Source organism: Streptomyces sp. NPDC090445, assembly GCF_044769385.1.
Taxonomy (GTDB): domain Bacteria; phylum Actinomycetota; class Actinomycetes; order Streptomycetales; family Streptomycetaceae; genus Streptomyces.
Map to the genome: position 1 here is coordinate 412,202 of NZ_JBIVXV010000004.1, position 57,063 is coordinate 469,264.

Genomic DNA, 57,063 nt, shown 5'->3' on the forward strand with positions numbered 1-57,063 from the left:
CGACGACATCTGCTACGCCACCTCCAACCGGCAGGCCGCGGTCAAGGCGATGGGCGGCGACTCCGACCTGGTCATCGTCGTCGGCTCCAAGAACTCCTCCAACTCGATCCGCCTGGTCGAGGTCGCGCTGGACGCGGGCGCGCGGGCCGCGCACCTCGTCGACTTCGCGAGCGAGATCGACGAGGCCTGGCTGGACGGCGTCAGCACGGTCGGCCTGACCTCGGGCGCCTCGGTGCCGGAGGTGCTCGTCGAGCAGGTCCTGGAGTGGCTCGCCGAGCGCGGCTTCGCGGACGTGGAGATCGTCAAGACGGCCGAGGAGTCCATCACCTTCTCCCTGCCGAAGGAGCTGCGCCGCGACCTCCGGTCGGAGGCCGCCGCACTGGTCGCAGACGAGTAGCCGTTTCCGTACCGTGAGTCCATGCAGATCTTCGGTGTGGACATCGGCGGTACCGGGATCAAGGGCGCGCCCGTGGACCTGGACCGCGGCGGCCTGGCACAGGAGCGCCACAAGGTACTGACACCGCAGCCGGCCACCCCCGACGGGGTGGCCGGCTGCGTCGTCGAGGTGGTCCGCCACTTCGACTGGGACGGCCCCGTCGGGGTGACCTTCCCGGGCGTCGTCACCGGCGGCGTCACCCGAACGGCGGCCAACATGGACGCGTCGTGGATCGGCGTCGACACCGCCGCCCTGCTCGCGCGGCAGCTGGACGGCCGCCCGGTCACCGTCCTCAACGACGCCGACGCCGCCGGGATCGCCGAGATGACGTACGGCGCCGGCCGCGGCCGCGCCGGCACCGTCATCCTCCTGACCCTGGGCACGGGCATCGGCAGCGCCGTGTTCACGGACGGGCGGCTCGTCCCGAACTCGGAGCTCGGCCACCTGGAGCTCAAGGGCCACGACGCGGAGAAGCGGGCGTCGGTCCGCGCCAAGGAGGAGGGGGACCTCACCTGGGAGCGCTGGGCGCGCCGGCTCCAGAGGTACCTGGCGCACGTGGAGATGCTGTTCTCGCCGGACCTGTTCATCCTGGGCGGCGGCGTCAGCCGCAAACCGGAGAAGTTCCTGCCGCTGATCGACGGCATCCGGGCGGAGATCGTCCCGGCGGAACTCCAGAACAACGCGGGCATCGTCGGCGCGGCGATGGCGGCGGCCCCGGGGCCGGCGGACCGCAAGGACCGGTGAAGGCGGCGACGAGGACGACGAGGACGACCAGGACTGCGAGGACTGCGAGGACTACCAGGACTACGAGGACTGGGAAGCCCGGCGGGGGAGGCGGCGGCGCCCGATCAGCACGGCCTTCCGTACGGCGGCGATCAGCGCCGCGACCAGGGTCCCCCCGTACAGCCAGCCGGCGTGCAGCGACAGGGCCGACACCAGGCCCATGACCTGCGCGCCGAACCCGCCCGAGTCGCCGGAGATCGGCCACACCCCGACGGCGAAGGCGATCGGCACGGCGATCGGCGCGGTGATCAGGTCGGCGGGCCGCACCCACAGCGCCGTCGCGGCCGCGACGGGCACGAACAGCAGCCCGTACACGAACAGCGAGCCGTCGAACAGCAGCCAGGCCAGCCCGGCGACGAGCGTCATGGACACGCACGCGAACAGCCCGCCGCCGAGCCCGGTCAGCCGCGGCCGCGGCAGCCTGCGCACGGCAGCCGGCCGGGGCCGCCCGCCGCCGCCCTGGGCGGGCACACCGCCGGGGCGCCGGGGCTGCTGCCGCTGCGAGTGGTGAGGGGCCGAACGCGTCCTGTAGTGCTCCACCCCCCAAAACTAGGCGGGCCGGGTGCGCTATCGCCGTGGGGACACGCGTACAACGCGACCCGCTCATCGGAAAGTAAACTGTCCGGTGGCCCGCTCCCGGGCCGCCGCCCCCTCCAGCTACGGGAAGTCGCCAACGTGTCGCTCACGATCGGAATCGTCGGCCTGCCGAATGTCGGCAAGTCGACCCTGTTCAACGCCCTGACCAAGAACGACGTACTGGCGGCCAACTACCCGTTCGCCACCATCGAGCCCAACGTGGGCGTCGTCGGCGTCCCCGACGAGCGCCTGGCCAAGCTGGCCGAGGTCTTCAACTCGCAGCGGATCCTCCCGGCGACCGTCGACTTCGTCGACATCGCCGGCATCGTCCGCGGCGCGAGCGAGGGCGAGGGCCTGGGCAACAAGTTCCTCGCGAACATCCGCGAGTCGGACGCGATCTGCCAGGTCATCCGCGCCTTCAAGGACGAGAACGTCGTCCACGTCGACGGCAAGGTCTCGCCCAAGGACGACATCGAGACGATCAACACCGAGCTGATCCTCGCCGACCTGCAGACCATCGAGAAGGTCCTGCCGCGCCTGGCCAAGGAAGCCCGCATCAAGAAGGACACGGCCCCGAAGGTCGCAGCCGTCGAGGCGGCCAAGGAGATCCTGGAGAAGGGCGACACCCTCTTCTCCCAGGGCATCGTCCAGGGCTCCGACAAGGCCGAGCTCCTCCACGACCTGCACCTCCTCACGACGAAGCCGTTCCTCTACGTCTTCAACGTCGACGAGGACGAGCTGACGGACGACTCCTTCAAGGCCGAGCAGCGCACCCTGGTCGCCCCCGCCGAGGCGATCTTCCTGAACGCCAAGCTGGAGGCGGACCTCGCCGAGCTCGACGAGGCCGACGCCATGGAGCTCCTCCAGTCCGTCGGCGCCGAGGAGCCCGGCCTGGCCACCCTGGCCCGCGTCGGCTTCGACACCCTGGGCCTCCAGACCTACCTGACGGCCGGCCCGAAGGAAGCCCGCGCCTGGACCATCAAGAAGGGCGCCACGGCCCCCGAGGCGGCCGGTGTCATCCACACCGACTTCCAGAAGGGCTTCATCAAGGCCGAGGTCATCCACTTCGCCGACCTGGTCGAGTGCGGATCGGTCGCCGAGGCCCGCGCCGCGGGCAAGGCCCGCATGGAGGGCAAGGACTACGTCATGCAGGACGGCGACGTCGTCGAATTCCGCTTCAACGTGTAGTCGGTTCGTTGCCGCATGTGAGATAGCTTGGTCAAATATGCAGGTCAGAAGGGGTCGGACGTGAGCGAGTCCGACCCCTTCTGCCTTCCCGTGCCGACTTGGCGCTGACTTTTCAGCTGCTGCGCGGCGGTGTGAGCTTGTCGAGGTCCAGGCTGATCTCGAAGGGCACCGGGCGTTGGAGGGTGCCCCGGAAGATTCCGGCCGGCGCGTAGGCGCCGGTCGGTTCGTCGAGCTCGTAGACGTGAACCACGGGCGCCCCGTCCTCGTCCTCGATGCACCAGTAGTGCGGGATGCCGGCCTCCGCGTACTTGCGGAGTTTTACCGTGCGATCGCGATGTGCGGACTCGGGTGAGACGACCTCGATGACGAGCCGGACATCCTCCGGTGCGAACCAGGTACGGTCACCGTCGAAGTCGGCCGTCGTCACCAGCAGGTCCGGTTCGGGACGGTTGCGCGGATCCAGCTTGATGGTCATCTCGCGGCCGACTCTGGTGTCGGTGGGCACCTGTTCCATGAGTGCGACCGTGAGCATGGTGACGAGGTGGCCGTGCCACCACCTCTGGGGCGACATCATGAAGACGAGGGCTCCGTCGATGAGCTCGGTGTGGCGTGGCGCCTCGGGGAGGCGGTCCAGGTCCTCCGCGAACCAGCCTTCCGCGCGAGGCGGGCGCATCCAGTCGGGCAGTGCGGTCATGGCTTCACGGTAGCGGCCCGCGGCTCAGGCCGGAGAGCGTTCGAGCATCGGGGACGGTGCGGGCCGCGGCGGCCGGCCGGGAGCGGGCGCAGCGCGGCGGGGCCCGAAGCGGGGTCGAACGTGTACCCGACGCCGTGGCCGGGGCCGCTGTTCCCACTACGTGCGGGACCAGCCGTCGGCGAAGTCGCAGTGGAGGTCCGTCCAGCGGCGAAGCCCGGCGGGGGTGTGGCCGGGGTAGCCGAGGCGTCCCACGCCCTTGACCCACTCGTCCCAGAGGCCGTCGGGCTCCGTGAAGGGGTCGGCGTGGTGGGTACCGAGGAGGGCGTCGAGGCGGAGGAGGGCGCCCAGGGCGGCGGGCTGGTCGTAGTCCAGGTCGGTGCGGGGGAGGTAGCGGTCGAGGCAGGCCGTGAGGATCTCACCCGCGCAGTCTCGTTGCAGGTTCCGCCGGTATGCCACGGATTTCTCCGCCTCGGCGTACCCAGCCGGTCCGCGGCCAGTCCGCAGACACTTCCGCTTCGCTGTGAGATCGGCGTGTTGCCGCATGTGAGGTGATTTCACAGGCGTGCAGGTGGGGAGGGGCGGCTTCTCGTGGGGCGACCCTTTTGCCGTCACCGTGCCGGGTGTTGGCGGGGTCGTCTTCCCGCAGTGCGGGTTTACCGCCCCTGGGGATCTTGAAACGGGGTAGATGGTGGATGAACATGATTGAGCGTTGTCTCCTCGGCGCGGCAGTCCGCCCGGCTCGGCACATCCCCAAGAGAGAGAAGCCATGCACCGCTCCGCCACCGCCCTCCTCGTCTGAACCGCGCCGCCCGACCTGGAGACCGCTTTCCCATGATGATCCTCCTCGGCGCCTTCCTGGTGCTGGCCATCGCCTCCGTCGTACGCACCACGGCGGGATTCGGCTTCTCCCTGGTGGCCGTCCCGCCCCTGGCGCTGCTCATCGACCCGGCGAGCGCGGTGGTCGTGGCCGGCATCATGGCCGCCCCGCTCAGCCTGGTGATCGCCGTCCGTGACTGGCGGTACGTCGACCGCCGCCTGATGACGGCCACCCTGCTGTCCGGGCTGGCCGGCGTGCCGTTCGGAGTGTGGCTGCTGGCCACGCTCTCGTCGCGGGTGCTGCTGTTCATCATCACGGCGGTGGTCCTGCTGGGCACGTTCATCGTGTGGCGGAAGATCACGCTGGGCGGCGGCCTGGGCGCGGTGATGGCCGTGGGGATGTTCTCCGGAGCCTCCTTCGCCGCCACCGGCATCGACGGCCCTCCGATGGTCGCCGCGTTCCAGAGCATGAAGCTGGAGCCCAGGGTCCAGCGCGCCACGCTGGGCGTGGTCTTCTCCGGCACCAGCCTGGCCGCGCTGGTCGGGTTCGGGATCAGCGGCCAGCTCACCGCGACCGTCGGACAGATGCTCCTCGTCGGGGTGCCGGCCCTGCTCATCGGGATATTCGTCGGCGAGAAGGCCTTCAGCCGCCTGAACGCCGAGCGTCTCCGCCAGGTGATCCTCGGCCTGCTGGTCGTCAGCTCGCTGTCGGTGGTCCTGCGCGCGGCCACCGCCTGACACCCTGCCTGACACCCCGCCGCACCACGGCTGTCGGCTGCTCCCCGCCGGCCGGCCGAGGAGGTCGGCTCGATCATCCGGTCGAGTCGGCGGGCTCCTCGGGGGCCGCTGCGACCGCGTTCGGGGGCTATACCGGATCGGGAGCGTCGTCCGGTGCCGGGCGGGGAAGGGTCGGGGCATGTTCGTTACTGCGCGTGCGGCCCGCAAGGGGCTCCTTCCGCTGATCAAGAAGGTCAACGAGAGCCACGAGGCCATCGAGATCGTGTCCGAGCACGGCGATGCCGTCCTGCTGTCCGCCGAGGACTATGCGGCGCTCCGTGAAGGCTCGCACGCGGTGCAGCACCACCCGCTGCAGCACCACCCGGCGCACGACCGCCGTGTGCTCGTGGCGCACAGGGGTCCCGGCGTGGTGTGACGCGCGTCGTCACAGGCCGCGGACTGCGGCGATCGTGAAGGCGGTCGGGGTGCCCGTGCCGCCCATGGGGCCGCCCTTGTCGAACTGGGACCGGACCACCAGCGTCCGGCCCGGGGTGCGGGCCAGCGTCGTCGGGATCTGCAGGGACGGGTCCGTGAGGGTGTGGACCAGGCGGGCGCGGGTGCCGTCCGGGGTCAGGTGCCACCGGGTCAGGGTGTTGGTGGTGTTGTGGGCCACCCGCAGGCTGCCGTCGGCGGCGAGGTCCAGGCCGTCGGCGTGGACGAGGCCGCCGCCCTGGAGGGTGACGCGTGACAGTGCGCCGGTGCGCAGGTCGATGCGGTGGAGGTCGCCCGCGACCATGTCCACGGTGAGCAGGTAGCGGCCCGCCCGGTCCGAGGTGATGCCGTTGAGGCTGAAGGCGCGTCCGGGGACCGGGGTGAGCCGGCCGCTCAGGTCGTACGCGGGGGTGAGGGTCCCGGAGCCCGCCGCCAGATCGTGCGGGGTGACCCGGTAGACGACCGTGCGGACGCTGTCCGTCAGGTACGCCGTGCCGTCCGGGGTGACGGTGAGGTCGTTGACGAAGCGCGGGCCGGCCCCGGGGACGTCGAAGCGGGCCAGGCGGGCGCCGGTGGCGGTGTCGTACACGGTGACGCCGGCGGTGGAGTCGGTCACCCACAGGCGGCCGCGGGCGTCGACGCGCAGGCCGTTGGCCGTGCGGCGGCCGTCGGTTCCGGCGGGCAGGAACACCTCGGCGCGCGCCCGGCCGGGCAGGGCCCGGTAGACGGTGCCGTCCGCGTACGAGCCGACGTAGACCGCCCGGGTGCGGGGGTCGGTGGCGATGCCCTCCGGGTAGACCCTCTCGCCGGGGAGGGTGAAGGCCGTGGTGATCCGGCCGCCGCCGCCGTGCGGTTCCGCCGCCACCGCCGTCGGTGCGGTGGTCAGGGTGAGTGCTGCCGTCAGGGTGAGGACTGCGGTGGGCAGGAGCTTCTTCGGCATCCGGGCTTTCTCCTTCTTCCGCCGATCATTAGGAGTCTCTGTTCGAGGTGAGTGTGAACATAGATTAGAGCTCTAACATCCGCAAGGGGGCTACTATTGGGTGATGACCTCCATGCCCCCCGAGGAGCGGATCGGCTCGCACGTCAAGCGCACCGAACAGGCGCTCCTCGCGGCGAAGAACGCGGCGCTCAAGCCCTCCGCGGTGACGGTTCCGCAGTACGCGGCCCTGCTCTGGCTCGCCGAGAAGCCGGGGATCTCCGCGGCCGCGCTGGCCCGCCTGTGCGGGGTGACGCCCCCGACCATGACCACCGTCCTGAAGAACCTCCAGGAGCGCGGGCTCATCGAGCGCTCTCCGCACGAGTGGCACCGCAACGTCCTGGAGACCCGCCTCACGCAGGAGGGGCGGGCCGTCATGGAGCAGGCCGACGCCGCCGCCGTGGCGGTGGAGCGGGCGCTCGTCGGCGAGTTCTCCGAGGAGGAGCGCGAGCTGCTGGTCCGGCTGCTGGGGCGGTGCGTGCAGGTGCTCGACACCCAGAGGTGATCCGGGTCAGAGGTGATCTGAGTCAGAGGTGATCTGGGCCAGGGGTGATCTGGGCCAGGGGTGATTTGAGCCAGAGGTGATCTGGCGCCGACCGGTTCCCGCGAGCCGATATTCGGCTCGTCTTTTTGCCGGTTCTTGGAACGGAATGCTGCATTCGCACATCAGAAGCAAGGGGGACGCCCACAGCTTCTGTCCCGCTCGGGGGCAGCCATGACCGTTCGGAGCGAAGTCCGTGCACCAGTACCCGCAGCGCCAGCGGCCCGAGGACCAGCCGCGACCGCCGTACCCGCAGTACGAGGACCAGCCGCCGCGGCAGGCGCCACCGCGGCAGGCACCGCAGGGGTACCCGCCGTACGCGGAGCAGCGCGGCCGCCGCCCGTACCCCGATCCGCACGCGCAGCAGCCGCCACCGCCACCGGGCTCCGAGGCGTACGAGCACCCATACGACCAGCACCCGTACGAGCAGCACCCGGCCGGTCCGCCCTGCCCGGATCCGAGCGCCCACATACGCCCGCGGCCCGGCGGCGACGGGCACGGGCCGGACGACTCCGAGCCGCCCCGCAAGCGCTCCCGCCGCGCGATATGGATCAGCGCCACGCTGGCCCTGGTCCTGCTGCTGGGCGGCGGCGGCTTCGCGGCCTGGAAGATGGAGTGGTTCTCCGGCAACGGCGAGGCCGTGAGCTTCGGCAAGGACCAGGCGTCCGGCAAGGGCTCCGGCGACGGCGCCAAGGGCGGGGCGCAGGCGGCCGCGCCCTCCGGTGACCCGGACGTGCTGATGCCGACCGGCCCGAAGGCCGACTTCAAGCAGGTCGCCAAGCTGGACGACGGCACGATCATCGCCAAGACGACGCTGGCCGGCGCCAAGTCGGGCTTCACCGGCGACGTGTGGGTGTGGGCCCCCAAGCAGTACGACGACCCGAAGTACGCCAAGAGCGGCTTCCCGGTGCTCATCGCGCTCCCCGGCGGCGAGGGCTACCCGACCAACTACTGGGCCGACCGCAGCCTCGGCCTGCACAAGGCGATCAGCGACGGCGTCAAGGCCGGCACGAGCCTGCCGTACGTCGTGATCATGCCGGTGCTCAACCCGGACGCCAAGTTCTACTACGACGGCTCCGACATCCCGGGCCAGCCCAAGATGGGCACCTGGATGGCCGAGGACGTCCCGAACTTCGCCAAGGCCAACTTCCGCACCTACAAGTCCCGTGACGGGTGGGCCTTCATGGGCTCCTCCTCCGGTGCCTTCGTCGGCATGAAGACCGTCCTCCAGCACCCGGACAAGTTCAAGGCCGTGATCGCCAGCGGTGGCGAGATCGTCCCCGACTCCCCGCTGTGGAAGGGCCACCAGGCGGAGATGGACGCGAACAACCCGGAGAAGCTCGCCAAGAAGCTGATCGACGGCAACGGTCCGGAGGTCTACATCAACTTCCAGATCGGCACGAAGGAGACCGGCAAGGACCGGATGGTCAAGTTCCAGCAGCAGTACGGGAAGGGTCCCGTCAAGACCACCATCCGCGACATCCAGAACGGCGAGCACAACGGCTGGCACTACGTCCGGGGCATGAAGGAAGGCTCCCTGGAGTGGATCAGCAAGGTGCTCAAGGCCCCCAAGCCCGAAGCGGGCTGACCCCCCCGGCCGACCAGGCATGCAGCACGCTGCCCGGGGGCGGGCGTGGCCCACACCACGTCATGCCCGTCCCAGGCAACCCATCCGGTCGTTGAAGCCTCTGTAACGGGTGTAAGGGGGACCGATCGGTCCGACCCGCGCCCGTCCGGGCGCCGGAGAAGGAACGGGACAATTCGTGCAGCATGACCAGCTTCAGGGCGACGGCCGCCTCGCGGTCGAGGAAGGCCCCGTGACCGCGGGCCGGCCGCGCCCCAAGCGCCGCCTGCGCAGGCTTCTGATCGTCGGCGGGCTCGCGCTCGCGCTGACCGCCGGGGGCGGAGCAGCGTACAAGTTCGGCCTTTTCTCGGACATAGGGGATCCCATGTCCTTCGACAAGGTCAACAAGGCCAAGGAAACGGCCGCAACCCAGAGCGTCCGGCCGGGGGTCAGCATGCCCGCCGGCCCGAAGGCGTCCTTCGTCCGCACCAGCCGGCTGCCCGACGGCACGCAGATCGCCAAGACGACGCTGACCGGCGCGAAGTCGGGCTTCACCGGCGACGTGTGGGTGTGGGTGCCCAAGGAGTACGACGACCCGAAGTACGCCAAGAGCGCCTTCCCGGTCCTGATCTCCCTTCCCGGCGGCCGCGGCTACCCCAAGAACTACTGGGGCACGGGCCCGGGCCTCGGCCTGCAGCAGGCCGTGACCGACGGGGTGAAGGCGGGGACCAGCCTCCCCTTCATCCTCGTCATGCCGGTGATCAACGCCGACACCAAGAACCACTTCGACGGCTCGGACATCCCCGGGCAGCCCAAGATGGGCACCTGGATGGCCGATGACATCCCGGCTTTCACGAAGGCCAATTTCCGCACCTTCACCTCCCGCGACGGCTGGGCCATCATGGGCTCCTCATCGGGCGGCTTCGGCGCGTTCAAGCACGTCCTGAAGCACCCCGACCGCTTCAAGGCGGCCATCGCCAGCGGCGTCGACATCGTCCCCGACTCCCCGCTGTGGAACGGGAACAAGCAGGCCATGGACGCGAACAACCCGGAGAAGCTCGCCTCGAAGCTGATCGCCGCGGGCGGCCCGGAGGTCTACGTCAACTTCCAGATCGGCACCGCGGAGAGCGGCCGCGACAAGGCCGAGAAGTTCATGAAGGAGTATGGCAGGGGCCCCGTGCACACCCGCCTGCAGGTGATCCAGGATGGTGAGCACAACGGAAAGTCGTATGTTCGCGGCATGAGGGAGGGCTCCCTGGAGTGGATCAGCAAGGTGATGTTGGCACCGACCCCCGATCCCGGCGTGCGCTGAACGCCGTCGTGAGGGGGGCCTCCGCAGCGGCCGTCGCCGGTGTGGCGGCCGCGCTCGCCGTCGGATTCATCAAGGCGACCGACGGGGACGCGGGCGCCGTGCACCCCTTCCCGGGCGTCGGCGTGCTCATGGCGAACGGGGAGCACTGGTGCACGGCGAGCGTCGTCGACAGCCCCAAGGGCACCGTCGTCGCGACCGCCGCGCACTGCGTGGCCCCGGCCGGGGAGAACGGCGAGCCCGGCGAGGTCGCCCACGACGGCCGGGAGATCGGCGACCTGTCCTTCGCCCCCGCCTTCTCGGGCGAGGGCGCGGGCAGGCAGCCGCTCGGTGCGTGGAAGGTCCGGGCGGTCCACGTGGACGAGCGGTGGACGAGGTGGGGCGAGGACACCGCCGACTACGCGTTCCTCAGCATCGAGCCGGACGAGGACGACATGACCGTCCAGCAGGCCGTCGGGCCCGGGGAGGCCCCGGCGCCCGAGTGGACCTCCGGCTACGAGCGGGAGGTGACGGTGGTCGGCTACCCCGAATCCGGCCGCAACCCGCAGAACAAACCCGTCTCCTGCACGACGCAGACCACCCACGACGAGGACGACCCGGCCATGCTGTACATCAGCTGCGCCGGCTTCTGGACGGGCACCAGCGGCAGCCCCTTCATCGCCGACCGGGGCGGGCCGGGCAGCCCCGGCCGGCTGATCGGCGTGCTGAGCGGCGGGGACACGGACGTGGACTCCACGGCCGCCCTGTTCGACGAGCGGGCCAGGGCCCTGTACGAGCAGGCGGCCGCGGACTGACGGGCTCCCGGCCGGATCAGCCCTTCAGGAGGCCGTTCAGCTCCCCGTACGCGAGGGCGTCGGCGACCGCGGTGTACGTGCCGTCCGCGAGGAGCTCCTCGGCGGCGCGGCGCACCACCCCGTACGCGGCCTCGGCGACCCAGGAGCCGAGGCTGACGCGGGCCACGCCCAGCGTGCCGAACCCGGCCACGGACGGGGCGCCGGGCCCGGCCAGGACGTTCAGCGGGGCGTCGATGCCGCGGGCGAGCTCGGCGACCACGGCCGGATCGGTGACCCCGGGCACGAAGATGCCGGAGGCGCCCGCCCGCAGGTAGGCGGCGGCCCGGTCCAGGGTCTCGTCGAGGCGGCCCGCCGGGTCGCCGAGCCCGAAGAGGAACGTGTCGATCCGCGCGTTGACGTACAGCGGGACCCCGGCGGCGTCGGCCGCGGCCCGGGCCGCGGCCAGGCGTTCCGCGTGCTCGGCGGGCTCGCGGGTGCCGTCCTCGATGTTGATGCCGACCGCGCCGGCTTCGACGACCCCGGCGACGGTCTCCCCGACCCCGGCCGGGTCGGCGCCGAAGCCGCCCTCGATGTCGGCGGTGACGGGGACGGAGACGGCGCCGGCCACGCGGGCGACGAGGTCGAGCGCGCGGTCCCGGGCCAGGGAGTCCCCGTCGGGGGCGCCGAGGGACCAGGCGACCCCGGCGCTGGTGGTGGCGACGGCCGGGGCGCCGGCCGCCTCGACGAGCCGGGCGCTCACCACGTCCCAGGCGTTGGCCAGGGCGAGCGGGGCGCCGGGTGTGTGCAGGGAGGCGAAGCGGCGGGCAAGGTCAACACGGTCAACACGGTTGGTCATGGGGTCAGTTCAGCAGACGGCCCCGGCCCCTGACCGGCGATTTTCCGACATGTACGTCCGCCGCCCCGCCCGGCCGCCCGCCCCGCCCGGCCGCCCGGCCGCCCGGCCGCCGGGCCGGCTCAGGGGGCCAGGCCCGCCTTCAGGCCCGTCCCGCACAGGGGGACCACCGCCGTGCGGCCGCCCAGGGGGTTCGACGGGGCCGCCGGGCCCACCGCCGCCCAGCAGGCCGCCGCGGTCGGCTCCACGAAGAGCCCCCGCCCCGCCAGGTCCCGCTGCGCGGCGCGCAGGGCCTCCTCGGACACGGTCAGGAAGGTGCCGCCGGACTTGCGGACCGCCGCCAGGATCTGCCGGGCCCGCGGCGGGGCCGGGATCGCGATCCCCTCGGCCAGCGTGGGCAGCTGCTCCACCGCGTCCGCCTCCTCCGCGCCGGCCTCGAACGCCGCGGCCAGCGGGGACACCGCCGCCGCCTGCACCGCGATCAGCGCCGGCGGGCGCACCCCGCGCCGGGCCAGCTCCTCCACCGCCAGCGCCGCGCCCAGCAGCAGGGTGCCGTTGCCGACGGGGACGACGAGGGCCTCGGGGAGCCGGCCGCCGAGCCCCTCCCAGACCTCGTACGCGTACGTCTTGGTGCCGTGCAGGAAGTACGGGTTGTAGACGTGGCTCGCGTAGAAGACGCCGGGGAGGTCGGCCTCGGCCCGCGCCGCCTCGGCGGTGGCCTCCCGGCCGCCCGGGACGACGCGGACGGCGGCGCCGTGGGCCCGCATCTGCTCGGTCTTCTTCGCCGACGTGCCCTCGGGCACGAAAATTTCACAACTCAGCCCGGCGCGGGCGCAGTACGCCGCGACGGCCGTTCCCGCGTTGCCGCTGCTGTCCGCGATCACCCGCTCCGGGCCCAGTCGCCGGGCCAGTTCCACGAGCATCACGGCGCCCCGGTCCTTGAACGAACCCGTCGGCATCAGGAAGTCGAGCTTGGCGTGAATCCGCTCCGCCAGCGGGACCAGCGGAGTGTTCCCCTCCGAGAGGGTGACGGAGAAAGCGCCGGGCAGCGGCAGTGCGGAGCCGTACCGCCAGAGCGAGTTGGGGCCGGCGGAGGGGGTGAGCTCGGTGGCCGGATCCGGTGTGAAGTCGAGGTCCCACGGGCCGCTGCAGACGGGGCAGCACCAGGGCGCCGTCCGGGCGTCCGCGCGCGTGCCGTCGTCGGGGCAGACGTATCCGGGGATTGCGTGCGTCATGTGCGCAGCACCTTTGCTCATTCATGGCCGGTGTATGACACGGATGTTACGCGCTCGCCTTCCCCTTGTGGGATGCCGAGCCGCTGGGCCAACCTTTCGGAGGCGGCAGCGCGGCAGTCCCTCCGCGGATTGTCATGACCATGTCTAAGCGCGCCTCGTCATGGTCATGTCCCCACCCCGCACGACGCCCCCGCGACGCCGTCCCGGATCCCCGAAGCGCACCACCGACGAGGAGGACCCCCCACATGTCCATGCGTCACACCCGCCGGAAGGCCGCCGGGCTGAGCGCGGCCGCCGCCCTGGCCCTCACGCTCGGCGCCACCGCCGCGCTCCCCGCCTCCGCGGCCGACTCCGGCGCACAGGGCGTCATCGAGAACGCCGGCGCCCCCGGCTCCGTGGCCGGCAGCTACATCGTGACCCTGAAGGACACCACCCGCTCGACCGAGGCCGGCGGCAAGGCCGTCGCCAAGAAGTACGGCGCCCGCATCGACCGCACCTACAGCGCCGCCCTCAACGGCTACTCCGTCGAGGTCTCCGAGGCGCAGGCCGGGAAGCTCGCCGCGGACCCGGCGGTCAAGTCCGTCGTGCAGAACCGCGTCTTCACCGTCGACGGCGCCCAGGGCACCCAGCCCAGCCCGCCCTCCTGGGGCCTCGACCGCATCGACCAGCGCGCCCTCCCGCTGAACAGCAGCTACACGTACCCCGACAAGGCCGGCGAGGGCGTCACCGCGTACGTCATCGACACCGGCGTGCGCATCACCCACACCGACTTCGGCGGCCGCGCCTCCTACGGCTTCGACGCCATCGACAACGACAACACCGCCCAGGACGGCCACGGCCACGGCACGCACGTCGCCGGCACCGTCGCGGGCGGCAGCCACGGCGTCGCCAAGAAGGCGAAGATCGTCGCCGTCCGCGTCCTCGACAACAACGGCTCCGGTACGACGGCCCAGGTCGTCGCCGGCATCGACTGGGTCACCCGGAACGCGGTCAAGCCGGCCGTGGCCAACATGTCCCTCGGCGGCGGGGCCGACTCCGCCCTCGACACCGCCGTCCGCAACTCCATAGCCTCCGGCATCACGTACGCGGTCGCTGCGGGCAACGAGTCCACCAACGCCAGCACCAAGTCCCCGGCCCGCGTCGCCGAGGCCATCACGGTCGGCTCCACCACCAGCAGCGACGCCAAGTCCAGCTTCTCCAACTACGGCACCGTCCTCGACCTCTTCGCCCCCGGCTCCTCCATCACCTCCGCCTGGGGCACCGGCGACACCGCCACCAACACCATCTCCGGCACCTCGATGGCCTCGCCGCACGTCGCCGGCGCGGCCGCCGTGCACCTCTCCCAGAACCCGTCGAACACCCCGGCCCAGGTCGCCTCGGCCCTCGTCGCCGCGGCCACCCCGAACGTGGTGACCAGCCCCGGCACCGGCTCCCCGAACCGCCTGCTGTTCGTCGGCGGCGGCACCACCCCGCCCGGCGGGCCGCGCTTCGAGAACACCGCCGACTTCGCCGTCAACGACAACGCGACCGTCGAGTCCCCGCTGACCGTCAGCGGCGTCTCCGGCAGCGCCCCGGCCGCGCTGGGCGTCTCGGTCGACATCAAGCACACGTACATCGGTGACCTGAAGGTCGACCTCGTCGCCCCCGACGGCTCCGTCTACACCCTGCACAACCGCGGTGGCGGCAGCGCGGACAACATCCTGCAGACCTACTCCGTCAACGCCTCCTCGGAGGCCGCGAACGGCGTCTGGAAGCTGCGGGTGAACGACAACGCCAACATCGACACCGGCAAGATCGACTCGTGGGCGCTGCAGTTCTGAGCCGGCCCCGCACCACGGGTCCGAACCACGCCTGAACCCGGGCCTGAACCGCGAACCTGAACCAGGAGCCCGAACCGCGCTTCTGGGCAACGCACCTGATCCAGGGTCACCGCAGAGCGCCACCGGCGCGGTGAACCGGAACCGGCGGGGGCGACCGACACCACGGTCGCCCCCGCTGTGTACTGTTTCGCGCATTCGTTCGCGTCACCCTGCGATGGAGCCCGTACCCCGTGAGCACCCAGCCGCCGCCCCACTGGCCGGCTCCGTCCCCCCGGCAGGACCAAGGGGAACCGGCACTCAACGGTTTCGCGCTGGCGTCGCTGCTGGTCGGACTGGTGTGCCTGCCGCCGCTCGGCATCGTCTTCGGGATCGTGGCCCTCGTCCAGATCGCCGGGAAGGGCGAACGGGGCCGGCCGCTGGCGATCACCGGCCTGGCGGTGTCGCTCGTGACGACCCTGCTGCTGCTCCTGGCCGTGGACCGGGCCGCGGAGCCGCTCTTCTCCCGCCTCGACGGGCTCGCGCCGTACGAGGACGTCGCGGGGGAGGTCGCCGCCATCGACGAGCTGCGGACGGGGGACTGCTTCAACGTCCCCGGCGGGGACCTGATGGACGAGGACCCGCTCTTCTACCGGGTCGCCTGCACGGAGCCGCACCACGGGGAGGTCACCTCCTCGGCCCGCTTCGACCCGGCGCACTTCCGCGGCAGCCGGCAGATGAAGAGGGCGGCCACGGAGGCCTGCTGGCGCGCCCAGGACGCCTACGCCATGGACTCCTGGGCGCTGCCGGCGTACGCGGAGCTGTTCTGGTTCGCGCCCCCGCGGGAGGGGGCGGCCGGCGGCGAGCGGCGGCTGCTGTGCGTGATCGGCACGGCGGACGAGGAGCACCGCGGCAGCCTGCGCCGTGACGCCGGGCTGCTGCAGCCGGACCAGGTGGCCTTCCTGCACGTGATGAACGAGGCCGACCTGGCGCTGGGGCACGGGCCCGACGGGGACCTCGACGAGGCGCTGCCGGCGTACCGCGCGTGGGCCCGCGAGGTGGACCGGGCGCTGGCGGCGGAGTCCCGGGTGCTGGAGGAGGCCGCGGCGCGCCGGCCGGAGCTGGCCGGGCCGGCGCGGGCGCAGCTGAAGGAGGTCGCGGCGGCGCGCGCGGCGTGGCAGAAGGCGGCCGCGGCGGTCCGGCCCGCAGACTTCCAGGACGCCTGGGACCGGGCGGCGGCCGCGCTGACGGTGGCCACGGAGAAGGCGCTGCGCGGGGCGTACGGCCTGTCGGTGGTGGTGCCGGAGTGGCTGGCGGAGGACGAGCGGCGCGGCGGGGCGGACGAGGGCCCGGACGCCGGATCCGGCGGCGGGTCCGGTGGCGGGTCCGGTGGCGGGTCCGGTGGCGGATCCGGCGGGCGGCCGGGCGGCAGGGCCTCGGCGGCGCCCGCCTGAAACCGCGGTGGGTAACGCGCGGCACGGGGTTTCGGTGACCAGCCTTCATCACTTCGGGTGAAACCCTGGCCCTCGCTTGCGGCGCACAACCGACCGTTGCCAGGGTGTGGCTGTCTGTCAACCTGATGGGAGGGCCTCAGTGGCTTTCGGTGAGCAGCCGGCCTATCTGCGCGTCGCCGGGGATCTGCGACAGAAGATCGTCGATGGGTCCCTGCCCCCGCACGCCCGGCTCCCCTCGCAGGCCCGGATCCGCGAGGAGTACGGGGTCTCCGACACCGTGGCGCTGGAGGCGCGCAAGGTCCTCATGGCCGAGGGCCTGGTCGAGGGACGCTCCGGGTCGGGCACGTACGTACGGGAGCAGCCGGTGCCGAGGCGGGTCGCCCGCTCCGGCTACCGCACGGGCGGGCCGTCGACGCCGTTCCGCCAGGAGCAGGCGGAGTCGGGGGCCCGCGGGACGTGGGAGTCCGGCAGCGAGCAGGCCGCCGCCCCCGCCGCGATCGCGCAGCGGCTCGGCATCGAGCCGGGCGAGCGGGTCATGCGGACGCGGTACGTCTTCCGCGACGCGGGCGAGGTGATGATGCTGTCCACCTCGTGGGAGCCGCTCGCCCTGACCGGCCGGACCCCGGTGATGCTGCCCGAGGAGGGGCCGCTGGGCGGCTCCGGGGTCGTCGACCGGATGGCCGCGATCGACCTCGTCGTCGACAACGTGGTGGAGGACGTCGGGGCGCGGCCGGGCCTCGCGGAGGAGATCGCCCTGCTGGGCGGCGTTCCCGGGCATGTCGTGCTGGTGATCGGCCGGACCTACTACGCCTCCGGGCGGGCCGTCGAAACCGCCGACGTGGTGGTCCCGGCGGACCGCTACCGCCTCTCCTACCACCTCCCGGTGCGGTAAACCTACCGGCGGGTTTCGGCGCGATCCCGACCGGCGCCGATGGCTCCGGTTCGCTGCGGGCCTGCGCGGTTGTGCCGGGCCCCGCCGCGAGCCCCTCGCCCGCGCCTGCGCCGCCGCGCTCCGCATGCCCCCGCCGCGCCCCCTTCGCCGGGGGTGCCCGCCGAGGGGGCGGCCGCCGGGCACGGGCCGTCCGGCCAGGGCCGGAGCACCGGAGCGGCCCCGGCGGAGGGGCGCGTACGGGAGCTCGCCCGCCCCGGTGGTGCGCCGGGTCCGGACCGGCGTGCGCGGCTCACTCGTACGCATGGCCGGATGCATACGCCGCCGAGGTTCCTCTTCGTGAAAACCCGTATCCGCTCAGTAAAGGTCGGGCGTAAGCTCGGGCATATGCGCAATGGGGTTTCCCGGGCAGGTGGATCGGCGGAGGGTGAGACGCGATGAACGACAGCGGTGCCCTGCTCCCGTGGCTGGTCATACGTCAGGACGACAACGGCAACCGCTACCGGGTGGGCCGATACCCCACCCGCGCCGAGGCGCAGAAGGTGGTCGACAGCCTCGACGGCCTCGGACACAAGCAGCTCTACTGGGTCGAGCGAATCGGCCAGACGGCCACGACGAACTGAGCCTCGCCGCCTTGGCATAGGCTCCGCCCATGACGGAACGTGTGGTCGTGGGCGGAGCCCTATGCCATCAGGGCCGCCTGCTGGCCGCCCGGCGCAGCGCGCCGCCCGAGCTGGCCGGCCGCTGGGAGCTGCCCGGAGGCAAGGCCGAACCCGGCGAAACCGACCCCGAGGCGCTGGTCCGCGAACTGCGCGAGGAGCTCGGCGTGGAGGCCGAGCCGCTGGAGCGCATCCCGGGGGAGTGGCCGCTGAAGCCCGGACTCGTCCTGCACGTGTGGACCGCCCGGCTGGTCTCCGGCGAACCCGCCCCCCTGGAGGACCACGACGAGCTGCGCTGGCTCGAAGCCGGGGAACTGGACTCGGTGGACTGGCTCGACCAGGACCGCCCCGCGGTCGCCGAGGTCGGGCGCCGGCTGCGCGCGGCGCACACCGGGTCGCACGGGGGCGCATGAAGCCCGCCTTCCCGTCCGTCCGTGCCACAGTGCGCCGGTACCCGAGGGATGCGTGGTACGACGCCGCGAATATCGGGTATGGCCCTATTAGTCCCTAATCGTGTACCGCCCCAAGAGGCCCTCTCCCGGCTGAACCGGACGGGGGCCGCTGCCGGCCCGGGAAGTGATCGGCGTGATCGACACAGACGGCGAATGTGCCGAATGGGCCTTCCCTGCCGAGCCCGGCGCCGTCCGCACCGCACGCCACGCCGTGCGCGGCCAGCTGCGCTCCTGGGGCCTCGATTCCGTCGGCGATGTGACCGTTCTGCTGGTCAGCGAGCTGGTCACCAACTCCCTGCGCTACGCCTCGGGCCCGATCGGGGTCCGGCTGGAGCGGCGCGAGCAGGCCGGCGGGGGCCCGCCGGAGGGCCCCGCCGAGGGGGGCGCCCTGCTCGTGGAAGTGTCCGATCCGCTTCCGGATCCGCCCCGCGAACGCGTCGCGAAGGCCGACGACGAGGGCGGCCGCGGGCTGCACCTCCTGGCCGCCTCGGCACAGCGCTGGGGGACACGTCACGGCAAGTCGGGCAAGACGGTGTGGTTCGAGTTGGCTCTTCCTGGTGAGTAACAAGGTGAAGGGTGGCCGACGATCACCCGGGATGGCTCGAAACAGTCGGGACCTTTTCGTGATCGGGAACGCCGTGCCGTCCGGGGCCGTGGTGCTGAATACTTCGGTCATGGCCGGTCCGGTTGCGGTGAGCTGGAGGGGACGGTCGCGTGAGCGAGATACCTGCGCAGGCACATCAGGCCCGTGTGCCCGGGGAGACATGGCACGACTCCCTGTGGCACAGCAGCCCGCCTGGCTCGATATATGACTACATCAAGGTCGCATCGTTCTCGATCGGACCGGACGGCCTCATCGACCAGTGGAGCCTGCGCGCCGAGGAACTGTTCGGCCTGACCGCCGCCGAGGTCGTGGGACGCGACCCCGTCGACGCCTTCATGCCGCCGGAACTGCGCGAAGGCGGCCACCGGCGGGTCGCCGAGATCCTCGACGGCAAGGAATGGACCGGCCTCGTCCCCTTCCGCATCCCCGGGGGGAACGGCGCCCACGGCATCGCCGAGATCTACGTGATGCCCACCGAGACCGAAGCCGCCGAACGGGCCGCACTCTGCGTCGTCGTCGACGTCCGCGCCCTGCGCCGCATCGAGTCCGACCTCGCCGCCTCACAGGCCATATTCGGCCAATCCCCTTTCGGCTTCCTCCTCTTCGGCACCGACCTCACCGTCCAGCGCGCCAACCGCCGCTTCACCACCGTCTTCGGCGGCGCCGCCGAAGAGCACCGCGGCCGCACCGTCCACGACTACCTCCCGCCGCAGGAAGCCGACCGGATGGCCGAAGCCCTCCGCAGGGTCCTGGACACCGGCGAAGCCATCACCGACCTGCGGATCACCGGCGCCGCCCCCGGCCGGCGGGAGAACCGCCACTGGTCCATCAACCTCTACCGCGTCCACGGCGCCAGCGGCCGCCCCGTCGGCGTCGCCGGCATCGGCACCGACGTCACCCGCCGCCACCTCGCCGCCCGCGAAGCCGCCGGAGTACGGCGCAATCTCGCCCTCCTCAACGAAGCCGGACACCGCATCGGCACCTCCCTCGACCTCGAAACCACCGCCCGCGAACTCCTCGACGTCACCGTCCCCGGCTTCTGCGACCTCGCCGCCGTCGACCTCTACCAGGGCCTGCTCCTCGGCGACGACGACCGGCCCGCCCGCCCCCAGGGCCCCGGCGTACCCTCCCTGCCCCCCGGACAGCGCAACGGACGCGCCCCCTCCGCACCGCTGCGGCGGGTCGCCTTCGCCTCCGCCGTCTCCGACGCCCCCCTGTCCGGCGCCGGAGCCGCCGTCGCCGTCGGCGAGACCCACCGCTACCCGGCCGCCTCCCCCGGCGCACTGGCCCTGCGCACCGCACGGCCGCGCATCATCGAGGGCGGCGGACCCGACGACCTCGTCCAGTCCACCCTCGTCGTGCCGATGGTCGCGCACGACACCGTCGTCGGACTCGCCCGGTTCTCCCGCACCAAGGGCAGCGAGCCCTTCGGCGAACGCGACCGGGCCGTCGCCGTCGAACTCGCCGCCCGCGCCGCCGTCTGCATCGACAACGCCCGCCTCTACCGGCGCGAACACGAACGCGCCCTCATACTGCAGCGCAGCCTCCTCCCACCCGGCGACCCCGAAGCGGCCGGCCTCGACATCGCCTGCCGCTACCTGCCCGGCAACGCCGCCACCGAGGTCGGCGGCGACTGGTTCGACGTCATCGAACTCCCCGGCCACCGCACCGCCCTCGTCGTCGGCGACGTCATGGGCCGCGGCCTGCGCGCCGCCGTCGCCATGGGCGAACTGCGCACCGCCGTACGCACCCTGGCACTCCTCGACCTGGAACCCGCCGAGGTACTCGCCGCCCTCGACGAGATCGCCCGCGGACTCGGCGCCCCCGGAGGCTCCCAGCAGGCCTCCCGCGCCGCCCTGCAGGCCCGCGACGCCGACCGCTCCGAGGTGTACCTCGCCACCTGCGTGTACGCCGTCTACGACCCCGTCACCCGGCGCTGCACCATCGCCAACGCCGGCCACATGCCGCCCGTCCTCGTCGAACCCCCCGAGCCGGGCGCCCCGCCCCGGCCCGCCCTGCTCCTCGAAGTCCCGCCCGGCATGCCCCTCGGCGTGGGCGGCGAACCCTTCGAGGAAGTCGAGATCGACCTCCCCGAAGGAGCCCTGCTCGCCCTCTACACCGACGGGCTCGTGGAATCCCGCGACCACCCGCTGGAGGAAGGCCTGCGCGGCCTCCGCGAAGCCCTCGCCGACCCCGTACGGCCCCTGGAGGACGTCTGCGACCACGTCCTCAACACCCTCGACACCCGCCACGGCGAGGACGACATCGCCCTGCTCATGGCCCGGGTCCAAGGACTGCCCGTGGAAGCCGTCGGAGACTGGCACCTGCCCCGCGAAGCCCGCTCGGTGGGCCGCGCCCGCGAACTGGCCCGGACCAAACTGCCCGCCTGGGGCCTGGAAGGGCTCCTCGACACCACCGAACTGCTCGTCAGCGAACTCGTCACCAACGCCCTGCGCTACGGCGAGGGCGAGATCCGGCTGCGGCTGCTGCTGGACCGGACCCTGGTGTGCGAGGTGTGGGACGGCAACCTCGTCCAGCCCCGGCGGCGCCGGGCCCGCGACACCGACGAGGGAGGACGCGGCCTCCAACTGGTCGGCATGCTGTCCGCCGGCTGGGGCACCCGCCGCACCCACCGCGGCAAGACCGTCTGGTTCGAACTGCCGCTCCCGGGAGCGGAGGGCGACCCACCGCCGGAACTGTCGGCGGAACAGCTGCTGAACATGTACGGGTGAGCATGTGCAGGTAGGGGCCGCGGTGGGGCGGTAGGCGGTGCCGGGCGGTGCCGGGCGGTGCGGGGCGGCGGGAACGCCCCGCCCGGCGGGAACTACGGTGCACCCATGGATGCCGCCGAACTCGACCAGCGGGCCCGGACCCACGACGGGTGGATACCTCCGCAGCTGGTCACCCACCTCCTCGACCACGGCCACCGCGACACGGTCACCACCCTCGCCCGCACCGGCGACTGGTTCTGCGCGGACGGCCTCGCCCGGCAGCTCGCCGCCGACGGCCGCCACGACGACGCCCTGGCGCTGCTCGCCCCGTACGCAGCCACCGGCTGGTGGAAGGCGGCGGCCCGAACCGCCGAGCTGCACGAGGCCGCAGGCCGGCCCGACGAGGCGGCCGCGGCCCTGCGCCCCGCCGCCGAGACCGGGGAGCGCCCGGCGCTGGACGCCTTCGCCCGGCTGCTCGCCCGCACCGGCCGTGCCGCCGAGGCGTACGCGCTGCTCCGGCCGCACACCGAGGACGCGCTCCTCGCCGAAGCCCTGGTCGAGGTGACCGCCGGACTGGGCCGGGACGAGGAGGTCGCCGCCCTCCTCGCCGCCCGGATCGAGGCGGCGCAGCAGGGAGGGTGCCGGCGGTGCGGCGATCCGGACTGCTACCGCGCACGGGACCTCGAACCGTTCAACGCGATCGGCCTGCTGGCCTCCGTACGCGAACGGCAGGGCCGGACCGACGAGGCCATCGCCCTCCTGCACACCCGCGACATCACCTCGGTCAACGGCCGGGACCAGCTGGCCGACCTGCTCGCCCGGCACGACCGGATCGACGAGCTGCGGGACTACGCGGCGGCCGAACCCCTCGGCGACGCGGCCCGCCGCCTCGCCGAACTCCTGGAGGAACGGGGCGACGTGGACGGCGCCGCCGCCGTCCACCGGACGGGCGTGGCCGAGGGCTCGGGGAACGCGGCGGTGTACCTCGCCGAACTCCTGGCCCGGCACGGCAGGGGGGACGAGGCCGTCGAGGTGCTGCGCTCGCTGTGGAGCACGGACGACTGGCTCGTCGACCGCCTGTGCACGCTCTACGCCGACCAGGGACGGGCCGAGGAGGGCCTGGCCCACCTCGACGAACTCCGGGCCAGGACCGGCCCCGACGCCGACGCGTGGGAGGTCCACTGGCAGCGGCCCCGGCTGCTCCTCGCCTGCGGCCGGGTGGAGGAGGCGGTCGAGGTGACGCGGGCCCACCCCGAAGGGCAGGCCTGGTACGCGGTGGAGCACCTCGCGCATCTCCTCACCGAGGCCGGACACCCGGACCGGGCCGTCGAGCTCCTCGACCCGGCCACGGGCCGCGGCGGCAAGGACCTCGCCGTTCCGCTGCTGCGGTTGGGCCGCGTCCAGGAGGCCGTGGCCGTGCTGCAGCGCCGCAACCCCCCGCCGGTCGGCTTCCCGCCCACGGCCTGGAGCGACGACCCGCCGTTCTAGTGCGGGCGGGTGGATCTCTGGTGCGGGCGGGTCGATCAGGCCGCCCCGCCGGACTTCAGGGCCGCCAGGCGTGCCTCGATCTCGGCGGAGCGGTCCAGGTCGTCCAGGGCCTCGAACTGCGCGTCCAGGGAGGAGGCCGCCAGCTCCTGTCGGCCCAGCGCCCGAGCCTCCTCCCGCCGCACCTTGTCCTCGAAGCGGCTCAGCTCGCTCGTCGGGTCCATCACGTCGACGCTCTGCACCGCGTCCAGCATCCGGTTCCGGGCCTCCGCCGACCGTACGCGCGCCACGAGCTCGTCGCGCTTCGCCGTCAGCTCGGTCAGCTTCCCCTTCATCGCCTCCAGGCCCGCCTTCAGCCGGTCGACGACCTCCGTCTGGGCTGTGATCATCGGCTCCGCCGTCGCCGCCTCCCGCTCCGACTGCAGCTGCCGGCCCAGGGCCACCTTGGCCAGGTGGTCGAACCGGTCGGCCTCGGCCGCCGACCCGGCCGCCCGCAGCTCCGCCGTCGATCCGGCCGCCCGCAGCTCGTCCGCCTTCCGGCTCGCCGCGAGCGCCTTGCGGCCCCACTCCGCCGCCGCGTCCACGTCCTCCCGGTGGTCCGCCTCCAGCATCCGCAGGTTGCCGATGGTGGTGGCGACCGCCTGCTCCGCCTCCGAGATGTTGTTGGTGTAGTCCCGGATCAGCTGGTCCAGCATCTTCTGCGGGTCCTCCGCCTGGTCCAGCAGGGCGTTGATGTTGGCCTTGGCGAGCTGGGCGACACGGCCGAGGACGGTCTGCTTGCTCACGGGTCGCTCCTTGGGTGGGGGGTTGTGGTGGGGGGTGGGGAGCTGCGGTGGGAGGGGAGTCAGAAGCGGCCGCCGCCGCCCATGCGGCCGCGGGTCCCCCCGCCGCCGAACGAGCCCGGCCCGAAGCCCCCGCCGCCCGCCGAGCCCCCGCCGAAGCCTCCGCCGTGGCCGCTGCCGAAGCCGCCGCCGCGCAGGATCCCGCCGAGGATGATCCCGCCGAGCATCGCGCCGCCCATACCGCCGCCCCCCTGGTGCCCGGCTTCGCCGAACGGGTCCCGGAAGCCCCGTACGTCCTCCTCCGCCAGCTGCTGCGCCTCCCGCGCCAGCACGTCCGCCCGCTGCGCCTCCGCCAGCGCGCCCGCCGCGTCCGACTCCGCCAGCGACTGCGACCGCTCCAGATGCCGCTGCGCCTCCGCCAGCCGGGTACGGGCGCGGCTGCCGACCGCACCCCGGCTGGTCGTGACGTAGTCCGCCGCCGCGGCCGCCGCACTCCGCGCCGACAGCAGCGCCTGGTCCAGCAGCGCCGCCGCCCGCCGCCGGCCCGACTCCTGCTCCCGCGCCGCCGCAAGGGCCTCGTCCAGCGCCGCATCGGCCTCCTCGGTCCGGCGCAGGGCGTCGATCGGGTCGTACCGGCCGGCCGCCACCTCCTGCCGTACGGCCGACACCACCGCCTCCGCCCGGCCGATCCGCCCCCGCAGATCCGCGGTCGGCGCCCCCTCCGCGGTTCCCGACAGCAGCCCGCGGGCGTCGGCCAGGTCCGCCTCCGTCTCGGTGAGGGCGCCCGGCAGCTTGCCCGCCGCCTCCGCCAGCTCCTGCGCCCGCCGCTCCACCGCGTCCACCAGGGTCGCCGCCTGGCCCACCGCGCCCTCAGCCGCCCGTACGTGCACGGCTGCCGCCCCGCTGTCGCCGCCGTCGACCGCCTCCCGGGCCCGGGCGGCGTTGTCCGTCGCGAACCGGAGCCGGTCCTCGGCCTGTTCGGCGTGGCCGGCCACCGGGGCCGACGCCGAGTCCGCGTACCTGCCGCGCAGCGCGGTCAGGGTCGCCGCCGCCGTCACCGCACGGCCCGTCAGATCGCGTACCCGGGCCTCCACCTCCGCCAGGGCCTGCGGGACGTTCCGCTCCAGGTCCCGCAGCCGGTCGAAGTCCGCGGCCTCGGCGTCGAGCCGCCGGTCCGCCTCACTGCACCGGGCCACGATCTCGTCCAGCATCCGCCGCCGCGTCGCATCGTCCTCCGGGTAGGCGTCGTCCAGCTGCTGGCGCAGCCGGAACGCCGCCGTCAGCTCCCCGTTCGCGAAGGCCACGGCCCGGGTGAAGGAGGCCACCGCCGCGTCGCCGAACTGCGCGGAGGCGAAGCCGAGCTCCTCGGAGCTGGTGCGGACCGCGTCGTCGGTGTCCACCAGCAGCGCCCTGGCCTTGGCGTCCAGGTCGGGCAGCGGCAGGGCCGTCGTGGTCGCGGGCCGCTCCCCCCAGCCGGTCGTGGTGCGCGGGCCGCCGCCCGGCGCGGAGCCCTTGCGCTTGCGCCGGGTGTACGCGTATGCGGCCAGCGCCGCCGCCGCGCCGACGGCGACCACCGGCAGCACGAAGTCCCCGGCGCCCGTCTCCCCGTTGTTGTTTCCGCTGCTGCCCGGGTCGGGCTCGCCGGGGGTGATCACCGGCGTCGGGATGGGCTTGCCGGCGAGTACGGCGCCGTAACCGTTCGCCGCCCCGATCGCGGCCCCCGCCCAGTCGTTCTGCCGCAGGGCGGGCTCGATCGCTCTGCGGGCGACCGCCGCGAGCTGCTCGTCGGTGAAACCGGACCCGACGTCGGCCGAATAGGCGTACGTGCGGGACCCGGTCGCCACGGCGAGGAGCAGGTCGTCCCGGCCGAGCCCGTTCTTCTGCGCGGTGGCGTCGGCCCAGCTCTGCGCCGACCTCCCGGAGAAATCGTCCACGTAGACGACGAAGAGCTGCACCGCGTGATCCCGGTACAGCCGGTCCAGCGCGCGGGTGACCTCGGCCGTCCGATCGCCGAGGGCCCCCACCCGGTCGGTGATCTGCCCTTGCCGGGACAACGTGACGGGGTCCTCGGCGGGCAGGGGGAGGGCGGGCCGGCCGACGGCTCCGGGTGCCGGGAAGGCGTGGAGTCCGGCCGGGACCGGTGCGACGGCGAACAGCGTGACGGCCAGCGGTGCGACGGCGGGTGCGAGCGCAGCCCGGATGCCCCGGAAGGCTGTCCCGGTGTGGGGTCTCCTTTTCGGCGGCATCACATGGGGGAGCGTATGGGGGCTTTTGTCTCGTCGCGACCGGAGATCCGGGGGAGGGGGAGGGGAGGAGGGAGGGCGGCATGGGGGACCTGCGGCCACTCCACCCCGTCTTCGCCGCCCGGGCCGGTCGGCGCGCATCGGATCGCTACGGGGTTGCGTCGTGTTGGCGGCCGGCCGTTGTCACGTCCCGGCTGGTTCCCGGACCCCGCCCCCCGTCCGGGTCTCGCCCGTGGTGAAGGGGCGAGGGGCCGGGGGCTGGGGGCGGGTCGGGTCAGGTGGACGGGGTCAGGTGGGTTTGCCTCGGCGGGGGATTTTCGAGCCCAGCCAGACCAGGGGGTCGTACTTGCGGTCCACCACGCGTTCCTTCAGCGGGATCAGGGCGTTGTCGGTGATGCGGATGCCCTCCGGGCAGACCTCCGTGCAGCACTTGGTGATGTTGCAGTAGCCGAGGCCGTGCTCCTCCTGGGCGGTGCGTTTGCGGTCGAGGCCCGTCTGCCGGGCGGCGTCGAGGGGGTGCATGTCCAGTTCCGCCACGCGCATGAGGAAGCGCGGGCCGGCGAAGGCCGGTTTGTTCTCCTCGTGGTCACGCACCACGTGGCAGGTGTCCTGGCAGAGGAAGCACTCGATGCACTTGCGGAACTCCTGTGAGCGGTCCACGTCCACCTGGTGCATGCGGTACGCGCCTGCCGGTACGTCGTTCGGCGGTACGAAGGCCGGGATCTCGCGGGCTTTCGTGTAGTTGAAGGAGACGTCGGTCACCAGGTCGCGGATGACCGGGAAGGCGCGGAGGGGGGTGATGGAGATGGTTTCGGACGGGTCGAAGACCGACATGCGGGTCATGCACAGGAGGCGGGGGCGGCCGTTGATCTCCGCGCTGCAGGAACCGCATTTGCCGGCCTTGCAGTTCCAGCGGACCGCGAGGTCCGGGGCCTGGGTCGCCTGGAGGCGGTGGACGATGTCCAGGACGACCTCGCCGTCGTGCACCTCGACGGTGAAGTCGCGCAGGTCCCCGCCGTCGGAGTCGCCCCGCCAGATACGGAACCGGGCGTCGTATGTGCTCACTCGTAGAGCTCCTCTTCGGCGAGGTACTTGACCAGCTCTTCCTTTTCGAAGAGCGCCAGCAGGTCGGGGCGGATGGGTTCGGTGCGGACCCGTTGGAGGGCGATCCGGTCGGCGGCCGGGTCTGCGGGGGCGGGTTCCACCGGGCGGCACAGGAGGTTCACCGGGCGCCAGGACCGGTCCATGGAGGGGCAGTCCTCGCGGGTGTGGCCGCCGCGGCTCTCGGTGCGCTCCAGGGCGGCGCGGGCCACGCATTCGCTGACCAGCAGCATGTTCCGCAGGTCCAGGGCGAGGTGCCAGCCCGGGTTGAACTGGCGGTGCCCCTCGACGCCGGCGCGGGCCGCCCGCCGGCGGAGGGAGGCCAGTTTTTCGAGGGCCTCGGCCATTTCGGCCTCGCGGCGGATGATGCCGACGAGGTCGTTCATGGTTGTCTGGAGCTCCTGGTGGAGGGTGTACGGGTTCTCCGCGCCGTCGGCGGCGTGGAAGGGGGCCAGGGCTTCGGCGGCTGCCGTGTCGATGTGGTGTGGGGAGACCTGGGGGCGGGCGGTGGGGGCTGCTGCGTATGCGGCCGCGTGGAGGCCGGCGCGGCGGCCGAACACCAGGAGGTCGGACAGGGAGTTGCCGCCCAGGCGGTTCGAGCCGTGCATGCCGCCCGCGACCTCGCCCGCCGCGAAGAGGCCGGGGACGCCCTGTGCGGCGGCGGTGTCGGAGTCGACCGCGATGCCGCCCATCACGTAGTGGCAGGTGGGGCCGACCTCCATCGGCTCGGCGGTGATGTCCACGTCGGCCAGTTCCTTGAACTGGTGGTACATCGAGGGCAGGCGGCGCTTGATCCTCTCGGCCGGCATCCGGGTGGAGACGTCGAGGAAGACGCCGCCGTGCGGGGAGCCGCGGCCCGCCTTGACCTCGGCGTTGATGGCGCGGGCCACCTCGTCGCGGGGGAGCAGCTCGGGCGGGCGGCGGTTGTTGTCCGGGTCCTCGTACCAGCGGTCGCCTTCTTCTTCGGTTTGGGCGTACTTCTCCTTGAAGACGTCCGGGATGTAGTCGAACATGAACCGCTTGCCGTCGCTGTTGCGCAGGACGCCGCCGTCGCCGCGGACGGATTCGGTGACGAGGATGCCCTTGACGGAGGGCGGCCAGACCATCCCGGTGGGGTGGAACTGCACGAACTCCATGTTCAGCAGGGGTGCGCCGGCGAGGAGGGCCAGGGCGTGGCCGTCGCCGGTGTACTCCCAGGAGTTGGAGGTGGTCTTGAAGGACTTGCCGATGCCGCCGGTGGCGAGGACCACGGCGGGGGCCTCCAGGACGAAGAAGCGGCCGGACTCGCGTTCGTAGCAGAAGGTGCCGGAGACGCGGTCGCCGTCCTTGAGGACGCGGGTGGCCGTGCACTCCTGGAAGACCTTCAGGCGGGACTCGTGGTCGCCGGTCTCCTGGAAGTCGTGTTGTTGGAGGGCGACGATCTTCTGCTGGAGGGTGCGGATCAGTTCGAGGCCCGTGCGGTCGCCCACGTGGGCGAGGCGGGGGTACTCGTGGCCGCCGAAGTTGCGCTGGGAGATCCTCCCGTCGGGGGTGCGGTCGAAGAGGGCGCCCCAGGTCTCCAGCTCCCAGACCCGGTCGGGTGCTTCCCGGGCGTGCAGCTCCGCCATGCGCCACTGGTTGAGGAACTTGCCGCCGCGCATGGTGTCGCGGAAGTGGACCTGCCAGTTGTCGTGCTCGTTGACATTGCCCATGGAGGCGGCGATGCCGCCCTCCGCCATCACCGTGTGGGCCTTGCCGAAGAGGGACTTGCAGATCACGGCCGTACGGGCGCCGCGCTCGCGGGCCTCGATGGCGGCCCGCAGCCCGGCGCCGCCCGCACCGACCACGACCACGTCCCACTGCTGCCGGTCGACTTCAGCCATGTCAGAAGATCCTCGGGTCGGTGAACGCGCCGGTGGCGAGCAGGTACACGTACAGGTCGCATGCGGCGACGCTGATCAGGGAGGCCCAGGCCAGCTGCATGTGGCGGCCGTTGAGGCGGCTGATCCAGCCCCACAGCCGGTAGCGGACGGGGTGCCGGGAGAAGTGCTTGAGGCGGCCGCCCATGATGTGCCGGCAGGAGTGGCAGGACAGGGTGTAGGCCCAGATCAGCACGATGTTGAGGACGAACAGGAGCGTTCCGAGGCCCATGTGGCCCCACTCGTACCGGTCGTTGCGGAAGGTCAGCACGGTGTCGTACGTGAGGATCGCCGCGACCGGCAGGGCCGTGTAGAAGAAGTACCGGTGCGCGTTCTGCAGGATCAGCGGGAGGCGGCTCTCGCCGGTGTACGCGGCGTGCGGCTCGGCGACGGCGCAGGCGGGCGGCGAGGCCCAGAAGCTGCGGTAGTACGCCTTGCGGTAGTAGTAGCAGGTCAGCCGGAAGCCGAGCGGGAAGACGAGGATCAGCAGGGCGGGCGACAGGCCCCACCAGCTGCCGATGAGGTCCAGGTTGGGGCCGCCGCGCATCTCCTCGCAGTTCTCCGCGAGGCAGGGCGAGTAGAACGGGGAGACGTACGGGGCCGCGTAGTAGTCGGCGTTCGCGAAGGCCCGCCAGGTCGAGTAGACGATGAAGGCGAGCAGCCCGGCCGCGGTGCCGGCGGGGGCCAGCCACCACCGGTCGGTGCGCAGGTGGCGGGCCGGGATCGCGGCCCGGGAGGCTTCGTGGACGCCGGTGAGGTGCCGGGGTGGTTCGGTGCCTGTGGCCAAAGGTGACTCCGGGAGGGTCAGGGGTGGCCCAGGAGACCCAGCCGCCGCGCGGGTGCGGGGCTGGGTCCGATGGGGTGGGTGACGGGGTTCGACCGCTGGGGTCAGGGTGCCCGGCGGTCGCGGGCGCCGAGTCCCTCGTCGTCGCTGTCCGTCCACAGCGCGTTGTCGTACGGGGCGTCCGGGATGGTCACCATCCGGGACAAGTCCGGGGCCGCCGGCCGGCCGCCCTCCGGTTTCTGCCGCGAGGCCTGCTTCTCCAGCTGCTCGACCTTGCGGGTGAGCTCGTCCAGGTTGCGCCGTACGGCGTTCAAATCGTCCTGCAGGGACATGACTTGCCCTCACTTCCGCAGGTTGCGGTGGCAACGCTCATGTGCGCCTGCGAGTGTCGCGCCTCCCGTCCCCGGTTGTGAAGGGACGTGCAGCGAATCCGGGCGCGCAGGCGCGATCTGTGCGCCCCTCCCTGCGTCCATTCTCATCCCTCGCACGGGCGAACGCGCGTCCCGGCCGCAACCGGGATTGGTCCGCACGGGTGGGGTTCCCGGCGTGGCGGAGGGCGGCTGCGGGGGGTGGAGCGGGCCGTGGATTTCAGTGTGGTTCTACACCCGGTGTGATCAGCCGCAAATACCCCCGAACGTGATCAAGCCGCGCACCTGTGCGCCGCCTCGCACCACCTTTACGCCCTTCACGCCCCGCCCCGGAGGTAGCACCCATGTCCCAGAGAAGGCGCAGATCCTTGGCGCTCCTGACCTCGGGAGTCCTCGCACTGCCGCTGCTCGCGGGCTGCGGCGCGGGAGACGAGGGAGGCCCGGCGGCCGCCGGCCCGGACATCGCGGCGACCGCCCGCGCCCTGGTCGCCGACGGCGGCGTCCTGCGGTGGGCCGTGGACGGCCTCCCCGAGACCCTGAACGTCTTCCAGGCCGATGCCGATGCCACCACCACCCGGATCGCCGGGGCGGTGCTGCCCCAGCTGTTCATGCTGGACGACAAGGGGCGGCCGGCGGCCAACCCGGACTTCCTGGAGAAGGCGGCGATCGTCGAGCGGGAGCCCAAGCAGGTCGTCCTGTACAAGCTGCACCAGCAGGCCGTGTGGAGCGACGGCCGGGAGATCGGCGCCGCCGACTTCCTCGCCCAGTGGCGGGCGCTGAACGGCAAGAACTCGGCGTACTGGACCGCCCGCAACGCCGGCTACGAGCGGATCGAGAAGATCGAGCGCGGCCGCAACGACCTGGAGGTCCGGGTCACCTTCGCCAAGCCGTACACCGACTGGCGCTCCCTGTTCTCGCCGCTCTACCCGAAGCAGGTCACCGGCACCCCCGACGCCTTCAACGAGGGGGCCCGCGGCGCCCTCAAGGTCACCGCCGGGCCGTTCAACCTCGGGGCCATCGACAAGGACGCGGGCACCGCCGCCCTGACCCGCAACGCCCGCTGGTGGGGCCGGCCGACGAAGCTGGACTCCCTGGTCCTGACCGCCGTGCCCCGGGCCGAGCGGGCGAAGGCCCTGGCCGCCGGCACGGTCGACCTGGCGGAGGTCGACCGGGCGGCCGCGGACCGGATCACCCAGGCCCGCCGGGAGGCCACCCGCTCGCCGGGCGAGGCCGGGGCCCCGCCCCAGGGGGCCGCCACCGCGGAGAGCGAGGCCCTGCGCGCCTTCACCGTCCGCAGGTCGCTGGAGCCGGCGTACACCCAGCTCGCCCTGAACGGGGCCTCCGGCCCGCTGGCCGACGAGCGGGTCCGGCGGGCCGTCGCCCGGGCCATCGACCGCCGGGAACTGGCCGAGATCGTGCTCAAGCCGCTCGGGCTGCCGGTGAAGCCGGTGGGCAGCCACCTGGCACTGGCCGGGCAGCGGGCGTACGCGGACAACAGCGACGCCCTCGGCGGCCAGGACACCAAGGCCGCGCAGGCGCTGCTCGCGGACGCCGGCTGGCGCCGCAACGGTGTGATCACGGAGCCGGCGGCGGGCGCGAAGGCCGGCCCGGAGGCGGAGAAGCCGGCGGAGCCGCAGGACGGGCAGCAGGACGGGCAGCAGGACGGGCAGCAGGACGGGCAGCAGGACGGCGGCAGGAGCACGGCCGGCCCGGGCACCGGGAACGACGGCCTGTACATCGTGGGCGAGGAGGACGAGCGCAACGGCGACGTCCGCGCGGCCGCCCTGGAGCGGGGGCTGCCCGGGATCCGCCCGGCCCTCGGCGGGCAGGGGCGGCCCTCGCTGCCGCAGGTGGCCGAGGCGTTCGCACAGCAGCAGAAGGAGGCCCTCCTCGCCCAGGCCGCGGCCCTCACCGCCGGCCGTACGACCACCACCGCCGACGAGGCCGCCGCCGACGACGGCAAGGCTCCGGGGCCCGACCTCGGGCCGGCGGCATCGGACGACGCCCCCGGGGCCTCTCCCGGCGCCAGCGCCAGCGCGAGCCCGGCCCCGGCCCCGGCCCAGCCCGCCCGGACCTCCGGGAACATCCTGGCCAAGGACGGAAAGGCGCTCAGCCTGCGCTTCGTCCTGCCGTCCGGGCCCGGCTCGGAGTCCCTGCGCACCGTCGGGGAGCGGATCGCGAAGATGCTCCGGAAGGTCGGTGTGGCGACCGAGGTGACGAAGGTGGCCGACGAGAGCTTCTTCAAGGACCACATCGCCTCGGGCCAGTACGACCTGGCGCTGTACTCCTGGCCGGCGTCCGCCTACCCGGCCACCGACGCCCGTCCGATCTTCGCCAAGCCGGAGCCGGCCGCCGACGGCTCGCTGCTGGTCGAGCAGAACTACACCCGGGTCGGCACCGACCACATCGACCAGCTCTTCGACCAGGCCGTGGGCGAGCTGGACGAGGAGGCCTCCCGGGAGCTGATGCGCAGGGCCGATGCGCGGATCTGGGCGGCGGCCGGCTCGATCCCCCTCTACCAGCGCCCCGAGCTGGTGGCGGCGAAGCAGGGCGTGGCCAACGCGGGTGCGTTCGGACTGGGCAGTCCGCGCTTCCAGGACATCGGCTGGAAGAAGGCCCCGCAGGGCCGGGAATCGGGCTCCAAGGAAGGAAAGGAGAAGAACAAGTGACAAAGCGGGGCCAGTCAGGTTGACCCGCGGGTCACAAGCTCAGAAGTGACTCAAGTCGCTTGCCCGCCGGACCCCCGGCGGGCAAGGTCGTGCGTACCCATTGACCCGGAGCACCACCCGCTCGGGCCCCGGCGTCAGCAGGCGCCCGAGCACTCCCAGCAGCACCGAAACACCAGATCAGCAGCACCGCGGCAGCCGCGCAGGCGCCCCGCGGCACCGGCGGCCGGACCCCCCACCCACATTCCGGCCGCTGTCAGTCGTACGGCCTCTTGACAGACCCCCCGGCGGGCACTTCCCGCCGCGCGACGTAGGATGGGGTAAGGCCGTGGCAGGTTTTCCGCCCGGCAGGCTCGCGTACCAGGCCGTACGTGACGCCATCCACGATCCCGGGAGAAGCGCCGCAGTGCCCACGCGCCACGACATCCGCAACGTCGCCATCGTCGCCCACGTCGACCACGGCAAGACGACCATCGTCGACGCCATGCTGAAGCAGGCCGGCGCCTTCGCCGCCCACCAGCAGCTCGACGACCGCATGATGGACTCGAACGACCTGGAGCGTGAGAAGGGCATCACGATCCTCGCCAAGAACACGGCGGTGAAGTATCACCCCAAGGACGGCGGGGCCCCGATCACGATCAACATCATCGACACCCCCGGCCACGCCGACTTCGGTGGCGAGGTCGAGCGCGGTCTGTCGATGGTCGACGCCGTCGTCCTGCTGGTGGACGCCTCCGAGGGTCCGCTGCCCCAGACCCGCTTCGTGCTCCGCAAGGCGCTCCAGCAGCGGAAGCCGGTCATCCTGTGCATCAACAAGACGGACCGCCCGGACTCCCGGATCGACGAGGTCGTCAACGAGACCTACGACCTCTTCCTGGACCTGGACGCCGACGAGGACCAGATCGAGTTCCCGATCGTCTACGCCTGCGGCCGTGACGGCATCGCCTCGCTGACCAAGCCGGAGGACGGCACCGTCCCCGCCGACAGCGACAACCTGGAGCCGTTCTTCTCCACCATCCTGGAGCACGTCCCGGCCCCGACCTACGACGAAGAGGCCCCCCTCCAGGCCCACGTCACCAACCTCGACGCCGACAACTTCCTCGGCCGCATCGCGCTGCTGCGCGTCGAGCAGGGCGAGCTGCGCAAGGGCCAGACCGTCGCGTGGATCAAGCGTGACGGCACGGTCTCCAACGTCCGCATCACCGAGCTGATGATGACCGAGGCGCTCACCCGCAAGCCCGCCGAGGTCGCCGGCCCCGGTGACATCTGCGCCGTCGCCGGTATCCCCGACATCATGATCGGCGAGACCCTGGCCGACCCGGAGAACCCGATCGCGCTGCCGCTGATCACGGTGGACGAGCCGGCCATCTCCATGGTCATCGGCACCAACACCTCCCCGATGGTCGGCCGCGGCGGCTCCGGCAAGGGCGCGGACGCCAAGGCCGCGGTCAAGGACCGCAAGGTCACCGCCCGCCAGGTCAAGGACCGTCTGGACCGCGAGCTGATCGGTAACGTCTCGCTGCGCGTCCTGGACACCGAGCGTCCGGACGCCTGGGAGGTCCAGGGCCGCGGTGAGCTGGCGCTGGCCATCCTGGTCGAGCAGATGCGCCGCGAGGGCTTCGAGCTGACCATCGGCAAGCCGCAGGTCGTCACCCGCGAGGTCGACGGCAAGACCCACGAGCCGGTCGAGCGCATGACGATCGACGTGCCCGAGGAGCACATGGGCGCGGTCACGCAGCTCATGGGTGTCCGCAAGGGCCGCATGGACAACATGTCGAACCACGGCTCCGGCTGGGTCCGCATGGAGTTCGTCGTTCCGTCCCGCGGCCTCATCGGCTTCCGTACGGAGTTCCTGACCCAGACCCGCGGCACCGGCATCGGCCACTCGATCCACGAGGGCCACGAGCCGTGGTTCGGCACGCTGCAGACCCGTAACAACGGCTCCCTGGTCGCCGACCGCGCCGGCGCGGTCACCGCGTTCGCGATGACCAACCTGCAGGAGCGCGGTGTCCTGTTCACCGACCCCGGCACCGAGGTGTACGAGGGCATGATCGTCGGCGAGAACTCGCGCTCCGACGACATGGACGTGAACATCACCAAGGAGAAGAAGCTCACGAACATGCGGTCCTCGTCGGCCGACTCGTTCGAGGCGATCGTCCCGCCGCGCAAGCTCTCGCTGGAGCAGTCCCTGGAGTTCTGCCGCGACGACGAGTGCGTCGAGGTGACCCCGGAGGCCGTCCGCATCCGCAAGGTCGTCCTGGACCAGAAGGAGCGCTCGCGCACCGCTTCGCGCGCCAAGACCGCCAAGTAATCGGCTAGTTCACGGGTTCCGGCCATTCCGGTTCCCTGCCGTCCAGCCCCTCCCGCCACGGATCTCCGTGCAGGGAGGGGCTGTTCGCGTTTTCGCCTTTGTCAAGCGGATTGTTGCGTTCTTGTGTCCGCATACCGACCGTGACACTCCGGATGGTGAGCTAACAGTCCGTTTCGCACGTGTCTGTCTCTGATCCCTTTGTCCGGATTTCGGGTTTCTGCTGCGGATCGATGTTGTGAAAACGAGACCACGCAAGTGTGGTTTACGCCCGGGGCTGTCCCTGAGGATGGCTCCATTGAGCTCGGGTCAATGGGTCACACGCTGTGGGGAGCGTCGACTCACGAGCACACGATGGGGCCGGATTTCGCTGTCAGGGGTGTCAGCGGAGCCGGGTCCTTCACGTATCCACCGTGACTCCTGAGGAGGCAATAACCCATGCGCGGAGCAACGAGCGCCAAGTGGGTCGCCGGAGCCGTCGTCGTGGCGATGGCCGCTACGGCATGCAGCACCAGCAAGGACTCGAACGCCGGCTCGTCCGGCGGCAACATCACCGTGGTGCTCGGCGAGCCGCAGCACGGCCTGATCGGTCAGAACACCGCCGAGTCCGAGGGCGCTGAGGTTCTCAACGCCCTGTTCGTCGGCCTTGTCGACTACGACAACAAGACCAACGAGCCGAAGCTCGCGGTCGCCGAGTCCATCGAGTCCGCCGACTCGAAGACCTGGACGATCAAGCTCAAGGACGGCTACACGTTCCACAACGGCGAGAAGGTCGACGCCCAGTCGTTCGTCCGCGCCTGGAACTGGGGCGCCAACCAGGACAACGCCGCCGAGGGCATGCCCTTCTTCGCGAAGATCGAGGGCTCCGAGGAGCTGGCGCCGGGCAAGGACAAGAAGCCCACCGCCACCGAGCTCAAGGGCCTGAAGGTCGTCGACGAGAAGACCTTCACCGTCACGCTGAAGGACCCGTTCTCCCAGTTCAAGACCATGCTGGGCTACAACGCCTTCTACCCGCTGCCCAAGGCGTTCGAGGCCGACCCGAAGAAGTTCGGCGAGGCCCCGATCGGCAACGGTCCGTTCCAGATGGACGGCGCCTGGGAGCACAACAAGCAGATCAAGATCAAGAGGTTCGACAAGTTCCCGGCCGAGGGCCGCGCGAAGCTGCAGGGCGTCACCTTCAAGATCTACGACAACCTGGACACGGCGTACAACGACCTGCGCGCCGACACCATCCAGATCGTCGACAAGCTCCCGATCTCCGCGATGGCCACCGTCTCCCAGGAGTTCGGCGACCGTTACATCTACAAGCCGGAGTCCGGCGTCGGCTACCTGGGCCTCCCGCTGGAGACCAACCCGGAGGCCTTCGGCAAGGTCGAGATCCGCAAGGCCATCTCGATGGCCATCGACCGGGACGCCATCACGAAGACCATCTTCAACAACACCCGCAAGCCGGCCGATGACTTCATCAGCCCGATCATCCCCGGCTACCGCAAGGGCGCCCTCGGCGAGGCGGGCACCTACAACCCGACCAAGGCCAAGGAGCTCTACACCCAGGCCGGCGGCATCCCCGGCAACAAGCTGGAGCTCGGCTACAACGCCGACGGCGGCCACAAGGAGTGGATCGAGGCCGTCGCCAACCAGCTGAAGGCGAACCTCGGCCTCGAGGTCACCGCCAAGCCGTACGCCAAGTTCGGCGACATGCTGGACGACCTGGGCGCCGCCAAGTACAAGGGCGCGTTCCGCATGGCGTGGTCCATGGACTACCCGGCCGCCGAGAACTACCTCCGTCCGATCTTCTCGAAGGTCGCGATCGAGAACGGCTCGAACTACGGCCACTACAAGAACGACGAGTTCGAGACCCTGATGGACAAGGCCGACAAGGCGACGGACCAGGCAGAGGGTCTGAAGCTGTACCAGCAGGCCGATGACATCATCATCAAGGACCTGCCGTACATCCCGGTCTTCACCTACATGTCTTCTTCGGCCTACTCCAAGTCCGTGAAGAACGTTCAGGTCGACGCCCAGGGCCGCATGGACCTGGCGAACGTCGAGCTCAACTAACACCCCTCTTCACTTAGGGGAATTCCAGGGGGCGGGCAGACGGAATCAGGTTTCCGTCTGCCCGCCCTTTCCCCCTGTTCTTGTTGGAGGTCTGATGGGCCGCTACCTCATCCGCCGACTCATACAGGCGATCCCTGTCCTGCTCGGTGCCACGTTCCTGATCTACGCGCTGACCTTCGCCATGCCGGGCGCTGACCCGATCCAGCTGCTCGCAGGCGAGAAGAAGGCCGACCCCATCGTCACGGCGATGCTGCGCGAGAAGTACCACCTCGACGACCCGTTCCTGCTCCAGTACTGGAACTACATCAGCGGCGTCTTCCAGGGCGACCTCGGTGAGACCCTCACCGGCCGCAAGGTCGCCGACCTGTTCGCCGAGGCGTTCCCGTACACCGTGAACCTCGCCCTCGTCGCCTTCGTCATCGAAGCCGTCGTCGGTGTCCTCGCCGGTGTCCTCGCCGCCCTGCGCCGCGGCAAGTTCCTCGACCAGCTCGTGCTCATCTCCACGCTGATGGTCATCTCGATCCCCGTCTTCGTCACCGGCTTCGTGCTGCAGCTGACGCTCGGCGTGCAGCTGAAGAACAACTGGGGCATCGACTTCTTCCCGGTCTCGTTCAACGAGTCGGACGGCTTCCGCGCCTACCTGCTGCCGGCCTTCGTCCTCGCCTCCACCTCGCTGGCGTACGTCGCGCGTCTGACGCGCACCAGCCTCATGGAGACGATGCGTGCCGACTACGTCCGCACCGCGACCGCGAAGGGCCTGCCGCGCCGCCGCGTCATCATGAACCACGCGCTGCGCAACGCCATGATCCCGATCGTCACCTTCCTCGGCGCCGACCTCGGCGGCCTCATGGGCGGTGCGGTCATCACGGAGCGCATCTTCAACATCCACGGTGTCGGCGGTCTGCTCGCCCAGTCCGTCTACCTCAAGCAGGGCGCGGTCGTGGTGGGCGGTGTGACCATCCTGGTCCTCGTCTACCTGGTCGGCAACCTGCTCGTGGACCTGCTGTACGCCGTGCTCGACCCGAGGATCCGCTATGCGTGACACAACTACGGTGGAGGACTCGATGACGACCGACACCCAGATCGCCGGCACCCCCTCCGCCGGCGCCGCGGCCAAGAAGGACGGCGGAAAGAAGAAGGACCGCGAAGCGAGCCTCTGGTCGGACGCGCTGGCCGACCTGCGGCGCAACCCGGTCTTCCTGATCGGCGCGTTCCTCGTCGTCTGCATGCTCGTCATCTCCGCGTTCCCGCAGTGGTTCACGGACAGCAGCCCGTTCGCGTCCGACGCGTGCAAGCTGCAGGACTCGCTCAAGACCCCGAGCGGGGACCACTGGTTCGGCTTCGACATCCAGGGCTGCGACGTCTACACCCGCACGGTGTGGGCCGCCCGCAACTCGGTCATCGTCGGCATCGTCACCACCTCGCTGGTGGTCATCGTCGGCGGTGGGCTCGGCCTGCTGGCCGGCTGGACCGGCGGCCTCCTCGACAGCTTCCTGTCCCGCTTCACCGAGATCTTCTTCGCGATCCCGCTGCTGCTCGGCGGCATGCTGATCATGTCCGCGCTGCCGGGCAACGCCTGGTCGGTCTCGCTGGTGCTCGCCATCCTCGGCTGGCCGCAGATCTTCCGCATCATGCGGTCCTCGGTGCTGCAGAACAAGAACAACGACTACGTGGTCGCCGCCCGCGCCCTCGGCGCCGGCACCCTGCGCATCACGCTGCGGCACATCCTGCCGAACGCCATCGCCCCGGTCATCGTGGTCGGCGCGATCAGCCTGGGCGTCTACATCTCCGCCGAGGCGGCCCTGTCCTACCTCGGCATCGGCGTCCAGCCCCCGGAGATCTCCTGGGGCCTCATGGTCAGCGACGCCTCCGTCCGCTGGCTGCAGGCCCCGCACGTGCTCCTGTTCCCGGCCGGCGCGCTGAGCATCACGGTGCTCGCGTTCATCATGGTCGGCGACGCGGTGCGCGACGCCCTCGACCCGAAGCTGCGCTGAGGAAGGGCGTACGTTGACCACCACCGACAAGACCTCGAACGTCCCCGCGCCCCGATCGGCGCCGGAGGGCACCCCGCTCCTCGAAGTGCGCGACCTGCACGTCGAGTTCCACACCCGCGACGGCGTCGCCAAGGCCGTCAACGGTGTCTCGTACTCGGTGAACGCCGGCGAGACCCTCGCCGTCCTCGGCGAGTCCGGCTCGGGCAAGTCCGTGACGGCGCAGGCCATCATGGGCATCCTCGACATGCCGCCCGGCAAGATCCCCTCCGGTGAGATCCTCTTCCAGGGCACGGACCTGCTGAAGCTCCCGGCGGACGAGTACCGCAAGATCCGCGGTTCGAAGATCGCCATGATCTTCCAGGACGCGCTCTCCTCGCTGAACCCGGTGCACACCGTCGGCGCCCAGCTCGGCGAGATGTTCCGCGTCCACCGCGGGATGTCCAAGAAGGACTCCCTGGCCAAGGCCGTCGAGCTGATGGACCGGGTGAAGATCCCCGCCGCCAAGGCGCGCGTGGGCGACTACCCCCACCAGTTCTCCGGCGGTATGCGCCAGCGCATCATGATCGCCATGGCGATGGCCCTGGAGCCCGACCTGATCATCGCCGACGAGCCCACCACGGCTCTCGACGTGACGGTCCAGGCCCAGGTCATGGACCTGCTCGCGGAACTCCAGCGCGAGATGAACATGGGTCTGATCCTGATCACCCACGACCTCGGCGTCGTCGCCGACGTCGCCGACAAGATCGCCGTCATGTACGGCGGCCGGATCGTCGAGACCGCCCCGGTCCACGAGATCTACAGCCGCCCCGCGCACCCGTACACCCGCGGCCTGCTCGACTCGATCCCGCGCCTGGACCAGAAGGGCCAGGAGCTCTACGCGATCAAGGGCCTGCCGCCCAACCTGCTGAACATCCCCTCGGGCTGCGCCTTCAACCCGCGCTGCCCCAAGGCGCAGGACATCTGCCGCACCGACGTGCCGGTCCTGCACCCGGTGACCGAGCAGGACGGCACCGAGCTGCCCGGCCGCGGCAGCGCGTGCCACTTCTGGAAGGAGCAGATCCATGGCTGACCTCACCAAGGGCGAGCGCGAGCCGATCCTTCAGGTGCGCAACCTGGTCAAGCACTTCCCGCTGACCCAGGGCATCCTGTTCAAGAAGCAGGTCGGCGCGGTCAAGGCCGTCGACGGCGTCTCCTTCGACCTGTACCGGGGCGAGACCCTCGGCATCGTCGGCGAGTCCGGCTGTGGCAAGTCCACCGTCGCCAAGCTGCTGATGAGCCTGGAGCGGGCCACCTCCGGCGAGGTGTTCTACAAGGGCCAGGACATCACCAAGCTGTCCGGCAAGGCCCTCAAGGCCGTCCGCCGCAACATCCAGATGGTGTTCCAGGACCCGTACACCTCGCTGAACCCGCGCATGACGGTCGGCGACATCATCGGCGAGCCCTTCGACATCCACCCCGAGGTGGCCCCGAAGGGCGACCGGCGGCGCAAGGTCCAGGAGCTCCTGGACGTCGTCGGCCTGAACCCCGAGTACATCAACCGCTACCCGCACCAGTTCTCCGGCGGCCAGCGCCAGCGCATCGGCATCGCCCGCGGCCTCGCGCTCAACCCGGAGATCATCATCTGCGACGAGCCGGTCTCCGCGCTCGACGTGTCGGTGCAGGCGCAGGTCATCAACCTGATGGAGAAGCTCCAGGACGAGTTCGACCTGTCGTACGTGTTCATCGCGCACGACCTGTCGATCGTCCGGCACATCTCCGACCGCGTCGGCGTGATGTACCTCGGCAAGATGGCCGAGATCGGCACCGACTCCGAGATCTACGACCACCCGACGCACCCCTACACCCAGGCGCTGCTGTCGGCCGTCCCGGTCCCGGACCCGGAGGCCCGCGAGGGCCGCGACCGGATCATCCTCACCGGTGACGTCCCCTCGCCCGCCAACCCGCCGTCGGGCTGCCGCTTCCGCACCCGCTGCTGGAAGGCACAGGACCTCTGCTCCACCGAGCAGCCGCTGCTCGCCGTCCCGGAGCGCTACAAGGGCCAGAACACCCTCGCGGCGCACGAGTCGGCCTGCCACTTCGCGGAGGAGCGGGCCGTCCTGGCCGTCTGACCGTTCCTAGTCAGTGGGCAGGAGTGAGTCTTGGGCTCGCTCCTGCCCACTGCGGACATCCCGAACGGTTTTGGGTGTCCTGGTGGCCCGCGTTCGTTCCGCGTCCGGCTGCACGGATCGTGTCCGTGGTCCGGGGATGCGGGGGCGGGTTTCCTCACGCTCCGGGGTGCCCGGTCCGGCCTGGACGGTCCGATGCCCCGCCACATCGCTCTGGTGTGGTGGGGGCGGTGCCGTCCGTCGGGGTGATGACCCGCCCCGTCTCCGCGGGCTCCGACCTGCCGCCCGCCCCTCCCGAGGGGCTCGTCCTGCGCCACTGCGCCGCCGACGAGGCCGACCGGCGCCGCGCCCACGCCCTGGTGGAGGAGACCTTCGCCGCCCACTTCGGGCACGTCGACCGCCCGTACGAGGCCTGGCTGGACCAGGTCGACGGCCGCTCGCTCGACTGGTCGCCGGTGTGGATCGCGAGCCTGCCCGGCCAGGGCGACGTGGGCGTGCTGCTGACCCGCGACGACCGCACCGGCATGGGCTGGGTCAGCCACCTGGGCGTACGGTCCGAGGTGCGCGGCCGCGGCGTCGGCGGCCTCCTGCTGCGCCACGGCTTCGCCGCGTACGCGGCCCGCGGCAGGGACCTGGTCGGCCTGGGCGTGGACATCCGGAACGAGACCGGCGCACTCGGGTTGTACGAGGCCCACGGGATGAAGCTCCACTACGCCGTTGACACCTGGGAGCTGTCCTTGCACTCGCAGGGGTGACAGGCGCACGGCGCAAGGGTGCAATCGGTCCAACCGGCCGTGCACCGGGGCTTTCCAGGGGTGACATTGGCTCCCAAGTGAGTCCCGGTAGCCGGAGGAGGCACTCGATGCGCGCAGCCACCCACGCCAAGTGGGCCGCAGGGGCGGTCGCCGTCGTCCTGGCGGCGTCGGCCTGCGGAGGCGGGGGCGACAGCGGCGGGGGCGGCGAGTCCGGGATCGTCAGCTCCTCCTGGGGCGACCCGCAGAACCCCCTGGAGCCGGCCAACACCAACGAGGTGCAGGGCGGCAAGGTCCTCGACATGATCTTCCGCGGGCTCAAGCGCTACGACCCCAAGACCGGCGCGGCCACGAACATGCTCGCCGAGAACATCGAGACCTCCGACAACCAGAACTTCACCGTCACCGTGAAGGACGGCTGGACGTTCAGCAACGGCGAGCCGGTCACCGCCCAGTCCTTCGTCGACGCCTGGAACTACGGGGCGGACGTCACCAACAAGCAGAACAACGCGCCGTTCTTCGCCGACATCGCCGGCTACGACCAGGTCCACCCGGTCTCCGGCGAACCCAAGGCGAAGACGATGTCCGGGCTGGTCGTCAAGGACGCCCGGACCTTCACCGTCGCCCTCGACAAGAAGTTCTCCACCTGGCCCCAGACCCTCGGCTACCAGGCCTTCTCCCCGCTGCCCAAGGCCTTCTTCACCGACCACACCGCCTGGCTGGACAAGCCGATCGGCAACGGCCCGTACACCGTGGACTCGTACACCAAGGGCACCGGGATGAAGCTGCGCACGTGGGACGGCTACCCGGGCCCGGACAAGGCCGTCAACGGCGGCGTGGACCTCAAGGTCTACACCGACAACAACACCGCCTACACGGACCTGATCTCCGGCAACCTCGACCTCGTCGACGACGTGCCCGCGTCGCAGCTGAAGAACGTCAAGAACGACCTCGGCGACCGGTACATCAACCAGCCGGCCCTCATCATCCAGACCCTCACCTTCCCCTTCTACGACCCCCAGTGGGGCAAGGCGGGCATGGAGAAGGTCCGCCGCGGCATCTCCATGGCGATCAACCGCGACGAGATCACCAAGCAGATCTTCCGCGACACCCGCACCCCCGCCAAGGACTGGACCTCCCCGGCCCTCGGCGAGAAGGGCGGCTTCAACCCCACGCTGTGCGGGGACGCCTGCACGTACGACCCGGCGGCCGCCAAGCAGCTCATCCAGGAGGGCGGCGGACTGCCCGGCGGCCGGATGACCCTCACCTCCAACGTGGACACCGGATCCCACCGGGCCTGGATGGACGCCGTCTGCAACAGCGTCAACAACGCCCTCGGCCAGGGCCCGGTCTGCACGGTCAACCCGGTCGGCACCTTCGCCGACTTCCGCAACCAGCAGAGCTCCTACAAGCTGACCGGGCCGTTCCGCTCCGGCTGGCAGGCCGACTACCCGCTGATCCAGAACTTCCTCCAGCCGCTGTACTACACCGGCGCCTCCTCCAACTACGGCAAGTTCAGCGACCCGCAGTTCGACAAGCTCGTCGACGAGGCCAACCAGGAGGGCGACCCGGCCGCGGCCATCGCGAAGTTCCAGGACGCCGAGCGGATCCTCGCCGCGCAGATGCCGGCCATCCCGCTCTGGTACCAGAACGGCAGCGCCGGATACGCCGAACGCCTCTCCAACGTGGCGCTCAACCAGTTCAGCGTGCCCGTCTACGACCAGATCAAGGTCAGCTGACCCGCAGCCGCAAGGCCCGCCGACACCCCGGAGCGCTCCAGTGGGACGTTATGTGATCCGGCGGCTGCTCCAGATGATCCCGGTGTTCATCGGCAGCACGTTCCTGATCTTCTTCATGGTGTACGCGCTCGGGGACCCCGTCGCCGCCCTCTTCGGCGACAAGGCCCCCGACCCCGCCACCGCCGCGCGGATCCGCAAGGACCTCTACCTCGACCGCCCCCTGTGGGAGCAGTACCTGCACTACATGGGCCAGATCTTCCAGGGGGACTTCGGCACGGCCTTCAACGGCCAGCCCGTCACCGAGCTGATGGCCTCGGCCTTCCCCGTCACCCTGCGCCTGACCTGCGTGGCGATCGTCATCGAGATCGTCGTCGGCATCACCCTCGGCGTGATCAGCGGCCTGCGCCGCGGCCGGGCCGTCGACTCCGGGGTGCTGGTCCTCACCCTGATCGTGATCTCCATCCCGACGTTCGTCACCGGCTACGTGCTCCAGTACCTCTTCGGCGTCAAATGGGGCTGGGTCCGGCCCACCGTCTCCCCGGACGCCCCCCTGAACGAGCTGATCCTGCCCGGCATCGTCCTCGCCCTGGTGTCCCTCGCGTACGTCACCCGCCTCTCGCGGACCTCCATCGCCGAGAACGCCCGCGCCGACTACGTCCGCACCGCCGTCGCCAAGGGCCTGCCGCGCCGCCGGGTCACCACCCGCCACCTGCTGCGGAACTCGCTGATCCCCGTCGTCACCTTCATCGGCACCGACATCGGCGCCCTCATGGGCGGCGCCATCGTCACCGAGCGGATCTTCAACATCCACGGCGTCGGCTACCAGCTCTACCAGGGCATCCTGCGCAACAACTCCCCGACCGTGGTCGGGTTCGTGACCATCCTCGTCATCGTCTTCCTGCTGGCGAACCTGCTCGTCGACCTGTTCTACGCGGTCCTGGACCCGAGGATCCGCTATGCCTGAGCCGGCGTACGACCCGCTGGAGCCCGGCGACAACGAGGCCATCGCACCCACAGGACAGGGCGGACAGATGGACCTGGCACTCGACGAGGCGGAAAGCCTGGAGAAGACCCTGGAACCCGACCCGGGACGGAAGGGGCCGGCCGAGAAGGCCCGCTCCCTGTGGTCCGACGCCTGGCACCAGCTCCGCCGCAACCCCGTCTTCGTCATCTCCGCCCTGCTGATCCTCTTCCTCGTCATCGTCGCGATCTGGCCGCAGCTCATCGCGAGCGGCGACCCGCTCCAGTGCGACCTGTCCAAATCGCAGCAGGGATCCGAGCCCGGCCACCCCTTCGGCTACGACACCCAGGGCTGCGACGTGTACACCCGCACCGTGTACGGGGCCCGCGCCTCGATCACCGTCGGCGTGTGCGCCACCCTCGGGGCCGCGCTGCTCGGCTCGCTGCTCGGCGGGCTCGCCGGCTTCTTCGGCGGCTGGAGCGACGCGCTCCTCTCCCGCGTCGCCGACATCTTCTTCGGCATCCCGGTCGTCCTCGGCGGCCTGGTCTTCCTGTCCGTCGTCACCGGCGACACCGTCTGGCCGGTGGTCGGCTTCATCGTGCTGCTGGGCTGGCCGCAGGTGGCCCGCATCGCCCGCGGATCCGTCATCACGGCCAAGGAGAACGACTACGTCCAGGCCGCCCGGGCGCTGGGCGCCGGCCACTCCCGGCTGCTGCTGCGGCACGTGGGGCCCAACGCCGTCGCCCCCGTCATCGTCGTCGCCACGATCGCGCTCGGCACGTACATCGCCCTGGAGGCCACCCTGTCCTTCCTCGGCGTGGGCCTGCGCCCGCCCACGGTCTCCTGGGGCATCGACATCTCCAACGCGGCCCCCCAGATCCGCAACGCCCCGCACATGCTGCTCTGGCCGGCCGGCGCGCTGAGCCTGACCGTGCTCGCGTTCATCATGCTCGGCGACGCGGTCCGCGACGCCCTCGACCCCAAGCTGCGCTGAGGAGCGGGCCCATGCTGCTCGAAGTCCGGGACCTCCAGGTGGAGTTCCGCACCCGCGACGGGGTCGCCAGGGCCGTCAACGGCGTGAACTACGCCGTGGACGCCGGGGAGACGCTCGCCGTGCTCGGGGAGTCCGGCTCCGGCAAGTCGGTGACCGCCCAGGCGGTGATGGGCATCCTCGACATGCCGCCGGGCCGGATCACGGGCGGCGAGATCCTCTTCAAGGGCAAGGACCTGCTGAGGATGAAGGAGGACGAGCGGCGCAGGATCCGCGGCGCCGACATGGCGATGATCTTCCAGGACGCGCTGTCCGCACTGAACCCGGTGCTCAGCGTGGGCGCCCAGCTCGGCGAGATGTACGAGGTCCACCGCGGGATGTCGCGGAAGGACGCGCGGGCCGGGGCCGTCGAGCTGATGGAGCGGGTGAAGATCCCCGCGGCGAAGCAGCGGGTGGGGGACTACCCGCACCAGTTCTCCGGCGGCATGCGCCAGCGCATCATGATCGCGATGGCGCTGGCCCTGGAACCCTCCCTGATCATCGCGGACGAGCCGACGACGGCGCTCGACGTCACCGTGCAGGCCCAGGTGATGGACCTGCTCGCGGAGCTGCAGCGCGAGCTGAACATGGGGCTCATCCTGATCACCCACGACCTGGGCGTGGTCGCCGACGTCGCGGACCGGATCGCCGTGATGTACGCGGGCCGGATCGTCGAGGCGGCCCCGGTCCACGACATCTACAAGGCGCCCGCCCATCCCTACACCCGCGGCCTGCTCGACTCCATCCCCCGCCTCGACCAGAAGGGGCAGGAGCTGTACGCGATCAAGGGCCTGCCGCCGAACCTGCTCGCCATCCCGCCCGGCTGCGCCTTCAACCCCCGCTGCCCCATGGCGCAGCCGGTGTGCCGCAGCGACGAGCCGCCGCTGTACCCGGTCACCGGTGTGCCCGTGCCGCGCGCGAGCGCCTGCCACTTCTGGAAGGAGTGCCTCGGTGGCTGAGCCCATCCTCCAGGTCCGCGGCCTGGTCAAGCACTACCCGCTGACCCGGGGGATCCTGTTCAGGAAGCAGGTCGGCGCGGTCAAGGCGGTCGACGGCGTCTCCTTCGGGCTCGGCCGCGGCGAGACCCTGGGCATCGTCGGCGAGTCGGGCTGCGGCAAGTCCACGGTGGCCAGGATGCTGGTCAACCTGGAACGCCCCACGGCGGGCTCCATCACGTACAAGGGCGAGGACATCACGAAGCTGTCCGGCCGGGCCCTGAAGGCGGTGCGCCGCAACATCCAGATGGTGTTCCAGGACCCGTACACCTCGCTGAACCCGCGCATGACCGTCGGCGACATCATCGGCGAGCCGTACGAGATCCACCCCGAGGCCGCCCCGAAGGGCGACCGGCGCCGGCGCGTCCGGGAGCTCCTGGACGTGGTGGGCCTGAACCCCGAGTACATCAACCGCTACCCGCACCAGTTCTCCGGCGGCCAGCGCCAGCGCATCGGCATCGCCCGCGGGCTCGCCCTGCGGCCGGAGGTCATCGTGGCGGACGAGCCGGTCTCCGCGCTCGACGTGTCGGTGCAGGCGCAGGTGGTCAACCTGCTGGAGCGGCTGCAGAGGGAATTCGACCTGTCGTACGTGTTCATCGCGCACGACCTGTCCATCGTCCGGCACATCTCCGACCGGGTCGGGGTGATGTACCTCGGCCGGGTGGTGGAGATCGGCACCGACACCGAGATCTACGACCACCCCACCCACCCGTACACCCAGGCCCTGCTGTCGGCCGTCCCCGTCCCGGACCCCGAGGCGCGGGCCCACCGGGAGCGGATCATCCTGACCGGGGACGTCCCCTCGCCCGCCAACCCGCCGTCCGGCTGCCCGTTCCGCACCCGCTGCTGGAAGGCCCAGCGCCGCTGCACCGACGAGGTCCCGCTGCTGGCGGTCCCGGCGGTCTTCCCCTCGGGCCCGGCGGCGCACCCCTCGGCCTGCCACTTCGCGGCCGAGAAGCAGGTGGTGCCGCAGCCGGGGGACCTGCCGCCGCCGCCCGCACCCCCGCCCGGTCCGGAGGAGGACTAGCGGCTCGGCCCGCCCCCGGCCGCCCTGCGCCGAATGGAGGAGCGCACCCGTCGGCGCAGGAGCGCAGTCCGGGGCGCACGGGTGACGGGCTCGCGCTGACGCCCGGCGGGCCGGAATACGACCCGCCGAACCCGTACCGTTCTGACGCATTCGGCGCGAGAAGACCGGTCGGACCTTTGTGCCACCGGTTATTTCCGGCCAGGGCGGTGATTCCACCGCGTGGCGGCCGCGCACGCACCGCAGAATCCGCCGGCCGTCCGCCGTTCGGCCAACCCGCTTTACATGCAGGCAACTTGACCGTTTCTGTCCGGAGATATGGGCACGGCAGTCTGGGTTCCGTGCGGCCGTGCGGGTGCCGACGACCGGCCGGGGGGCCGTCCGTGCCCCCCGGCCGGCCACCCCCGTGACCCTGCGCATGCGCGGCGTGCGCCCCTCGTGCTGCCGGATTTCGATCGATGCGCTGGTACGGATAGTTATGATCCGTAGCGCACGGTGGGTATGACTCCGCCGAGCACTGAGTACGAGTACGCGTACCGATGTCCGCTCGTCGTGGAGGTGAAACGCCGTGGCACTCTCGATCTCGGCCGTGGTGCTGCTGGCTATCGTCGTCTTCCTGCTGGTCCGCCGGTCGGGCCTGAAGGCGGGACACGCCGCTGTCTGTGTGCTCCTCGGTTTCTATCTCGCGAGCTCGACCATTGCGCCGACGCTCTCCCAGCTGACCTCGAATGTGGCGAGCATGATCAGTGGCCTCAAGTTGTAGGCCGTTGCTCGTTAGTCTTGCCCCATGAACGGTCTTCCCGCCCGTCGTCTGCTCTTCGTGCACGCACACCCGGACGACGAGTCGATCAACAACGGCGTCACCATGGCCAAGTACGCGGCCGAGGGCGCCCACGTCGCGCTGGTGACCTGCACCCTCGGCGAGGAGGGTGAGGTCATCCCGCCCGGCCTCGCCCACCTGGCGGCCGACCGCGACGACACCCTCGGCACCCACCGCATCGGCGAGCTGGCCGCGGCCATGGCGGAACTCGGGGTCACCGACCACCGGTTCCTCGGCGGCCCCGGCCGCTTCCGCGACTCCGGGATGATGGGGCTGGAGCAGAACCAGCGCCCCGGCTCCTTCTGGTCGGCGGACGTCGACGAGGCCGCCGCGTACCTCGTCGAGGTCATCCGCGAGCTGCGCCCGCAGGTCCTCGTGACCTACGACCCGGACGGCGGCTACGGACACCCCGACCACATCCAGGCCCACCGCGTCGCCACGCGCGCCGTGGAGCTGGCCGCGGAGCCCGCCTACCGGCGCGACCTCGGCGACCCGCACGCGGTCGGGAAGGTCTACTGGAACCGGGTGCCGCGCTCGGTGGTCGAGGAGGGCTTCGCCCGGCTGCGCGCGGCCGGCACCAAGACCCCCTTCCCGGGCCTGGCTTCGCCGGAGGACGTGCCCGGCGTCGTCGCCGACGAGCTCATCACCGCCGAGATCGCCGCCGGCGAGCCGGCCGTGGCGGCCAAGGCAGCCGCGATGCGGGCGCACGCCACCCAGATCGCCGTGGACGGCCCCTTCTTCGCGCTCTCCAACGACCTGGCGCAGCCCCTGTTCGCCCGCGAGTACTACGAGCTGGTCCAGGGCAGCCCCGGCGCCCCGGCCGGCGAGCGCGAGCACGACCTGTTCGCGGGGGTCGGGGCGTGACCCGGGCGTGGACCGCGGGGCGGATCGCCGTCCTCCTCGGGCTGTCGGTGCTCGGCCTGCTGACCGGCCTGGCCGGCTGGGCGGTCGTCGACCTGTGGTTCCCCGCCGGTGTGGCGCTGGCGCTGCTCGCGCTCTTCGGGCTGTTCCTCGGCGGCCGGATCGCGACCGGCACAGGCATCGGGGTGGGCGCGGCGGCGGTCGGCTGGCTCCTGGCGTACGTGGCCCTCGGCGTCCCGCGCCCCGAGGGCGACTTCCTCCTGAGTTCGTCCGCAATCGGCATGTACGTATACCTTTTGGGCGGAACCGTCGCGGCTGTGATGTGTGCCACCCTGGGCAACCCGTTCGACCGGCCGGTTTCGGCCGCGCCGCGCGCCAGGTGACAGGCCGTTGAACTCGGGCGGGGTGTCCGCTTCGGGGTGTTGGGGCCGGTCGCGCCCGGTGTGCGCCGGAGGCTGGAGGGAGGCGAAGGGGAACCTCTGATTCCCCTAGGTCAGTTGCGTTCCGGCCGCGGACAGTATGGTGGTCGGGCCGCCGAGCTGCCCGCGCACGGTATGACGGGCGGCGGAGCCAACCGGGAGAACCTGCCTTGAGTCGTGAAACCGACAGTCCGACCTCCGGGCCCCAGGGGCGCGGAGGAGCCGCATACCCCTCGGGTACCCAGCCGTACGGAACCGGCCAGCACCCGTCCGCGGACACAGCGGCGACTGCCTCGGAGGAGAACTCTGTGACCTCGAACCCGTCCACGCCCGACACCGACGGGCCGAAGACCGAGACCACCCTGACGACCCGTATCCGGATCAACATCCCGGGTTCGCGGCCGATCCCGCCGGTGGTCGTACGCAAGCCGGTCGCCGCCGACGCGGACAAGGGCCGGGACGCGCAGCCCGAGGCGGAGGCCGCGCCCGCGCGCCCGTCGGCGCCCGGGTCGCCCCGCGCACTGACCGCCGGGCCGGCCTCGTCCGCCGCACCCGCCGTGCGCGCCGCGTCGGACGCACCCGCGGCGGCCGCCGAACAGGACGACACCGGGGCCAACTGGTTCGCCCCCCGCAAGCCGCGGGCAGCCGCACCCGCCCCCGCCCAGGCCTCTGCCCCGGCCGCGCCCCTGCCGACCCGCTCCCCGGCCGCGTCCGGCCCCGCCCCGGCCCCGCTCCCGGTCCGTACGCCCGCCCCGCCGGCCCGGCCCGGCGCGGCCGCGCGCGGCGGCGCCCCGGCGGCCGGCTTCGCCCCGGGCGCCCCCGCGGCCCCCGGCCCGCGCCCCGGCGCCCCGGCGCAGGACTTCCCCGGCGGCCCGGTACAGGACTTCCCCGGTGCCCCGCAGGCGGCCGCCCCGGCCGGCCCCGGCTTCGACGGCCCCGGCTTCGACGGCCCCGGCTACGACCGCCCCGGCGCGCCCGGCGGCCCCGGTGCCGACGCCACCCAGGGCTTCCCGGCCTTCCCCGGCGACGGCGGACCCGCCACCGAGCAGTTCCCGCCCTTCGACGCCCCCGCGGGCCCGGCCGGCCCCACCGGCGGCCCCGCCCTGGGCAGCACCCCCCTGGGCGGCCCCCGCGCCGACGAGGCACCGCGCTGGCCCGGCCCCGGCATGGACGACCCGATGGCCGCGCCGGTGCCCCCGCCGGGCCCGGGCGCACCCGGTGCCTCCGCCCCGCGCAGCCCGCGGCCGGCCCCGGCGCGCCCGGCCGCGCCGAAGCCCGCCCCCAAGCCGACCAAGGTGGCCAAGGCCCGCTCCAAGCTGGTCCTGCTCGGCGGCGGCGTCTTCGCCCTGTTCGGCGTCGCCTACGGCGCCGGGCTGCTCCTGAACCACTCGGACGTCCCCAAGGGCACCACCGTCCTCGGCGTCGACATCGGCGGCAGCCGCGACGAGGCCGTCGGCAAGCTCCAGACGGCGTTCGGCAACCGCGCCGCCACCCCGCTGCAGCTGACCGTCGGCGGCAACAGGGTCGAGCTCAAGCCGGAGAAGGCCGGCCTGTCCCTCGACGCGCCGACCACCGTCCGCAACGCCGCCGGCAGCGACTACAACCCCATCACGGTCATCGGCTCGCTCCTCGGCAACCAGCGCGTCGCCGACCCCGTGCTGCCCGTCGACGACGAGAAGCTCCGGGTCGCGCTCCAGGAGCTGGCCGGCACCGCCGGCACCGTCACCGAGGGCACCATCAAGTTCGACACGGGCAAGGCCGTCGCCGTCCCCGGCAAGGCCGGCACCACCCTCGACGCGGGCGCCTCCGCCGACCTGGTCGCGAAGGCCTTCCGCGAGATGGTCGCCACCGGCAAGACGGCCCCCCTCGACCTCCCGGTCGCCAACAAGGAGCCGGCCGTCGGCCAAGCCGAACTGGACCGGGCCATGAAGGAGTTCGCCGAGCCCGCCATGTCCGGCATCGCCACGGTCAAGGTCGGCCCCAAGGCCCTCGCCTTCGGCCCCAAGTCGCTGCCCAAGATCCTCAGCATGCAGGTGGTCGAGGGGCGCCTGGTCGAGAAGTACGACCTCGAAGCGCTCAAGACGACGTACGGCAACACCTTCGACGGCATCCTGATCACCCGCGGCACCGGCGACAAGACCCCGGTCACCCCGCAGGACGTGGCCGGCGCCCTCGGCAAGGCCCTGCGCGGCAAGACCGCCGCCGAACGCACCGCGACGATCGACACCAACCCCAGCTGACCGGACCCCGCCGCCCGGCACCGCACGGCCCCCGCCCGGACCCCCGGACGGGGGCCGTCCGCGTCCCGCCGCCCGCCCCGCCCGCAACCGCCCGCGCTCGGCCGCCCCCCCCGCGGTCCGCCCCGCACCCCGCGGTCCGCCCCGCCCGCCCCCCTGTCATGCCGCCCCGTCACGTCGGCCGCATGACATCCGTCATCCGCTCCCCACGACGCCGGACACTGCCGCGCACACCCCCTGACCGGCCACGATGTGGGCCATGACGACGACCCCGGCGCACACCGCCGCCGCCGTGAGGGACACCGGACCCGGCGCCGCCCCCGTGGTGAGCTTCAGCAACGTGACCAAGAGCCACGGCTCCGTTCGGGCGGTCGACGGCCTCTCCTTCGACCTCCACCCGGGCGAGACCGTCGCCCTGCTCGGCCCCAACGGCGCGGGCAAGTCCTCCACCCTCGACCTCCTCCTCGGCCTGCGCCCCGCCGACTCCGGCACCGTCCGGCTCTTCGGCACCGAGCCGCGCGAGGCCATCGCCGCCGGCCGGGTCGGCGCCATGCTCCAGAGCGGCGGCCTGATGGAGGAGGTGACGGTCCGGGAGGTCGTGGCCCTCGGCTGCGCCCTGCACCCGCGCCGCCACCCGGTCGACGAGGTGCTCAGCCGCGCCGGCATCGCCGGGATCGCCGACCGCAAGGTCAACAAGCTCTCCGGCGGCCAGGAGCAGCGTGTCCGCTTCGCCCTCGCCACCGCCGGCCGCAACGACCTGATCGTCCTCGACGAGCCCACCACCGGCATGGACGTCACCTCCCGCCAGGCCTTCTGGGCCACCCTGCGCGAGCAGGCCGCGCAGGGCCGCACCGTCCTGTTCGCCACGCACTACCTGGAGGAGGCCGACGCGATCGCCGACCGCGTCGTCGTCCTCACCAAGGGCCGGGTGCTCGCCGACGGCACCGCCGCCGAGATCAAGGCCCGCGCCGGCGCCCGCCGGATCTCCTTCGACCTCGACGCCGACGCCCGGGGCGACGAGTCCGCGCTGCGCACCCTGCCGCACCTCACCGCCTACGAACGCAACGGCGATACGGTCCGGCTCCAGTCGGCCGACGCCGACGCCACCGTGCACGCCCTCTACGCCCTGGGGCTCCACCCCCGCAACCTGGAAGTCGCCGGGCTGGGCCTGGAACAGGCCTTCATCGCCCTCACCGAGGCCGAGGAGGCCGCAGCGTCATGACCGAGCTCGTCACACTCGAAACAGCCCGTGCCCTGCGCAACAAGAAGTACCTGTTCTTCACCGTGCTCTACCCCGCCGCCCTGTTCCTGATGCTCGGCGGCACCCTGAGCGGCACCACCGAGGTCATGGGCACCGAATTGACCATGCCCGCCTTCTACATGGTCGCCATGGCCTCCTTCGGCGCCCTGACCGCCGTCCTGATGGGCAACAGCGAGCGCATCGCCAAGGAGCGCGAGCAGGGCTGGGTCCGCCAGCTGCGCCTGACCGCCCTGCCCGGCCGCGGCTACGTCCTCGCCAAGACCGCGAGCGCCGGCGTGCTGTCCCTGCCCTCCATCCTCGCCGTGTTCGTCACCGCCGCCGTCGTCAAGGACGTCCGGTTCGAGGCCTGGCAGTGGCTCGCCCTGACCGGTTCCATCTGGGCCGGCAGCCTGGTCTTCGCCGCCCTCGGCGTGGCCATCGGCTACCTGGCCAACGGGGACACCGCCCGCCCCCTGGCGATGCTCTTCTACTTCGGCCTGTCCATCCTCGGCGGCCTGTGGATGCCCACCGCCGCCTTCCCCCGGTGGCTCCAGGACATCTGCGCGTGGCTGCCGACCCACGCCTACGCGGGACTCGGCCAGGCCATCGAGCTCGGCGGCGCCCCCCACATGAAGGACGTGGCCATCCTCGCGGTGTACTTCGTACTCTTCACCGGTGCCGCCGCCTGGCTGTACCGCAAGGACTCGCTGAAGGCATGACGGGGTGGAGAGCGTGAGCACGCAGGTCAGACCGGAGCGGGGGCCGGTCCGGCCGGAGAACCGGCGCCAGAAGGCCGTGAAGGCGGTGTGGATCGGCCTGTGGCTCTTCTACCTCAGCGCCCCCGTCGGCGACCTGGTCCACGGCGGCCACGGCACCGTGGCCCGGATCCTCGGCGGCCTGGGCCTGGCCGGCTTCACCGCCTGGTACCTGGCCCTCGCCATCCGCGCCGGCCGGCCGGTCGCGGTGCCGTGGGCCGTGTGCTCCGTCGTGCTGCTCTCCGGCCTGGCCGGGACCCTGTGCCTGACGCTGGGCCGGGAATGGCTCGTGCTCTTCGTGTACGTGTCGATCGCCTCCGGCGCCGCCCTGCCCGGCAAGCTCTCCCGCTGGACGGTGCCCGGCGCGACCGCGTTGCTGGCGGCGACCGCGGGCGCCGTGCCCGGCGGCGGCGAGGACCTCGCCGACCTGCTGATCCCGGCCCTGATGGGCGGGTACGCGATGGTCGGCGTCCGCGCGATGATCCGCACCACCGTGGAACTGCGCGAGGCCCGGGCCACGGTGGCGCAGCTCGCGGCCAACGAGGAGCGCCTGCGGATGGCCCGCGACCTGCACGACCTGCTGGGGCATTCGCTGTCCCTGATCACGCTCAAGAGCGAGCTGGCCGGCCGGATGCTGCCCGACCACCCCGAGCGGGCGGCCCGGCAGGTCGCCGACATCGAGCGGGTCGGCCGGCAGGCGCTGGTCGACGTGCGGGAGGCCGTCAGCGGCTACCGGCGGGCGACGCTGCCCGGCGAACTCGCCGGGGCGAAGACCGCCCTGACGGCGGCCGGCGTCTTCGCGGACCTCCCCGCCGCGGGCGCGGACGGCCTCCCCCCGGACGGCCTCCCCGAGGACGCCGAGGCGGCCCTGGCCTGGTCGCTGCGCGAGGCGGTGACCAACGTGGTCCGGCACAGCGGCGCCAAGCGGTGCACGGTCACCCTGGAGGCGCAGCAGACCCTGGCCGGACCGCTCGTCGAGCTGTGCGTGTCCGACGACGGCACGGGCGGCCACCCGGTCCCCGGCAACGGCCTCACCGGCCTGACGGAGCGTCTGGAAGCCGTCGGCGGAAGCCTGTCGGCCGGTCCCGCCGGCAAGCGCGGATTCCGCCTGCTGGCCCGGGTGCCCCTAGGATCCGGATCATGACGACCCCGCCGGAGCCGACGGCACGCCCGATACGGATCCTCCTGGCCGAGGACCAGTCCATGGTCCGCGAGGCCCTCGCCGCCCTGCTCGGCCTGGAGCCCGACATCGAGGTGGTCGCCCAGGTGGCCCGCGGCGACGAGGTGGTGCCCGCCGCCCGTGCCCACGACGTGGACGTGGCCCTGCTCGACATCGAGATGCCGGGCATGACCGGCATCGAGGCGGCGGCCGCGCTGCGGGCGGAACTGCCCGGCCTGCGGATCGTCGTCCTGACCACCTTCGGCCGGCCCGGCTACCTGCGCGGCGCCATGGAGTCGGGGGCGTCGGCGTTCCTGGTCAAGGACGCCCCGGCCGCGCAGCTCGCCGACGCCGTGCGCAAGGTCCTGGCGGGGGAGCGGGTCATCGACCCGGTGCTGGCGGCGGCCGCCCTCGCGGAGGGCGCGAACCCGCTGACCGACCGCGAGCGGGAGGTCCTGCGGGCCGCCGAGAACGGTGCGACCAACGCGGAACTCGCCGCCGCCCTGCACCTCTCCCAGGGCACGGTCCGCAACTACCTGTCCACCGCGATCCAGAAGCTGGCCTCCCGCAACCGCGCCGAAGCGGCCCGCGCGGCCCGCGACAAGGGCTGGCTCTGACGGAGGACGCCGCCCGGCACCGGCACGGTCCGGCCCGCCCTCAGTTGAGCAGGGCGCGGGCCGAGAGGGCCTCCGACCGGATCCGCGCCGCGGCCTCGGCGTCCACCACCGCGACCACCTCCGCGTACGCCTCCAGCTCCGCCGCGCCCGTACGGAACTCCCCGCGCTCCACGAGCAGCCGGGCCCGCTCGTAGCGCAGCGACGCCGGGTGCGAGGGCAGCAGCAGCGACAGGTCCAGCGACCACAGCGCGACCGCCGACTGCTCGGGCCGCGCCGACGCCCACGCCCGGATGTTGTTCAGGATCCGCAGGACGATCTCCAGCGTCCCGGCCGGGGTGCGCGGCCCGGCCGCGAGCTCCGCCGGACCCGTGCCCGGAGACGCACCGCCGGCGAACGGGTCCACGACGACCCCCTCCTCCGGATCGCCGAAGCCCACCACGAAGTGCCCGGGCAGCCCGAGCCCGTACACGGGGGCACCCGCCCGCCGCGCGACCTCCATCCACACCACGGACAGCAGGATCGGCAGGCCCCGGCGCCGCCGCAGCACCTCGTGCAGCAGCGAGGACGACAGCCTGCCGTAATCCGCGGGCGTGCCGTGGAAGCCCAGCCGCCCGCCCAGCAGCTCCGTCACGGCCGAGGCCCAGGCCCGCGCGCCGCGCAGCCCGTACGGCAGCATGCCCGCGAGCCGGTCCAGCTCGATCTGCGCCCAGTCCATGGCCCGTTCGTCGAGCTCCGGGTCCGCCTCGGCCGCCAGCAGCAGGCACAGCACCGCCAGGTCGGGCCGCTCCGAGCGGGCCTCCTCGGCGAACAGCTCCCGGTTCCGCGCGCTCATCGGGCGGCCCGGTAGTGGTGGTAGGTGTGGTGCGGCGCGAAGCCCATGCCCTCGTACAGCGCCCGGGCCGCCGCGTTGTCCGTCTCCACCTGCAGCCAGGCCGCCGAGGCGCCCTCCTCCAGGGCCCGCGCGGCCAGCGCCGCCATCACGGCCGTGGCCAGGCCCTCGCGCCGGTGCGCCGGGTCGACCTCGACGGCTGCGAAACCGGCCCACCGGCCGTCGGCCACGAGCCGGCCGATCGCCCGCCCGGGCACCGCCGCGAACCAGACCGACGGCCCGGCGGCCAGCACCCGGCGGGCCACCGCCGGG

52 protein-coding genes and 1 pseudogene (2 of these 53 only partly in view) are annotated in these 57,063 nt (G+C 72.1%); 38 read left to right on the top strand and 15 right to left on the bottom strand.

The genetic code is table 11. The features are described from left to right. On the top strand, window positions 1-397 hold the end of the coding sequence (locus ACIQUT_RS12790; RefSeq protein WP_403562317.1) for a 4-hydroxy-3-methylbut-2-enyl diphosphate reductase. 611 nt of this gene lie to the left of the window's left edge; the window shows 397 of its 1,008 coding nt (coding positions 612-1,008); the start codon falls outside the window, past its left edge; its stop codon occupies window positions 395-397. Between the two features lie 21 nt (window positions 398-418). Further along, a complete protein-coding gene (gene ppgK, locus ACIQUT_RS12795) occupies window positions 419-1,180 on the top strand; it encodes a polyphosphate--glucose phosphotransferase (protein WP_403562319.1) in 762 nt (253 codons plus the stop codon). A gap of 60 nt (window positions 1,181-1,240) precedes the next feature. Here the strand turns inward: ppgK and ACIQUT_RS12800 are convergent, their stop codons facing one another. After that, window positions 1,241-1,759: a DUF6542 domain-containing protein gene (locus ACIQUT_RS12800; RefSeq protein WP_403562321.1), complete on the bottom strand. Its 519-nt coding sequence runs from the start codon at window positions 1,757-1,759 to the stop codon at window positions 1,241-1,243. A gap of 135 nt (window positions 1,760-1,894) precedes the next feature. Here ACIQUT_RS12800 and ychF point away from each other — a divergent pair, with 135 nt between their 5' ends. Next, window positions 1,895-2,983, top strand: coding sequence for a redox-regulated ATPase YchF (ychF, locus tag ACIQUT_RS12805; RefSeq protein WP_403562323.1), 1,089 nt, complete (start codon window positions 1,895-1,897; stop codon window positions 2,981-2,983). Window positions 2,984-3,095: 112 nt separating this feature from the next. Here ychF and ACIQUT_RS12810 read toward each other — a convergent pair whose 3' ends face one another. Then, on the bottom strand, window positions 3,096-3,677 hold the full coding sequence (locus ACIQUT_RS12810; protein ID WP_403562325.1) for a Uma2 family endonuclease: 582 nt from the start codon (window positions 3,675-3,677) through the stop codon (window positions 3,096-3,098). A 156-nt stretch (window positions 3,678-3,833) separates the two neighbouring features. Continuing rightward, the gene (locus ACIQUT_RS12815; RefSeq protein WP_403562327.1) at window positions 3,834-4,133 is read right to left on the bottom strand and encodes a DUF6000 family protein; all 300 of its coding nucleotides are present in this window, start codon (window positions 4,131-4,133) and stop codon (window positions 3,834-3,836) included. A gap of 375 nt (window positions 4,134-4,508) precedes the next feature. On the opposite strand from ACIQUT_RS12815, the gene ACIQUT_RS12820 reads away from it, so the two are divergent. Then, window positions 4,509-5,231 (top strand): sulfite exporter TauE/SafE family protein, encoded by a 723-nt coding sequence (locus tag ACIQUT_RS12820; protein ID WP_403562329.1) that lies wholly within the window; start codon window positions 4,509-4,511, stop codon window positions 5,229-5,231. Between the two features lie 178 nt (window positions 5,232-5,409). Beyond that, complete coding sequence (locus tag ACIQUT_RS12825; RefSeq protein ID WP_403562331.1) at window positions 5,410-5,646, top strand: type II toxin-antitoxin system Phd/YefM family antitoxin; 237 nt, start codon at window positions 5,410-5,412, stop codon at window positions 5,644-5,646. A gap of 9 nt (window positions 5,647-5,655) precedes the next feature. On the opposite strand, the gene ACIQUT_RS12830 is transcribed toward ACIQUT_RS12825, so the two are convergent. Further along, entirely contained in the window at window positions 5,656-6,642 is a 987-nt protein-coding gene (locus ACIQUT_RS12830) for an SMP-30/gluconolactonase/LRE family protein (protein ID WP_403562333.1), read from the bottom strand. A gap of 103 nt (window positions 6,643-6,745) precedes the next feature. Between ACIQUT_RS12830 and ACIQUT_RS12835 the strand changes: the two genes are divergently transcribed. From ACIQUT_RS12835 to ACIQUT_RS12850, 4 genes are all read left to right on the top strand, one after another. Next, window positions 6,746-7,183, top strand: coding sequence for a MarR family winged helix-turn-helix transcriptional regulator (locus tag ACIQUT_RS12835; RefSeq protein WP_403562335.1), 438 nt, complete (start codon window positions 6,746-6,748; stop codon window positions 7,181-7,183). Window positions 7,184-7,415: 232 nt separating this feature from the next. Further along, window positions 7,416-8,807, top strand: coding sequence for an alpha/beta hydrolase-fold protein (locus ACIQUT_RS12840; protein ID WP_403562337.1), 1,392 nt, complete (start codon window positions 7,416-7,418; stop codon window positions 8,805-8,807). A 175-nt stretch (window positions 8,808-8,982) separates the two neighbouring features. After that, window positions 8,983-10,095, top strand: coding sequence for an alpha/beta hydrolase (locus ACIQUT_RS12845; RefSeq protein WP_403562338.1), 1,113 nt, complete (start codon window positions 8,983-8,985; stop codon window positions 10,093-10,095). Window positions 10,096-10,103: 8 nt separating this feature from the next. Further along, window positions 10,104-10,886: a trypsin-like serine peptidase gene (locus ACIQUT_RS12850; RefSeq protein ID WP_403562340.1), complete on the top strand. Its 783-nt coding sequence runs from the start codon at window positions 10,104-10,106 to the stop codon at window positions 10,884-10,886. A 16-nt stretch (window positions 10,887-10,902) separates the two neighbouring features. Here the strand turns inward: ACIQUT_RS12850 and ACIQUT_RS12855 are convergent, their stop codons facing one another. After that, window positions 10,903-11,721, bottom strand: coding sequence for an isocitrate lyase/phosphoenolpyruvate mutase family protein (locus tag ACIQUT_RS12855; RefSeq protein WP_403562342.1), 819 nt, complete (start codon window positions 11,719-11,721; stop codon window positions 10,903-10,905). A gap of 119 nt (window positions 11,722-11,840) precedes the next feature. Then, the gene (locus ACIQUT_RS12860) at window positions 11,841-12,953 is read right to left on the bottom strand and encodes a pyridoxal-phosphate dependent enzyme (RefSeq protein ID WP_403562344.1); all 1,113 of its coding nucleotides are present in this window, start codon (window positions 12,951-12,953) and stop codon (window positions 11,841-11,843) included. 251 nt (window positions 12,954-13,204) lie between these two features. Between ACIQUT_RS12860 and ACIQUT_RS12865 the strand changes: the two genes are divergently transcribed. From ACIQUT_RS12865 to ACIQUT_RS12900, 8 genes are all read left to right on the top strand, one after another. Beyond that, a complete protein-coding gene (locus tag ACIQUT_RS12865; RefSeq protein WP_403562516.1) occupies window positions 13,205-14,773 on the top strand; it encodes a S8 family peptidase in 1,569 nt (522 codons plus the stop codon). A 230-nt stretch (window positions 14,774-15,003) separates the two neighbouring features. Beyond that, a complete protein-coding gene (locus tag ACIQUT_RS12870) occupies window positions 15,004-16,203 on the top strand; it encodes a DUF4190 domain-containing protein (protein WP_403562346.1) in 1,200 nt (399 codons plus the stop codon). Window positions 16,204-16,342: 139 nt separating this feature from the next. After that, window positions 16,343-17,095 carry a GntR family transcriptional regulator gene (locus tag ACIQUT_RS12875; RefSeq protein ID WP_403562348.1) on the top strand — a complete coding sequence of 251 codons (753 nt, stop codon included), beginning with the start codon at window positions 16,343-16,345 and terminating at the stop codon, window positions 17,093-17,095. Between the two features lie 434 nt (window positions 17,096-17,529). Further along, complete coding sequence (locus ACIQUT_RS12880; protein WP_403562350.1) at window positions 17,530-17,715, top strand: SPOR domain-containing protein; 186 nt, start codon at window positions 17,530-17,532, stop codon at window positions 17,713-17,715. A gap of 29 nt (window positions 17,716-17,744) precedes the next feature. Then, a complete protein-coding gene (locus ACIQUT_RS12885) occupies window positions 17,745-18,164 on the top strand; it encodes a (deoxy)nucleoside triphosphate pyrophosphohydrolase (protein WP_403562352.1) in 420 nt (139 codons plus the stop codon). A 163-nt stretch (window positions 18,165-18,327) separates the two neighbouring features. Further along, window positions 18,328-18,768 carry an ATP-binding protein gene (locus ACIQUT_RS12890; protein WP_403562354.1) on the top strand — a complete coding sequence of 147 codons (441 nt, stop codon included), beginning with the start codon at window positions 18,328-18,330 and terminating at the stop codon, window positions 18,766-18,768. A gap of 149 nt (window positions 18,769-18,917) precedes the next feature. Beyond that, entirely contained in the window at window positions 18,918-21,539 is a 2,622-nt protein-coding gene (locus ACIQUT_RS12895) for a SpoIIE family protein phosphatase (protein WP_403562356.1), read from the top strand. Between the two features lie 105 nt (window positions 21,540-21,644). Beyond that, the gene (locus ACIQUT_RS12900) at window positions 21,645-23,006 is read left to right on the top strand and encodes a hypothetical protein (protein ID WP_403562358.1); all 1,362 of its coding nucleotides are present in this window, start codon (window positions 21,645-21,647) and stop codon (window positions 23,004-23,006) included. 35 nt (window positions 23,007-23,041) lie between these two features. On the opposite strand, the gene ACIQUT_RS12905 is transcribed toward ACIQUT_RS12900, so the two are convergent. From ACIQUT_RS12905 to ACIQUT_RS12930, 6 genes are all read right to left on the bottom strand, one after another. Next, window positions 23,042-23,788, bottom strand: a complete 747-nt coding sequence (locus ACIQUT_RS12905) for a PspA/IM30 family protein (protein ID WP_403562359.1) — start codon at window positions 23,786-23,788, stop codon at window positions 23,042-23,044. A 59-nt stretch (window positions 23,789-23,847) separates the two neighbouring features. Continuing rightward, the gene (locus tag ACIQUT_RS12910) at window positions 23,848-26,031 is read right to left on the bottom strand and encodes a TPM domain-containing protein (RefSeq protein ID WP_403562361.1); all 2,184 of its coding nucleotides are present in this window, start codon (window positions 26,029-26,031) and stop codon (window positions 23,848-23,850) included. A gap of 285 nt (window positions 26,032-26,316) precedes the next feature. After that, window positions 26,317-27,093: a succinate dehydrogenase/fumarate reductase iron-sulfur subunit gene (locus tag ACIQUT_RS12915; protein ID WP_403562363.1), complete on the bottom strand. Its 777-nt coding sequence runs from the start codon at window positions 27,091-27,093 to the stop codon at window positions 26,317-26,319. Continuing rightward, window positions 27,090-28,991 (bottom strand): fumarate reductase/succinate dehydrogenase flavoprotein subunit, encoded by a 1,902-nt coding sequence (locus tag ACIQUT_RS12920; protein WP_403562365.1) that lies wholly within the window; start codon window positions 28,989-28,991, stop codon window positions 27,090-27,092. Before ACIQUT_RS12920 ends, ACIQUT_RS12915 begins: the two co-directional genes overlap by 4 nt. A 1-nt stretch (window position 28,992) precedes the next feature. After that, complete coding sequence (locus tag ACIQUT_RS12925) at window positions 28,993-29,814, bottom strand: hypothetical protein (RefSeq protein ID WP_403562367.1); 822 nt, start codon at window positions 29,812-29,814, stop codon at window positions 28,993-28,995. A gap of 101 nt (window positions 29,815-29,915) precedes the next feature. Then, window positions 29,916-30,143 carry a hypothetical protein gene (locus tag ACIQUT_RS12930; RefSeq protein WP_403562368.1) on the bottom strand — a complete coding sequence of 76 codons (228 nt, stop codon included), beginning with the start codon at window positions 30,141-30,143 and terminating at the stop codon, window positions 29,916-29,918. A 380-nt stretch (window positions 30,144-30,523) separates the two neighbouring features. Between ACIQUT_RS12930 and ACIQUT_RS12935 the strand changes: the two genes are divergently transcribed. From ACIQUT_RS12935 to ACIQUT_RS12965, 7 genes are all read left to right on the top strand, one after another. Then, window positions 30,524-32,848, top strand: a complete 2,325-nt coding sequence (locus tag ACIQUT_RS12935; RefSeq protein WP_403562370.1) for an ABC transporter family substrate-binding protein — start codon at window positions 30,524-30,526, stop codon at window positions 32,846-32,848. A 403-nt stretch (window positions 32,849-33,251) separates the two neighbouring features. Continuing rightward, window positions 33,252-35,156: a translational GTPase TypA gene (gene typA, locus ACIQUT_RS12940; RefSeq protein WP_403562372.1), complete on the top strand. Its 1,905-nt coding sequence runs from the start codon at window positions 33,252-33,254 to the stop codon at window positions 35,154-35,156. Between the two features lie 435 nt (window positions 35,157-35,591). Then, window positions 35,592-37,214: an ABC transporter substrate-binding protein gene (locus ACIQUT_RS12945; RefSeq protein WP_403562374.1), complete on the top strand. Its 1,623-nt coding sequence runs from the start codon at window positions 35,592-35,594 to the stop codon at window positions 37,212-37,214. A 94-nt stretch (window positions 37,215-37,308) separates the two neighbouring features. Continuing rightward, window positions 37,309-38,256, top strand: a complete 948-nt coding sequence (locus ACIQUT_RS12950; protein WP_403562376.1) for an ABC transporter permease — start codon at window positions 37,309-37,311, stop codon at window positions 38,254-38,256. After that, window positions 38,249-39,208: an ABC transporter permease gene (locus ACIQUT_RS12955; protein ID WP_403562377.1), complete on the top strand. Its 960-nt coding sequence runs from the start codon at window positions 38,249-38,251 to the stop codon at window positions 39,206-39,208. Before ACIQUT_RS12950 ends, ACIQUT_RS12955 begins: the two co-directional genes overlap by 8 nt. A 13-nt stretch (window positions 39,209-39,221) precedes the next feature. After that, window positions 39,222-40,277, top strand: a complete 1,056-nt coding sequence (locus ACIQUT_RS12960) for an ABC transporter ATP-binding protein (RefSeq protein ID WP_403562379.1) — start codon at window positions 39,222-39,224, stop codon at window positions 40,275-40,277. Beyond that, on the top strand, window positions 40,270-41,316 hold the full coding sequence (locus ACIQUT_RS12965) for an ABC transporter ATP-binding protein (RefSeq protein ID WP_403562380.1): 1,047 nt from the start codon (window positions 40,270-40,272) through the stop codon (window positions 41,314-41,316). Before ACIQUT_RS12960 ends, ACIQUT_RS12965 begins: the two co-directional genes overlap by 8 nt. A gap of 6 nt (window positions 41,317-41,322) precedes the next feature. Here the strand turns inward: ACIQUT_RS12965 and ACIQUT_RS12970 are convergent. Then, a pseudogene (locus ACIQUT_RS12970) lies at window positions 41,323-41,598 on the bottom strand (IS200/IS605 family accessory protein TnpB-related protein); the annotation flags it as partial. Here ACIQUT_RS12970 and ACIQUT_RS12975 point away from each other — a divergent pair. From ACIQUT_RS12975 to ACIQUT_RS13040, 14 genes are all read left to right on the top strand, one after another. After that, window positions 41,562-42,068 carry a GNAT family N-acetyltransferase gene (locus ACIQUT_RS12975; protein WP_403562518.1) on the top strand — a complete coding sequence of 169 codons (507 nt, stop codon included), beginning with the start codon at window positions 41,562-41,564 and terminating at the stop codon, window positions 42,066-42,068. The pseudogene ACIQUT_RS12970 and the gene ACIQUT_RS12975 overlap by 37 nt on opposite strands. 107 nt (window positions 42,069-42,175) lie before the next feature. After that, window positions 42,176-43,804: an ABC transporter substrate-binding protein gene (locus ACIQUT_RS12980; RefSeq protein WP_403562382.1), complete on the top strand. Its 1,629-nt coding sequence runs from the start codon at window positions 42,176-42,178 to the stop codon at window positions 43,802-43,804. A gap of 40 nt (window positions 43,805-43,844) precedes the next feature. Further along, a complete protein-coding gene (locus tag ACIQUT_RS12985) occupies window positions 43,845-44,768 on the top strand; it encodes an ABC transporter permease (RefSeq protein ID WP_403562384.1) in 924 nt (307 codons plus the stop codon). Then, entirely contained in the window at window positions 44,761-45,759 is a 999-nt protein-coding gene (locus tag ACIQUT_RS12990; RefSeq protein WP_403562386.1) for an ABC transporter permease, read from the top strand. The genes ACIQUT_RS12985 and ACIQUT_RS12990 overlap by 8 nt, the downstream gene beginning before the upstream one ends. Window positions 45,760-45,770: 11 nt before the next feature. Beyond that, window positions 45,771-46,754, top strand: coding sequence for an ABC transporter ATP-binding protein (locus ACIQUT_RS12995; RefSeq protein ID WP_403562388.1), 984 nt, complete (start codon window positions 45,771-45,773; stop codon window positions 46,752-46,754). Then, a complete protein-coding gene (locus ACIQUT_RS13000) occupies window positions 46,747-47,817 on the top strand; it encodes an ABC transporter ATP-binding protein (protein WP_403562390.1) in 1,071 nt (356 codons plus the stop codon). The genes ACIQUT_RS12995 and ACIQUT_RS13000 overlap by 8 nt, the downstream gene beginning before the upstream one ends. 565 nt (window positions 47,818-48,382) lie before the next feature. Beyond that, complete coding sequence (locus ACIQUT_RS13005; RefSeq protein WP_179174535.1) at window positions 48,383-48,577, top strand: hypothetical protein; 195 nt, start codon at window positions 48,383-48,385, stop codon at window positions 48,575-48,577. 24 nt (window positions 48,578-48,601) lie between these two features. Next, window positions 48,602-49,498, top strand: a complete 897-nt coding sequence (mshB, locus tag ACIQUT_RS13010) for an N-acetyl-1-D-myo-inositol-2-amino-2-deoxy-alpha-D-glucopyranoside deacetylase (RefSeq protein ID WP_403562392.1) — start codon at window positions 48,602-48,604, stop codon at window positions 49,496-49,498. Beyond that, window positions 49,495-49,878 (top strand): DUF6113 family protein, encoded by a 384-nt coding sequence (locus ACIQUT_RS13015; protein WP_403562394.1) that lies wholly within the window; start codon window positions 49,495-49,497, stop codon window positions 49,876-49,878. Before mshB ends, ACIQUT_RS13015 begins: the two co-directional genes overlap by 4 nt. A 344-nt stretch (window positions 49,879-50,222) precedes the next feature. Beyond that, complete coding sequence (locus tag ACIQUT_RS13020) at window positions 50,223-52,154, top strand: hypothetical protein (protein WP_403562396.1); 1,932 nt, start codon at window positions 50,223-50,225, stop codon at window positions 52,152-52,154. A gap of 256 nt (window positions 52,155-52,410) precedes the next feature. Beyond that, entirely contained in the window at window positions 52,411-53,373 is a 963-nt protein-coding gene (locus ACIQUT_RS13025) for an ABC transporter ATP-binding protein (RefSeq protein ID WP_403562398.1), read from the top strand. Beyond that, complete coding sequence (locus ACIQUT_RS13030; protein WP_403562400.1) at window positions 53,370-54,110, top strand: ABC transporter permease; 741 nt, start codon at window positions 53,370-53,372, stop codon at window positions 54,108-54,110. Before ACIQUT_RS13025 ends, ACIQUT_RS13030 begins: the two co-directional genes overlap by 4 nt. A 13-nt stretch (window positions 54,111-54,123) precedes the next feature. Then, window positions 54,124-55,290, top strand: a complete 1,167-nt coding sequence (locus ACIQUT_RS13035) for a sensor histidine kinase (RefSeq protein WP_403562402.1) — start codon at window positions 54,124-54,126, stop codon at window positions 55,288-55,290. Further along, complete coding sequence (locus ACIQUT_RS13040) at window positions 55,287-55,922, top strand: DNA-binding response regulator (protein ID WP_403562404.1); 636 nt, start codon at window positions 55,287-55,289, stop codon at window positions 55,920-55,922. The genes ACIQUT_RS13035 and ACIQUT_RS13040 overlap by 4 nt, the downstream gene beginning before the upstream one ends. Before the next feature lie 40 nt (window positions 55,923-55,962). On the opposite strand, the gene ACIQUT_RS13045 is transcribed toward ACIQUT_RS13040, so the two are convergent. Together ACIQUT_RS13045 and ACIQUT_RS13050 are read right to left on the bottom strand one after the other, a co-directional pair. Further along, window positions 55,963-56,754, bottom strand: a complete 792-nt coding sequence (locus tag ACIQUT_RS13045; protein WP_403562406.1) for a transglutaminase-like domain-containing protein — start codon at window positions 56,752-56,754, stop codon at window positions 55,963-55,965. Further along, window positions 56,751-57,063 carry the final stretch of a GNAT family N-acetyltransferase gene (locus ACIQUT_RS13050; RefSeq protein WP_403562408.1) on the bottom strand. 668 nt of this gene lie beyond the right edge of the window, so only the last 313 of its 981 coding nucleotides appear in the window; the start codon falls outside the window, past its right edge — the gene reads right to left on this strand; the stop codon is at window positions 56,751-56,753. The genes ACIQUT_RS13045 and ACIQUT_RS13050 overlap by 4 nt, the downstream gene beginning before the upstream one ends.

Bases quoted from the DNA above. Each gene is read 5' to 3' on its own strand.
- ACIQUT_RS12885 (WP_403562352.1), top strand. From the start codon at position 17,745: ATGACGGAACGTGTGGTCGTGGGCGGAGCCCTATGCCATCAGGGCCGC.
- ACIQUT_RS12910 (WP_403562361.1), bottom strand. From the start codon at position 26,031: ATGCCGCCGAAAAGGAGACCCCACACCGGGACAGCCTTCCGGGGCATC.
- ACIQUT_RS12945 (WP_403562374.1), top strand. From the start codon at position 35,592: ATGCGCGGAGCAACGAGCGCCAAGTGGGTCGCCGGAGCCGTCGTCGTG.
- ACIQUT_RS12975 (WP_403562518.1), top strand. From the start codon at position 41,562: ATGACCCGCCCCGTCTCCGCGGGCTCCGACCTGCCGCCCGCCCCTCCC.
- ACIQUT_RS12865 (WP_403562516.1), top strand. From the start codon at position 13,205: ATGCGTCACACCCGCCGGAAGGCCGCCGGGCTGAGCGCGGCCGCCGCC.
- ACIQUT_RS13040 (WP_403562404.1), top strand. From the start codon at position 55,287: ATGACGACCCCGCCGGAGCCGACGGCACGCCCGATACGGATCCTCCTG.
- ACIQUT_RS12980 (WP_403562382.1), top strand. From the start codon at position 42,176: ATGCGCGCAGCCACCCACGCCAAGTGGGCCGCAGGGGCGGTCGCCGTC.
- ACIQUT_RS12900 (WP_403562358.1), top strand. From the start codon at position 21,645: ATGGATGCCGCCGAACTCGACCAGCGGGCCCGGACCCACGACGGGTGG.
- ACIQUT_RS12965 (WP_403562380.1), top strand. From the start codon at position 40,270: ATGGCTGACCTCACCAAGGGCGAGCGCGAGCCGATCCTTCAGGTGCGC.
- ACIQUT_RS12835 (WP_403562335.1), top strand. From the start codon at position 6,746: ATGACCTCCATGCCCCCCGAGGAGCGGATCGGCTCGCACGTCAAGCGC.
- ACIQUT_RS12880 (WP_403562350.1), top strand. From the start codon at position 17,530: ATGAACGACAGCGGTGCCCTGCTCCCGTGGCTGGTCATACGTCAGGAC.
- ACIQUT_RS13045 (WP_403562406.1), bottom strand. From the start codon at position 56,754: ATGAGCGCGCGGAACCGGGAGCTGTTCGCCGAGGAGGCCCGCTCGGAG.
- ACIQUT_RS12995 (WP_403562388.1), top strand. From the start codon at position 45,771: ATGCTGCTCGAAGTCCGGGACCTCCAGGTGGAGTTCCGCACCCGCGAC.
- ACIQUT_RS12820 (WP_403562329.1), top strand. From the start codon at position 4,509: ATGATGATCCTCCTCGGCGCCTTCCTGGTGCTGGCCATCGCCTCCGTC.
- ACIQUT_RS12825 (WP_403562331.1), top strand. From the start codon at position 5,410: ATGTTCGTTACTGCGCGTGCGGCCCGCAAGGGGCTCCTTCCGCTGATC.
- ACIQUT_RS12810 (WP_403562325.1), bottom strand. From the start codon at position 3,677: ATGACCGCACTGCCCGACTGGATGCGCCCGCCTCGCGCGGAAGGCTGG.
- ACIQUT_RS12955 (WP_403562377.1), top strand. From the start codon at position 38,249: ATGCGTGACACAACTACGGTGGAGGACTCGATGACGACCGACACCCAG.
- ACIQUT_RS12950 (WP_403562376.1), top strand. From the start codon at position 37,309: ATGGGCCGCTACCTCATCCGCCGACTCATACAGGCGATCCCTGTCCTG.
- ACIQUT_RS12855 (WP_403562342.1), bottom strand. From the start codon at position 11,721: ATGACCAACCGTGTTGACCGTGTTGACCTTGCCCGCCGCTTCGCCTCC.
- ACIQUT_RS13025 (WP_403562398.1), top strand. From the start codon at position 52,411: ATGACGACGACCCCGGCGCACACCGCCGCCGCCGTGAGGGACACCGGA.
- ppgK (WP_403562319.1), top strand. From the start codon at position 419: ATGCAGATCTTCGGTGTGGACATCGGCGGTACCGGGATCAAGGGCGCG.
- ACIQUT_RS12930 (WP_403562368.1), bottom strand. From the start codon at position 30,143: ATGTCCCTGCAGGACGATTTGAACGCCGTACGGCGCAACCTGGACGAG.
- ACIQUT_RS12860 (WP_403562344.1), bottom strand. From the start codon at position 12,953: ATGACGCACGCAATCCCCGGATACGTCTGCCCCGACGACGGCACGCGC.
- ACIQUT_RS13030 (WP_403562400.1), top strand. From the start codon at position 53,370: ATGACCGAGCTCGTCACACTCGAAACAGCCCGTGCCCTGCGCAACAAG.
- ACIQUT_RS12830 (WP_403562333.1), bottom strand. From the start codon at position 6,642: ATGCCGAAGAAGCTCCTGCCCACCGCAGTCCTCACCCTGACGGCAGCA.
- ACIQUT_RS12935 (WP_403562370.1), top strand. From the start codon at position 30,524: ATGTCCCAGAGAAGGCGCAGATCCTTGGCGCTCCTGACCTCGGGAGTC.
- ACIQUT_RS12990 (WP_403562386.1), top strand. From the start codon at position 44,761: ATGCCTGAGCCGGCGTACGACCCGCTGGAGCCCGGCGACAACGAGGCC.
- mshB (WP_403562392.1), top strand. From the start codon at position 48,602: ATGAACGGTCTTCCCGCCCGTCGTCTGCTCTTCGTGCACGCACACCCG.
- ACIQUT_RS12920 (WP_403562365.1), bottom strand. From the start codon at position 28,991: ATGGCTGAAGTCGACCGGCAGCAGTGGGACGTGGTCGTGGTCGGTGCG.